The 40,625-nt window shown below is 69.0% G+C and carries 43 protein-coding genes and 1 pseudogene; 23 read left to right on the forward strand and 21 right to left on the reverse strand.

Features of this window, described 5'->3' with window-relative positions; translation table 11 throughout:
• Positions 1–83: 83 nt before the first annotated feature.
• Positions 84–1,229 (forward strand): acyl-CoA dehydrogenase family protein, encoded by a 1,146-nt coding sequence (locus VKG81_RS01710; protein ID WP_324389091.1) that lies wholly within the window; start codon positions 84–86, stop codon positions 1,227–1,229.
• On the opposite strand, the gene cynS is transcribed toward VKG81_RS01710, so the two are convergent.
• Entirely contained in the window at positions 1,226–1,693 is a 468-nt protein-coding gene (gene cynS, locus VKG81_RS01715) for a cyanase (protein WP_324389092.1), read from the reverse strand. The two genes, VKG81_RS01710 and cynS, sit on opposite strands and share 4 nt — an antisense overlap.
• A gap of 63 nt (positions 1,694–1,756) precedes the next feature.
• Here cynS and VKG81_RS01720 point away from each other — a divergent pair, with 63 nt between their 5' ends.
• Together VKG81_RS01720 and VKG81_RS01725 are read left to right on the forward strand one after the other, a co-directional pair.
• The gene (locus tag VKG81_RS01720; protein WP_324389153.1) at positions 1,757–2,968 is read left to right on the forward strand and encodes an acyl-CoA dehydrogenase family protein; all 1,212 of its coding nucleotides are present in this window, start codon (positions 1,757–1,759) and stop codon (positions 2,966–2,968) included.
• A gap of 8 nt (positions 2,969–2,976) precedes the next feature.
• Complete coding sequence (locus tag VKG81_RS01725) at positions 2,977–3,768, forward strand: tyrosine-protein phosphatase (RefSeq protein ID WP_324389155.1); 792 nt, start codon at positions 2,977–2,979, stop codon at positions 3,766–3,768.
• Here the strand turns inward: VKG81_RS01725 and VKG81_RS01730 are convergent.
• The 12 genes from VKG81_RS01730 to VKG81_RS01785 form a co-directional block, all read right to left on the reverse strand.
• Positions 3,761–4,243, reverse strand: coding sequence for a DUF456 domain-containing protein (locus tag VKG81_RS01730; RefSeq protein WP_324389157.1), 483 nt, complete (start codon positions 4,241–4,243; stop codon positions 3,761–3,763). The genes VKG81_RS01725 and VKG81_RS01730 overlap by 8 nt on opposite strands.
• 68 nt (positions 4,244–4,311) lie before the next feature.
• Positions 4,312–5,175, reverse strand: coding sequence for an SDR family oxidoreductase (locus tag VKG81_RS01735; RefSeq protein ID WP_324389093.1), 864 nt, complete (start codon positions 5,173–5,175; stop codon positions 4,312–4,314).
• Positions 5,176–5,223: 48 nt separating this feature from the next.
• Positions 5,224–6,645: an aldehyde dehydrogenase family protein gene (locus VKG81_RS01740; RefSeq protein WP_324389160.1), complete on the reverse strand. Its 1,422-nt coding sequence runs from the start codon at positions 6,643–6,645 to the stop codon at positions 5,224–5,226.
• An 80-nt stretch (positions 6,646–6,725) separates the two neighbouring features.
• On the reverse strand, positions 6,726–7,658 hold the full coding sequence (locus VKG81_RS01745; RefSeq protein ID WP_324389095.1) for a class I SAM-dependent methyltransferase: 933 nt from the start codon (positions 7,656–7,658) through the stop codon (positions 6,726–6,728).
• Positions 7,655–8,581, reverse strand: a complete 927-nt coding sequence (locus VKG81_RS01750) for a class I SAM-dependent methyltransferase (protein WP_324389097.1) — start codon at positions 8,579–8,581, stop codon at positions 7,655–7,657. The genes VKG81_RS01745 and VKG81_RS01750 overlap by 4 nt, the downstream gene beginning before the upstream one ends.
• A gap of 1 nt (position 8,582) precedes the next feature.
• Complete coding sequence (locus VKG81_RS01755; protein WP_324389099.1) at positions 8,583–9,521, reverse strand: class I SAM-dependent methyltransferase; 939 nt, start codon at positions 9,519–9,521, stop codon at positions 8,583–8,585.
• Positions 9,522–9,558: 37 nt separating this feature from the next.
• Positions 9,559–9,708: a hypothetical protein gene (locus VKG81_RS01760; RefSeq protein WP_324389171.1), complete on the reverse strand. Its 150-nt coding sequence runs from the start codon at positions 9,706–9,708 to the stop codon at positions 9,559–9,561.
• Between the two features lie 76 nt (positions 9,709–9,784).
• A complete protein-coding gene (locus VKG81_RS01765) occupies positions 9,785–10,420 on the reverse strand; it encodes a TetR/AcrR family transcriptional regulator (RefSeq protein ID WP_324389101.1) in 636 nt (211 codons plus the stop codon).
• Between the two features lie 153 nt (positions 10,421–10,573).
• Positions 10,574–11,293 carry a lytic transglycosylase domain-containing protein gene (locus tag VKG81_RS01770; RefSeq protein WP_324389102.1) on the reverse strand — a complete coding sequence of 240 codons (720 nt, stop codon included), beginning with the start codon at positions 11,291–11,293 and terminating at the stop codon, positions 10,574–10,576.
• A gap of 229 nt (positions 11,294–11,522) precedes the next feature.
• On the reverse strand, positions 11,523–11,762 hold the full coding sequence (locus VKG81_RS01775; RefSeq protein WP_324389104.1) for a hypothetical protein: 240 nt from the start codon (positions 11,760–11,762) through the stop codon (positions 11,523–11,525).
• An 85-nt stretch (positions 11,763–11,847) separates the two neighbouring features.
• Positions 11,848–13,029, reverse strand: coding sequence for a L,D-transpeptidase (locus VKG81_RS01780; protein WP_324389162.1), 1,182 nt, complete (start codon positions 13,027–13,029; stop codon positions 11,848–11,850).
• Between the two features lie 254 nt (positions 13,030–13,283).
• Positions 13,284–13,826 (reverse strand): DUF5666 domain-containing protein, encoded by a 543-nt coding sequence (locus VKG81_RS01785; RefSeq protein WP_414685111.1) that lies wholly within the window; start codon positions 13,824–13,826, stop codon positions 13,284–13,286.
• A 52-nt stretch (positions 13,827–13,878) separates the two neighbouring features.
• On the opposite strand from VKG81_RS01785, the gene VKG81_RS01790 reads away from it, so the two are divergent.
• Positions 13,879–14,079, forward strand: coding sequence for a hypothetical protein (locus VKG81_RS01790; RefSeq protein WP_324389173.1), 201 nt, complete (start codon positions 13,879–13,881; stop codon positions 14,077–14,079).
• Positions 14,080–14,211: 132 nt separating this feature from the next.
• Entirely contained in the window at positions 14,212–16,365 is a 2,154-nt protein-coding gene (locus VKG81_RS01795) for an FUSC family protein (RefSeq protein ID WP_324389107.1), read from the forward strand.
• Between the two features lie 2 nt (positions 16,366–16,367).
• Here the strand turns inward: VKG81_RS01795 and VKG81_RS01800 are convergent, their stop codons facing one another.
• Positions 16,368–17,360, reverse strand: coding sequence for a pirin family protein (locus tag VKG81_RS01800; RefSeq protein ID WP_324389109.1), 993 nt, complete (start codon positions 17,358–17,360; stop codon positions 16,368–16,370).
• A 38-nt stretch (positions 17,361–17,398) separates the two neighbouring features.
• The gene (locus VKG81_RS01805; RefSeq protein ID WP_324389111.1) at positions 17,399–19,117 is read right to left on the reverse strand and encodes a putative PEP-binding protein; all 1,719 of its coding nucleotides are present in this window, start codon (positions 19,115–19,117) and stop codon (positions 17,399–17,401) included.
• 103 nt (positions 19,118–19,220) lie between these two features.
• Here VKG81_RS01805 and VKG81_RS01810 point away from each other — a divergent pair, with 103 nt between their 5' ends.
• From VKG81_RS01810 to VKG81_RS01840, 7 genes are all read left to right on the forward strand, one after another.
• Positions 19,221–19,988, forward strand: a complete 768-nt coding sequence (locus tag VKG81_RS01810; RefSeq protein ID WP_324389113.1) for a DeoR/GlpR family DNA-binding transcription regulator — start codon at positions 19,221–19,223, stop codon at positions 19,986–19,988.
• Positions 19,985–20,968, forward strand: a complete 984-nt coding sequence (locus VKG81_RS01815) for a 1-phosphofructokinase family hexose kinase (RefSeq protein ID WP_324389115.1) — start codon at positions 19,985–19,987, stop codon at positions 20,966–20,968. The genes VKG81_RS01810 and VKG81_RS01815 overlap by 4 nt, the downstream gene beginning before the upstream one ends.
• 12 nt (positions 20,969–20,980) lie before the next feature.
• Positions 20,981–22,996 carry a fructose-specific PTS transporter subunit EIIC gene (locus VKG81_RS01820; RefSeq protein WP_324389117.1) on the forward strand — a complete coding sequence of 672 codons (2,016 nt, stop codon included), beginning with the start codon at positions 20,981–20,983 and terminating at the stop codon, positions 22,994–22,996.
• A 42-nt stretch (positions 22,997–23,038) separates the two neighbouring features.
• Positions 23,039–23,296, forward strand: coding sequence for an HPr family phosphocarrier protein (locus tag VKG81_RS01825; protein WP_324389119.1), 258 nt, complete (start codon positions 23,039–23,041; stop codon positions 23,294–23,296).
• Between the two features lie 147 nt (positions 23,297–23,443).
• A complete protein-coding gene (locus VKG81_RS01830; protein WP_324389121.1) occupies positions 23,444–23,776 on the forward strand; it encodes a hypothetical protein in 333 nt (110 codons plus the stop codon).
• Between the two features lie 47 nt (positions 23,777–23,823).
• On the forward strand, positions 23,824–25,218 hold the full coding sequence (locus VKG81_RS01835; RefSeq protein WP_324389123.1) for a chloride channel protein: 1,395 nt from the start codon (positions 23,824–23,826) through the stop codon (positions 25,216–25,218).
• 62 nt (positions 25,219–25,280) lie between these two features.
• Positions 25,281–26,342, forward strand: a complete 1,062-nt coding sequence (locus VKG81_RS01840) for a cupin domain-containing protein (protein WP_324389125.1) — start codon at positions 25,281–25,283, stop codon at positions 26,340–26,342.
• Positions 26,343–26,453: 111 nt separating this feature from the next.
• Here the strand turns inward: VKG81_RS01840 and VKG81_RS01845 are convergent, their stop codons facing one another.
• Complete coding sequence (locus VKG81_RS01845; protein WP_324389127.1) at positions 26,454–27,347, reverse strand: DNA-3-methyladenine glycosylase 2 family protein; 894 nt, start codon at positions 27,345–27,347, stop codon at positions 26,454–26,456.
• Between the two features lie 190 nt (positions 27,348–27,537).
• Between VKG81_RS01845 and VKG81_RS01850 the strand changes: the two genes are divergently transcribed.
• Genes VKG81_RS01850 through VKG81_RS01885 form a run of 8 tightly spaced genes read left to right on the forward strand, consistent with a single transcriptional unit; the run spans position 27,538 to position 35,072 of the window.
• The gene (locus tag VKG81_RS01850; RefSeq protein ID WP_414685114.1) at positions 27,538–28,671 is read left to right on the forward strand and encodes a polyprenyl synthetase family protein; all 1,134 of its coding nucleotides are present in this window, start codon (positions 27,538–27,540) and stop codon (positions 28,669–28,671) included.
• On the forward strand, positions 28,668–30,197 hold the full coding sequence (gene crtI, locus VKG81_RS01855) for a phytoene desaturase family protein (protein WP_324389129.1): 1,530 nt from the start codon (positions 28,668–28,670) through the stop codon (positions 30,195–30,197). Before VKG81_RS01850 ends, crtI begins: the two co-directional genes overlap by 4 nt.
• Complete coding sequence (locus tag VKG81_RS01860) at positions 30,194–31,156, forward strand: phytoene/squalene synthase family protein (protein WP_324389131.1); 963 nt, start codon at positions 30,194–30,196, stop codon at positions 31,154–31,156. The genes crtI and VKG81_RS01860 overlap by 4 nt, the downstream gene beginning before the upstream one ends.
• Position 31,157: 1 nt before the next feature.
• Positions 31,158–31,478, forward strand: coding sequence for a lycopene cyclase domain-containing protein (locus tag VKG81_RS01865; RefSeq protein ID WP_324389133.1), 321 nt, complete (start codon positions 31,158–31,160; stop codon positions 31,476–31,478).
• Positions 31,475–31,777, forward strand: a complete 303-nt coding sequence (locus tag VKG81_RS01870) for a lycopene cyclase domain-containing protein (RefSeq protein WP_324389135.1) — start codon at positions 31,475–31,477, stop codon at positions 31,775–31,777. The genes VKG81_RS01865 and VKG81_RS01870 overlap by 4 nt, the downstream gene beginning before the upstream one ends.
• A gap of 17 nt (positions 31,778–31,794) precedes the next feature.
• Positions 31,795–32,535, forward strand: a complete 741-nt coding sequence (locus tag VKG81_RS01875) for a class I SAM-dependent methyltransferase (protein ID WP_324389168.1) — start codon at positions 31,795–31,797, stop codon at positions 32,533–32,535.
• Positions 32,519–34,048 carry an FAD-dependent oxidoreductase gene (locus VKG81_RS01880; protein ID WP_414685113.1) on the forward strand — a complete coding sequence of 510 codons (1,530 nt, stop codon included), beginning with the start codon at positions 32,519–32,521 and terminating at the stop codon, positions 34,046–34,048. Before VKG81_RS01875 ends, VKG81_RS01880 begins: the two co-directional genes overlap by 17 nt.
• A gap of 16 nt (positions 34,049–34,064) precedes the next feature.
• The gene (locus VKG81_RS01885; RefSeq protein WP_324389137.1) at positions 34,065–35,072 is read left to right on the forward strand and encodes a DUF5914 domain-containing protein; all 1,008 of its coding nucleotides are present in this window, start codon (positions 34,065–34,067) and stop codon (positions 35,070–35,072) included.
• Here the strand turns inward: VKG81_RS01885 and VKG81_RS01890 are convergent.
• The 3 genes from VKG81_RS01890 to VKG81_RS01900 form a co-directional block, all read right to left on the reverse strand.
• Positions 35,069–35,446 (reverse strand): DUF427 domain-containing protein, encoded by a 378-nt coding sequence (locus tag VKG81_RS01890; RefSeq protein WP_414685115.1) that lies wholly within the window; start codon positions 35,444–35,446, stop codon positions 35,069–35,071. The two genes, VKG81_RS01885 and VKG81_RS01890, sit on opposite strands and share 4 nt — an antisense overlap.
• Positions 35,447–35,582: 136 nt before the next feature.
• Positions 35,583–36,608: an NAD-dependent epimerase/dehydratase family protein gene (locus tag VKG81_RS01895; protein ID WP_324389141.1), complete on the reverse strand. Its 1,026-nt coding sequence runs from the start codon at positions 36,606–36,608 to the stop codon at positions 35,583–35,585.
• Positions 36,605–37,111 carry a nuclear transport factor 2 family protein gene (locus tag VKG81_RS01900; RefSeq protein WP_324389143.1) on the reverse strand — a complete coding sequence of 169 codons (507 nt, stop codon included), beginning with the start codon at positions 37,109–37,111 and terminating at the stop codon, positions 36,605–36,607. The genes VKG81_RS01895 and VKG81_RS01900 overlap by 4 nt, the downstream gene beginning before the upstream one ends.
• Before the next feature lie 104 nt (positions 37,112–37,215).
• Between VKG81_RS01900 and msrB the strand changes: the two genes are divergently transcribed.
• A complete protein-coding gene (gene msrB, locus VKG81_RS01905) occupies positions 37,216–37,677 on the forward strand; it encodes a peptide-methionine (R)-S-oxide reductase MsrB (RefSeq protein ID WP_324389145.1) in 462 nt (153 codons plus the stop codon).
• Positions 37,674–38,195, forward strand: a complete 522-nt coding sequence (gene msrA, locus VKG81_RS01910; protein ID WP_324389147.1) for a peptide-methionine (S)-S-oxide reductase MsrA — start codon at positions 37,674–37,676, stop codon at positions 38,193–38,195. Before msrB ends, msrA begins: the two co-directional genes overlap by 4 nt.
• 21 nt (positions 38,196–38,216) lie before the next feature.
• On the opposite strand, the gene VKG81_RS01915 is transcribed toward msrA, so the two are convergent.
• Positions 38,217–39,551 carry a cytochrome P450 gene (locus VKG81_RS01915; RefSeq protein WP_324389149.1) on the reverse strand — a complete coding sequence of 445 codons (1,335 nt, stop codon included), beginning with the start codon at positions 39,549–39,551 and terminating at the stop codon, positions 38,217–38,219.
• A gap of 140 nt (positions 39,552–39,691) precedes the next feature.
• On the opposite strand from VKG81_RS01915, the gene VKG81_RS01920 reads away from it, so the two are divergent.
• Complete coding sequence (locus VKG81_RS01920) at positions 39,692–40,315, forward strand: TetR/AcrR family transcriptional regulator (protein WP_324389151.1); 624 nt, start codon at positions 39,692–39,694, stop codon at positions 40,313–40,315.
• Here the strand turns inward: VKG81_RS01920 and VKG81_RS01925 are convergent.
• A pseudogene (locus tag VKG81_RS01925) lies at positions 40,309–40,625 on the reverse strand (TetR/AcrR family transcriptional regulator); the annotation flags it as partial. The gene VKG81_RS01920 and the pseudogene VKG81_RS01925 sit on opposite strands and share 7 nt — an antisense overlap.

Here is a 40,625-nt window from a genome sequence, read left to right on the forward strand (position 1 = left end):
ACTTCCCCCGCCGGATTCACCCTGCGGTATGCCCATCCGATATTTACTTGGGTGCTCAGACACCCTAGTAGGAAGGGGCTCGCATGGCCGTGGAGCGGTTGCTGCCCACCCCGGAGGCGGCCGAGTTGATCGCGCTCACCCGCGACATCGCCGACAAGGTTCTCATGCCCGTTGTGGACGCGCATGAGAAGGCCGAGACATACCCGCGGGGCGTCTTTGCCCAGTTGGGCGCGGCGGGGCTGTTGAGCGTGCCGCAGCCGGCGGCGTGGGGCGGCGGTGATCAGCCGTTCGAGGTGTATCTGCAGGTGCTCGAGGAGATCGCCGCCCGGTGGGCGGCGATTGCGGTGGCGGTCAGCGTGCACAGTTTGTCGTGTCACCCGCTTCTCGTGTTCGGTACCGATGATCAGAAGCAACGGTGGCTGCCCGGCATGTGCTCCGGTGAGCAGATCGGCGCCTACAGCCTTTCCGAGCCGCAGGCCGGCTCCGACGCGGCGGCCCTGCGGTGCGCGGCCGCCCGAACCGACGACGGCGGCTACCTGATCAACGGCTCCAAGGCGTGGATCACCCACGGCGGGCGGGCCGACTTCTACATCTTGTTCGCCCGCACCGGCCCGGGTTCGGGCGGGGTGTCGTGCTTTCTCATTCCGGCCGGCCTGCCCGGCCTGTCCTTCGGCAAGCCGGAGGAGAAGATGGGCCTGGCCGCGGTGCCGACCACCTCGGCGTTCTATGAGGGCGCACATGTCGACGCCGACCGGCTCATCGGCGACGAGGGCCGGGGCCTGCAGATCGCGTTCTCGGCGCTGGATTCGGGCCGGCTGGGCATCGCCGCGGTCGCGGTGGGGCTGGCGCAGGCGGCGCTGGATGAGGCCGGCGCCTACGCCAACGAGCGAACGACGTTCGGCCGCAAGATCATCGACCACCAGGGGCTGGGCTTTCTGTTGGCCGACATGGCCGCCGCGGTCGGGGCCGCACGGGCGACCTACCTCGACGCCGCCCGACGTCGCGACGCCGGGCTGCCGTATGCGACCCAGGCGGCCATCGCCAAGCTGGTGGCCACCGACGCGGCGATGAAAGTGACCACCGACGCGGTCCAGGTCTTCGGCGGCGTCGGCTACACCCGCGACTACCGCGTCGAGCGCTACATGCGCGAAGCCAAGATCATGCAGATCTTCGAAGGCACCAACCAGATCCAGCGGCTCGTCATCGCACGCACGCTCACCAGCCGTTAGCCTTCGGCAGCGGTCCAGTCGTAGGGCAGGAACTTTCCGTCGAGCGTCACGACCACGCGGTCGCCGCCCGGGTGCGGCTTCTTCTGCACATCCACGCTGAAGTTGATCGCGCTCATGATGCCGTCGCCGAAGTTCTCGTGGATCAGCTCCTTGATCGCGGCGCCGTAGACCTGGAGCACCTCGTAGAAGCGGTAGATGGTCGGGTCCGTCGGCACGGCGGTCGGCAGGCCGCCGCGCATCGGCACCGCGGCCAGCACCGGCACCGCGGTCGCGTCCACCCCGAGCATCTCGACGAGGACGTTGCCGAGCTCCGCCGGGATCGGGTGCTGGCCGAGCAACGCCGCGGTCGTCCAGACGACCGGCTTTCCGATCGCGTCGGCGAGCCGCTGCCAGCTCAACCCTTTCGCCAGCCGGGCCGCAACGATCTGGGCCGTGATCTCATCTCTCGTCATGCCCGCCAGCATGCCCGAGCAGCCGCATTCTCGGGCGGTTCGGGGTGGCCTATCGTGGCTGGCATGGATTTCGCGATGTCGGCCAGGGCGGCCGACCGTCACAACCGGCTGAGCGCGTTCATGACCGAGTTCGTCTTTCCCGCCGAAGCCGAATACGAGCGGTACCGCATCGAGAAGGGGCCGGGCGACCACACCCCGCCGCCGGTCGTCGAAGAGTTGAAGAAACTCGCCAAAGAGCGCGGGCTGTGGAATCTGTTCTTGCCGTCCGTCTCGGGCCTGACCAACAGCGAGTACGCCCCGCTGGCGGAGCTGACCGGGTGGAGCCTCGAGATCGCGCCCGAGGCGGTGAACTGCGCGGCGCCGGATACGGGCAACATGGAGATCCTGCACATGTTCGGCACCGAGCAGCAGCGCAAGGACTGGCTTGAGCCGTTGCTGAACGGCGAGATCCGCAGCGCGTTTTCGATGACCGAGCCCGCCGTGGCCAGCAGCGACGCCACCAACATCGCCACCACCATCGAGCGCGACGGCGACGACTACGTGATCAACGGGCGCAAGTGGTGGTCATCGGGTGCGGCGGACCCGCGCTGCAAGGTGCTCATCGTGATGGGCCGCACCGATCCCGACGCGGCGCCGCATCGGCAGCAGTCGATGATCCTGGTACCGGTGGCCACCCCGGGGGTCGACATCTTGCGGTCCACCTCCGTTTTCGGCTGGCAGGACCAGCACGGCCACTCTGAGATCGTCTACGACAACGTGCGGGTGCCCGCCGCCAACCTTCTCGGTGAGCAGGGCAGCGGCTTCGCGATCGCGCAGGCTCGGCTCGGTCCCGGCCGCATTCACCACTGCATGCGCGCACTCGGCGCGGCCGAACGCGCCCTGGCGCTGATGGTCGACCGCGCGCGCAGCCGCGTCGCGTTCGGCCGCCCGCTGGCCGAGCAGGGCGTCGTGCGGGAGTCGATCGCGAAGTCGCGCAACGAGATCGACCAGGCCCGGCTGCTCTGCGAGAAGGCCGCGTGGACGATCGACCAACACGGAAACAAGGAGGCCCGCAACCTCGTCGCACAGATCAAGGCCGTCGCGCCCCGGGTGGCCTGTGACGTGATCGATCGGGCCATTCAGGTGTTCGGTGCCGCCGGGGTCAGCGACGACGTCCCGCTGGCCCGGATGTACTCGTGGCATCGGGCGATGCGGATTTTCGACGGTCCCGACGAGGTCCACATCCGGTCCATCGCCCGTGCCGAGATCGGCCGGGAGAAGAGCGCTTTCGCTGCGGCGGTGACCTGATCGTGCCGATGTTGGACGGTGCCTGGAACTTTCGCGACGTCGCCGACGCCGCCGGGGTGCGGCCCGGGCGGTTCTTCCGGTCGAGCGAGCTGAGCACCCTCGAGGACGACGGTCGCGCCGAACTGCGGCGGCTCGGCATCACCGACGTGGCCGACCTGCGGTCGCCCCGCGAGGTCGAGCGCCGCGGACCCGGCCGGGTTCCCGGCGGGGTCGCGGTGCACCTCCTCCCGTTCCCCGACCTGGCCGCCGAGACGGACGGCGAGTCACCGCACGAACATGCGTGGAACCGCATGATGACCGAGCAGCCCACCGATGAGTCGGTCAGCGACGCGGCCGCCCGGTTCATGACCGAGGAGTACCGCCGCTTCCCGACCCTGCCCGGCGCACAACGTGCGGTGCGGCGGGTGATTTCGCTCCTGGTCGACGGGCGCCCGGTGATCACGCACTGCTTTGCCGGCAAGGACCGCACGGGCTTCACGGTCGCGGTGGTGCTCGAGTCGGTCGGCGTCGACCGCGACGCGATCATTGCGGACTACCTGCGCAGCAACGACGCGGTGTCCCAACTTCGCGACCGCATCCTCGACATGATGAGCCAGCGGGCCGGGTCGGGAATGACGCCCGAGGCCGCCACGTTCGCCGAGGCCCGGCTGTCCGAGGACGTGCTCGGTGTCCGCGAGGAATACCTCGACGCGGCGCGGCGCACCATCGACGAAAACTACGGATCACTGGACGCGTACCTGCGCGCCGCCGGTGTGTCCGCCGACGACCTCGGCGCGCTGCGCACCGCGCTGCTTACGTGAGAACCACGGCGCCAAGCCATATCGCGGCGGCACCAAGCCCCCCGGCCAGCTCCACTCCCATCGATAGTGCCGCACCCTTTACGGCATGAAGGGTCGAGCCGAACGCCCGCCGCTGATCACCACACCGCAGCAGTTCGGCCAGATACACGCCGAGCACGAAGCCGAGCACCAGGCCCAGCACGGGGACCACGAAGAAGCCGACGATGCCCAGCGCCGCGCCGGCGATCACGCTCCGCGACGGCACCTCGGCCCGGCGCAGGCGCCGCACCGGCCACACGTACTTGACCGCGGTGGTGGCCCCCAGCGCCGCGGTGACGACCGCGAGCGTCACCCACCCCGCGACCGTGTGCTCGATCACCGCCCACACCAGGATGGCGGTGTACACCAGCAGCACGCCGGGCAGCACCGGCACGACGATGGCGATCAGCCCGATCGCGATCACCAGCCCCACGAGGAGGACGCCGCCGGTGCTCAGGGTTCGAGCACCAGCTTGCCCATGACGCCGCCAGAAAGCTCTTGTGCTACAACAGCTTTCACGCGCAGTTAGCCAAGGCTGAAAGTGGCGTGCTTGGCGCCGGACAGGTCGCTGATCTCCCGCCAGTGGGCCGCGATGTCGTCCACCGACGGCGGGGTCTCGAACTTCGGGCCCTCGTTCTGAAACAGCGCGATCCGCTGCACCGAACCCCCGCCGACGATGAACACCGCGCCGTTGTCGGTCGACTCCTCGGTGCACAGATAGGCCACCACCGGAGCGACGTACTCGGGCTTCAGCTTCTCCAGCACCTCTTTCGGCAGGATGTCCTCGGTCATCCGGGTCGCGGCGACCGGCGCCACCGCGTTGGCGTGGACGTTGTACTTCGCGCCTTCCTGGGCCAGCGTGTTGATCAGCCCGACGAGGCCGAGCTTGGCGGCGCTGTAGTTCGCCTGCCCGAAGTTGCCGAACAGTCCGCTGGTCGAGGTGGCCACGACGACGCGCCCGAAGCTCTGCTCACGGAAATGCGGCCATGCCGCGCGGGTCACGTTGTAGCCGCCGTAGAGGTGCACCTTCAGCACCGCGTCCCAGTTCTCGAACGGCATCTTGTGGAACGTCCCGTCGCGCAGGATCCCGGCGTTGCTGACCACACCGTGTATCGCGCCGAACTCGTCGAGCGCGGTCTGGATGATCTTGGCGGCACCTTCGGAGTCGGCGACGCTGTCGTAGTTGGCCACGGCGCGGCCGCCCGCCTCGTGGATCTCGGCCACTACCTGGTCGGCCATCGCTGAGCCGGCCCCGGTGCCGTCGCGCGCGCCGCCCAGGTCGTTGACGACGACGTTGGCCCCTTCCTTGGCCAGGGTCAGCGCATACTGGCGGCCAAGCCCCCCGCCGGCACCGGTGACGACGATGACACGGTCCTGCACTCCTGGCATCAGGTTCCTTTCTCGGGCTTTCTTGCCTGGCGCGGTTGGCGGGTGCGCTCAGAACAGCCTGCGCGCGAGCTTCCAGCCCTTCTCTGTATACGGCGGGTAGATCATGCTGGATAAGTCGGGTCTCGTCGGCTTGGTCAACACCGACTTGCGATGGCTGAACTCCTCGAACCCCCAGCGGCCGTGATAGGCGCCCATCCCCGACGCGCCCACCCCGCCGAACGGCAGCCTGGCCGTCGAAAACTGGAATGCCAAGTGGTTGACGAGCATGCCGCCCGCGGGCACCTCACGGATCACGCGCTCGCGGATGGCGCGGCTCTTGGTGAACAGGTAGGCCGACAGCGGCTTCGGCCGCGAGTTGACGAAACGAATGGCGTCGTCGAGGGAGTGTACGGAGATGACCGGCAGGATCGGGCCGAAGATCTCATTTGTCATCAATGGCTCGTCGGGATCGGGATCGACGACAACGGTCGGGGCGATGCGCAGGTCGGTCGGGTCGGATTGACCGCCGACGGCGATCCTGCCCTTGGTGTCGGCCAGGTAGCCGGTCAGCCGGTCGAAGTGACGCTGGTCGACGATCCGCATGCCGGCGCGCTCCCCGGATTCGAACTTCTCGATGGCCTCACCGATCTTGGCGACCAACTCGTCGCGGATCTTCGCGTCGGCGAGCACGTAGTCCGGCGCCACGCACGTCTGCCCGGCGTTGAGCAGCTTGATCCAGGCGATCCGCTTGGCCGCCACGTCCACATCCGCGTCCTCGGCGACGATCACCGGGCTCTTGCCGCCCAGCTCCAATGTCACCGGCGTCAGGTGCGGCGCGGCGCCCTCGTAGACCTTGCGGCCGATCTCGGTTCCCCCGGTGAACAGCACCCGGTCAAAGCCCTGAGCGATGAGTTCCTGGCTGACGGCGCCGTCACCCTCGACGACCGCAACCGCGTCGTTGTCCAGGTAGCGCAGCACCAGCTCGGCCATCAGCCGCGATGAGGCGGGCGCGACCTCGGAGGGTTTGAGCACCACGGTGTTTCCCGCGGCGATCGCGCCGACCGCCGGGCCGAGGGTGAGCACGAACGGATAATTCCAGGCGCCGATTATCAGCACGGTGCCGTAAGGCTCGTACTCGATCCAGCCGAGACCGGGCAGCTGAGACAGCTCGAGCAGCGTGTAGCGGCGCCGCATCCACCGACGGACTTTCTTGGCGGCGTAGTGGGCTTCGGCGCCGGTCGTGGCGATGTCGGCCAGCCACGCCTCGAACGGCTTGCGCCCGAGGTCCTCGGCAAGCGCGGTCGCGATGGCCGGTTCGTTTTCGGTCATCATCCTCTCGAGCTGACGCAGCTGGTGCTTGCGCCACTCCACGCCGCGGGTGCGCCCCGTGGCAAAGGTTCGACGCAGGCGGTCGACGGTCTGCGCGACCGGAGCCGCCGCGGCGGCGACATGGGATTCCGGAGCGACATTGGGTACGGATTCGGTGGTCATCTTTGCGCCCTTCCCGAGGTCCTCGGCGGCCCCGCTGAACGCGATCCTAACCAACCGGTTGGCGCCCGAGTAGATACCCGTCAAGCAGGCGACTCAGCGGTGACGAAGGTGTTGTAGAACCCCGGCTCGTCGTCGGGAAGCCGGACGTGACGACCCAGCCGGGTCGATTCGTCGCGACCGTCCACCGACTGTGTGGTCCAGCCGTTCCGCCGGAACCACGCCGCGCAGTCCGGCCGCCCCTCGTTTCCGTACCAGAGCTCGAACGGGTGGAACGACACGTCCTGGCCGCGCTGCTCGCGCGCCGCCCGCAGTTCTTTCCACCGCTCTTCGGCCTCTTGTCGCCGATCGTCCTCGATGCCGAACACCTCGACCGCCACCCGGCTGCCGGGCGCGCTGAGCCCATCGAGCGCGGCGAACATCGCTTCCTGCGCAGCGCCGGGAAGGAACGGCAGCAGCCCTTCGGCCAGCCATGCGGTCGGCCGCGTCGGGTCGAAGCCGGCGTCGGTCAGCGCGGCGGGCCAGTCATGGCGCAGGTCCACCGCCACTTCCCGTCGCGTTGTCGACGGCCTGGCCCCGCACGCGTCGAGCGTGGCGGTCTTGTACTCCAGCACCGCCGGCATGTCGATCTCGTAGACCACGGTGCCGGCCGGCCATTCCAGCCGGTAGGCGCGCGAATCCAACCCTGCCGCCAGGATCACGTGTTGGCGGATGCCCGCCGCGGCGGCCGCGGTGAAGAAGTCGTCGAAGAAATGCGTCCGGACGGCTTGGTAGTCCACCATCTCCTGCTGGCGCATCGCGAATTCGTCGGCCTGTTCCGCCGAGTCGGCGTACAGCGACGCCACCTGGTCGCGCACCCCGGCCAGTTCCGGCGTCGACACCAGCGGTTCGGCGAACTCGTCGCGGATCAGCGGGTCGTCGCTGTTGGTTTCGCTGGCCCGCGCCAGGGCCACCATCACCGCGGTCGCGCCGACGCTGGTCGCGATGTCCCAGGTGTCGTTGTCGCTGCGCGTCATCGCTGCGACCCCGCGGTCACGAACGTGCCGATGACGAGTGGCTCCTCGTTGACCTGCTCGGGCAGCGGGCGACCCAGCTGCGCCAGATAGTCGCGGCCGTGCACCGACTCGGTGCTCCATCCACGCGTGGCGAACCACTCCGCGGGATCGGAGCGTTCGTCATCCTGATACCACAGGTCTCCGGGATCGAACACGTTGTCACCCAGGCGCTCACGCAACTCCTCGGCGCGCTCGCGCTGCTTCTCGATCGCCTGCCTGGCTTGCTCGTCGATCGCCCAAACCTCCAGTGCGATACGGCTGCCGGGAGCGCTGAGCGACACGATGTCCACGAACATCCGGTCCTGTGCCTGCCCGGGCAAGAACAGCAGCAGCCCCTCCGCCAGCCACGCGGTCGGTAGTTTGGGGTCGAACCCGTTGTCGCGTAGCGCTTTCGGCCAGTCCTGGCGCAGATCCTGCGCCACCTCCCGGCGGGTTGCCGTCGGCTGCACACCGTGCGCGGCCAGGGTCGCCGACTTGTACTCGAGTACCTTCGGCAGATCCACCTCATACACCGTGGTGCCGTCCGGCCACGCGAGCCGATACGCCCGCGAATCGAGGCCGGCGGCCAGTATCACCACCTGGCGGATGCCCGCGTCTGCCGCCGACGCGAAGAACGCGTCGAAGAAATGGGTGCGCGCGGCCTGGTAGTCGACCATGTGCCGGTAGATGGCTTCGTTTTGCGGATCGCTTTCGAAGGTCGACGCCATCCGGGTCAGCAGGTCCGTCAGTTCCGGCGTGCCGATGAGGGTGGCGGCGAGCTCGTCACGGATCAGCGGGCTGTCGCTTGCGGTCTCGGCTGCCCGCGCCGCGGCCACCATGACCGCGGTCGATCCCACGCTGGTCGCGATGTCCCATGAGTCGTCGTCGGTGCGCGTCGTCATCACCTCATCGTCCTCCGCGTTCGGCGGTCACGAACGTCGCAAACGCGTCGTCGTCGGCGGCCTGCAGCGCGATGTAGCGCCCGAGCCTGCGCTGCACGTCTTGCGATGGCTCCGCGTGCGCGTGCCAGCCGTGGCGGTCGAGCCACTCTGCGACGTCGGCGCGCTCGGGGTCGTCGTAGGTCAGATCCTGCACGTCGACGGTCTGTGGGATGCCGAGCTGGTCGGAGATCCGCTGGAATCTCTCCCGCATCGCGTCTCGCCGCTCGGACGAGTGGCTGCCGACGGTTTCTACGGATATCCGGCTGCCGTCTGCACTGAGCGCGGTGATCTGCTCGAAAAGCCGGTCCTGGGCGTCGGCAGGCAGATACATCAGCAGGCCTTCGGCCAGCCATGCGGTCGGCCTGGCGGGGTCGAAGCCCGCGCCGCGCAGCGCGGCCGGCCAGTCGAACCGCAAGTCGACCGCGACCTCGCGACGCTGCGCAGAGGGCCGCGCGTCGTGCGCGGCCAGCGTTGCGGCCTTGTATTCCAGCACTTTCGGCTGATCGATCTCGTAGACCACCGTTCCCGGCGGCCACGCAATGCGGTAGGCGCGCGAGTCGAGACCCGCGGCCAGGATCACCACCTGACGGATGCCGGCCGCGGTGGCGTCGGCGAAGAATGTGTCGAAGAAGTGTGTGCGGACGGCCTGGTAGCTGCGCATGTGCTCGAACATCGCGGCAGCTTCGGCGTCGATCCCAGCCAGCTTGTCGGCGAACGTGTCGTCGAGCATGTGCTCCCAGACGCCGGTGGCCGCGCCGGACACCAGGATCTGCGCGTACGGATCGTTGATCAGCGCGTCCGGCCGCTTGGTTTCCGCGGCCCGGGCGGCGGCGACCATCACCGCGGTGATCCCGACGCTGGTCGTGATGTCCCACGTGTCGTCATGGGTACGCATCGTGCTCATCGCGCTCCTGCTCTACAGAGATTACGGTGGCGACCGGCTACGTGCCCAGCCGGGCGCGAAGCAGTTCGCTGTTGACGGCTTCCTCGGCGAGGTCCGCCGGCACCCGCCGGCCCAGTCGGGCCATCTCCCCGGCGCCGTCGGCGCGGATGCACCGGACGTCGCCGGGCATGGCTTCTGGCTCGCTCATCTCATGAGCCATCCTACCGAACCGGTTAGGTGTGCTAGACGCTAGTGTGCCGGAGATCACGCCGGTGGCGCAGGTTCTAGCCCTTGAGGTCCCAGAGCTGGCCCTTCAGCAGCAACCGGAACTGCTCGGTGATGACCTCGAGCTCCTCGTGGCTGCCGACGAAGCCGGCGTAGAACCCCATACCCCACAGCATCGACACCAGCATCTCGACGAGCGCCCCGGCGCTGGCGTCGGTCTGCAGCTCGCCCCGCTCGATCGCTCCGTTGACCGCCCACAGCAGGAATTCGCGCGTGTTGCGGAGCGCGTCGTGTTTCGGCGCCTGGCGCAGCTCCGGATGGCGTTGCGATTCCAGCACGGACGTGACGAGAAATGCTGCGGCAGAACGGTCCCGGGCGTCGGCCTGGGTTGCCGCGTAGACGAAGCCCGACAATTGTCCGATCAGTGTGTCCGATTCGAATGCCTTTTGGACGCCGACGCTTACCACCATGGCATTGGTGGCCTCGATTACCTCCTGATAGAGCGCTCGTTTGCTCTTGAAATAATGGTTGATCGCTGGCCGGGTCAGGTCGGCGCGAACCGCGATTTCCTGGGACGTGGCCGCGTCGTATCCGAGTTCGCTGAAGACCTGTCGAGCCGCACGAACGATGCGCTCGCGAGTTTCTGCAGCCTTCGCTCCGGGGGGTCGCCCTGGCCCCCTCGTCGCCGACGACACGCACGCATTCTGCCAACACATCTGGAATTCTTGAGAATTGCAGAATGCGACGGCCGGCCTGAGCGAGGCGGTGCCGGAATTCGTCTTGTGAAGCCGCGTCTGTGAATAACCAGACTTCAGTCCCAACAGAATTGCCCGGCAACGGTTTTGGCCTTAGAGCGCATGGCCGGACGCGTAGGCGATCGCCCATCGGCGGACGGTGCGGGCGTATAACCTGGAATTGTTGTAGGCGAGTAATGCCGCCATCCACCCTCGCGGGGTGGAAAGGTCGCCGCCGCGATAACACAGATAGCCCGCGGCCGACAGCGCGGCGTCGTCGAGGTTGTCCGGAGAGACGACGCCGTCGTTGTGCGCGTCGACTCCGTACAGCCGCCACGTTTCGGGAATGAACTGCATCGGCCCCATCGCGCGCGCGTACACCGGTACGCCGTCGGGCGGATCGTCGACGATTCGCAGGTTGCCACGTGAGCCGTCGAGGCGCACACCCCGGATCGGGGGGCGGACGTCGCCGTTCGGCGCGATCGTCGCCCCACGATAGGTGCCGTTGTGGCTCTCCACCATGCCGATGCCGGCCAGCGTCGTCCAGCCCAGATGGCACCTCTCGTTCTCCACCTGCGCGACCTTGGCCGCGTAGGCATACGCCTCCAGCGCCAGAACGGGCATGCCGAGGGCGGGAGCGCGGGCAGCGGCCCACGAATGCAATTGGTCAGCCGGGCGACCGTGGACATGGGTGTCGATGTTGGGCACCGGGTCACCCGACGGCGGAACGACTTCAGGTATCGGAATGGTCGGAGACCACAAGCACGCCGACGCCATCAGCGTCGCCAGGAGACTGACCAGGGCGACTGCTCGAAGCCAACGGGCAGGTGACATGGACTCTCCCAAACGATGAGCGTCGTCACCTCATCGTCGCACGAGATATTAAGACGTCGGGGCTTTTCCCCTCGGGATTCGCCGTGCGCCTAGGTTCGGAACGACACCGCCATCACGACGATGTCGGCACCGAGCAGCACCAACCCGCAGATCGGCACCACGAAGCCCATCCGCGCCTTGCCGTGAAGAACGAAATGACGATGCTGAGCGCGGCGATGATCGGGGCGCCCTAGAACAGGAGCGCGAAGACCGAGCCGCTGGGGCCCTGACAGGGATGGTTGCTGCATCCGGATGTACTCATCACAGTCCCGATGCCGAAGATCAGCACGAGGACCGCAACCGGGACGGCGAGCAGGGCCAATATCCAGTTTACCCACAACCGGAGCCGGTGCGGAGGGCCTTCGGCAGCAGCTCCTGCGTCGTCGGTGCCGGCACTTTGCGTACCGATGTCCCTGGTGGTGCCTTTCACGGCGCAACCTCCTCGCATCGTCGGTCTCGCTGAGCCGGTGTCAACCGCCTACCCGTTGCCGGCGCCGCGAAACCCGGGGAGGGGATCAGCCCACCGCGCTGCCTTTGCTCCACTGGTCCCACGGAACGTTCCAGTCGCCGTTTTGCCAGATTTGCAGCGTCGGGCCACCGGTGTTGTGGACTTCCACGACGTCGCCGGGTTGGGAGAAGTCGAAAAACCACTTGGCGTTGTCGGCGTTGAGGTTTAGGCAACCGTGGGACGTGTCGGTGTTGCCCTGTGCCCACACCGTGGCATCGAGTTCGTGAAGATAGATCCCGTCGGTGCTGATCCGGGTGGCGTACCTGATCGTCTCGCGGTATCCGAGGCGGGAGTTGATGGGCAACCCGAAGGTCGAGGAGTCCATCACCACCGGATTTCCCTTGTCCATCACGGTGTAGACGCCGGGCGGGGTCCAAAACGACAGTGTCCGTCCGGCTATCTCCTCGGTCCCGCCCATCCCCATCGATGTCGGCATCGTGCGGACCAGTCTGCCGCCGTCGAAGACGCTGACCTGCTTGGTGTTGTCATCGGCGATGGATACATGCGCGTCGCCGATGGTGAACGAAACCTGGCTGTCGTCTTGACCGTACAGCCCATCACCCAGTGCCGCGCCGTAGATGTTCGCCGCGACCCGCACCACGGTCCCGGGCGTGTAGTAGTGCTCCGGACGCCAGTGCGCATGCTGGTTGTCGACCCAATTCCAGGACCCCGGTACGGGTGGCGAGGTCGTCACCGCCAGCCGGCGCTCCGCGGCCGCCCGGTCACCGATCGGCTCGTCGAAGTGGGCCACGATCACCGTTCCGATGCCGTATCTGCCGCCCTCTTGCAGGCTCGCGCCGGAGGTGTCGGTCAGGTACGCCTCCGTCTGGTTGCCCGGCGTCACCGTGGAAAACGCGGAGACCTGGGTCGAGAGAACTCCGCCCGGTCCGCGGCTGGTTGCGATGATCGTGTAGGTGCGGCCGTAGCCGAGCGGAGTCGCGGGCTTCCAGGATGTGCTGCCCGGTGTCATGAACCCCGGGATCGGCTTGCCTGAGTCGTTGACCATCGCGACGCTGGTCAACACGCCCGTGGCCGCCGTCACCAGCACCCGGCCCGCCGGGTCGACATCGTGGGCGTCGCGCCCCGGGGTGATCGTGACGATGGCCGGCGACGGCAGTGGTGCGGCCGACCGCGCGGCCGCGACGAGTCTGCAGCCCGCCGCGCATTTCGGCAGCGAAGCGCCGTCCATTGCGGCGAGCACCGCGAGCACGACGAGAACGGTGGTAAGTCCGAACAGGCGCGCGCGGCGATCGGAGTTCGTGGAAACGTCTCCACGGGCGTTCGGCTCTGCCAGCGGATGCTCCTCGAATCATGCTTCGGAGTGGAACGGACGTCTGAAAATGATAGCCGCGACGGCCGCGTTCGCGCGGCCGGGACCGGCGCTCGCCGATCATCAAAAACGCTGCGGGGCCTGATCTCTTCGACGCCGAATCAAATCCCGCGTCAGCCGCCGGGGTGGTGCCGCCCGCCGTTGGGCTGCCCGCAGGTGCCGTTGGTGGCCGGGCGCAGGTTGATCGTGGTCGCCTGCAGCGTCCCGCTGCTGTCGTTGGTGCCGCGCGCAGCGATGCACTTGCCCTGGGCGATGGCTTGCGAGTTCGCCACTGCCCGCTTGGCGTACGTGGTCGTGTTGTCGACCTGGACGTTGGTTTGGGTGGTGTTGCCGTTGGAGTCGGTCGCGTTGACGACGATCGTGTTTCCGTTGACCGAGCTGACGGTGCCGCCGACGCCGCCGCGCCCGCGCGGTGGCTGGCACCCCCCGGTCGCCGACGCGTTGATCGACACCGTCCGGGCCGCGACGGTGCCGCCGCTCTGCGGAGGGCCTCCGGCCGGGCGGACCGCGACGCAGCTGCCGGGCGTGACATCGGTGAGTTGGGCCGGCGTGACCTCCGAGACCGTGGTCGCGGGCGAGTAGGCCACGGTCGCGGTTCCGCTCTGTTGCGTCACCTGGATCGTCGTGCCCGACACCGCGGAGATCAGTCCTGCCACGTGATCCTTGCCCTGCACCGACGGAGTCCCCGACGTCGACGACGGCGCGGACGTGGACGCGGAACTGCTCGATGGGTTCGATGACGTAGGCGATCCGCTGGTGGAAGAGCCGCACGCGGCTACCGACACCGCGGTGATTCCGATGACCGCCAGCAGCGGGTATTTTGACATCGCCGTCCTGGGCATGGTTGATGGCTCCTTCTTCGTCCGTCTGTCACGTGTGCGACGCCACCAGCGTCAGCGGCCGAGCTAGGTCTGAGCTTTCGGCCGGATGTGAGACACCTGTGTCATCCCCCACACCTGAGAGCAGGATGAGAACCGCTGCAAATCAAGCCCTTTGGAAGAGCAGCGCCTGCACCATGCCCCGGCGACCTACGATCCAGCCATGCTGACACCGGCCGGGCTCTCGCGCAGGGCGGTCGACCGGGTGCGCACGCGCGACCCGGAACGTGACGCGCTGCGGCGTGCGCTGCGGGCCGCGATCGTGGTGCCGATCGCGGCGGGGGTCAGCTTCTTGGCGGTCGGTGGGACACAGGCACCGCTGTTCACCGTGATCGGCTCGATCTGGTTGATGGTGCTGGTTGATTTTCCGGGCACGCGACAGGTCCGTGCGCTGGCCTACTGCGGCTTGGGTCTCAACGGTGCCGTGTTGATAATCCTGGGCACCTTGGTGCAGCCCATTCCATGGCTCGCGGTGACGATCATGTTCGTCCTCGGGGTGGCGGTGACATTGGCCGGTGTCCTCAGCGAAACGATCGCCGCGGGCCAGCGCGCGACGCTCCTGACGTACGTGTTGCCCGTGTGCACACCGCCCGGACCGATCAGCGAGCGGCTGGTCGGCTGGGCGATCGCCTGGATCGTGTGCGTTCCGGCCGCGCTGTTCTTCCTTCCACCGCGCCATCATGGCGATCTACGCCGGCATGCGGCGCAGGTCTGCGCCGCGTTGGCCGATCGGCTGGAAGGCGTCGGCTCGGCGGCGGAGGTGTCGCAGGCGATGCAGGCGCTGAAGACGAACTTCTTGAGCGCCGACTACCGGCCGGTGGGCTTGTCGGCCGGTAGCCGTGCACTGGTGCGGGTGGTTGACGACCTGGAGTGGGTCAGCGAGCGCCTGACGAACGCCGCACAGGTGGCACTGGCCGACATGACGGAGCCCGCCGTCAGCGTGTTGCGATGTTGTGCCCGTGCGCTGGACGCGGCGCGCGTCTCCAAGCGCACGGTAGACCGCACCGAGTTGGACGCGGCACTTGCCGGGTTGCGGTCGGTGGCCAGGGGGCGCTACCGCGAGGACGTCGTCCGGCTCCTCGCCGAGCGCGACGACGGCGCCTCGGTCGCGCTTGGGCGGGAGCTGCTCACGCGGCGCACCATCGCGACAACCGTCGGGCTGACGGGCCGGGTGATCGCGGCCGCGGCGGCAGCCGACGCCCGCCCATCCTGGGCGAAGGCGCTCGGCCTGCGACTGCCGCCCACCGGGGCGGCCGACCTGTTGATACCCGAAACCGTGGCCGTCACCACCATTACGACCGGCTTTCTGACTACGCGGTCGGTGGCTGCGCGCAACGCGGTGCGCACCGGCGTCGGCCTGGCGTTGGCGGTCGCCACCACGCACCTGTTTCCGATCCAGCACGGGTTCTGGGTGGTGCTCGGGGCGATCGTGGTGCTGGGCAGCAGCGCGCTGACGACCGGCACCAAGGTCGTTCGCGCAATGGTCGGCACGGCGATCGGAGTCGTTCTCGGCGCGGTGCTCATCGCCGCCGTCGGCGTGGACCCGGTCCTGCTCTGGACGCTGCTGCCGATCGTGATCTTCGGGGCGGCCTACACTCCGCGCGTCGCGTCGTTCACCGCCGGGCAGGCCACGATGACGATGATGGTGCTGATCGTTTTCAACCTGATCGTCCCGACGGGCTGGCGGATCGGGCTGCTGCGAATCGAAGACGTCATGGCCGGCGCCGCGGTGGCGGTCGCGGCGTCGCTGCTGCTGTGGCCCAGGGGCGCTACCGCGTCGGTGTACGCGACGATCGGGGCCGCGGTGGACGTCGGCGCACGCTTCCTTCGTGCGGCGGTGCTGCGCGTCACCCGTGGCGCATCGGAGGAGATCGATGACCAGGTCGCCAGCCTCAACCACGACGCGCTTGCGGCAAGCCGGACCGTCGACGACGCGCTGCGCCATTACCTGTCCGAAAGCGGCGGCTCCACGGACCTGCGGGCACCGGTCATCCGCGCGGCCAACCGCGCGATCCGCCTGCGCACGGCTGCCGAGGTCATCGCCGACATCCGCACGCCGCCGCCGCTGTCGGCATACCCTCGCACGCGCGCTGTCCTCGAGTCGCACGCCGAATCTGTCGCGGAGCGGCTGAAGGGCGAGAGCGACAAGACGTGGCCGCCGGTCAGCGACGAGTTCGTCCTCGCGCTGCGCGCGGAGTTCACCGGCGACGAGGCCGCCGTCAGCGCCGCGCTGCCGCTGGTCGCCGTCGCGGCCAACCTCGGCGAGCTCGAGCTGCTCTACCCGGCCCCGGCCGCGGCCGCGGGGGTCGCGGGCTGATGTCAGGCGGTCGCCGGCCGGTGTGGCATCAGCGCGTTGGCCGGAATGCTGCCGAACCTGCCGGCCTGGAAGTCCTCAAACGCCTGGGCCACTTCGGCCTTGGAGCTCATCACGAACGGCCCGTACTGAAACACCGGCTCGCGGATCGGCTTTCCGCCGAGTAGCAGCACGTCGAGCGCCGGACGATTCGAGTCCTGTGACCTCGCCGCGGTTACCCCGATCCGGTCGCCGGGACCCAGCACGGCCAACTGGCCCTGCGCAATCGGGTGGCCGACCGGACCCACCGTGCCGCGGCCGGACAACACGTACACCAGGGCGTTGAATTCCCGATTCCACGGGATGTCCATCTTGGCGCCCGGCTCGATCGTCGCATGCGCCAACGTGATCGGCGTGTGCGTCGAGCCCGGGCCCCGCACGTGCTGATCCGGGGACGGCCCGATCTCGCCCGCGATGATCCGTATCAGCGAGCCACCGTCGCCGGACGCCACGAGCGCGACCTCGCCGCCCTCGATCGCCTGGTACTTCGGCGGCGTGAACTTGTCGGCTCGCGGCAGGTTCACCCACAACTGGATGCCGTGAAAGACGCCGCCGCTCTCGACGAGGTCGGCGGGCGGGGTCTCGATGTGCAGGATCCCCGACCCGGCGGTCATCCACTGGGTCGCGCCGTCGGTGATGAGTCCGCCGCCACCGTGGGAGTCCTGGTGCGCGAAGCGGCCGTCGATCATGTACGTCACGGTTTCGAATCCCCGGTGCGGATGCCACGGCGTCCCCTTGGGCTCGCCCGGCTGGTATTCGACTTCGCCCATCTGATCCATGTGCACAAACGGGTCGAGCGCTGCGGCGCTCACCCCCGCGAACGCACGGACCACGGGGAATCCCTCGCCCTCGAAGCCCCGCGGGCCCGTCGTCACCGACCGCACCGGGCGCTCGGTGTCAGCCGGCGCGGGCGCACCGACGCGGGGAAGAGTCGAGGTGTCAGCAGTGATGGCAGGCATGTTCACAATAACCGGACTGGGGTCCGATTATTCCCCGCTCAGCCGAGGACGGCCAGCGCCGCGGCCCGCGCGCCCATCGCGCTGTCGGTGGCGAGAACCGCCTCGGCCGCATCCCTGCACTGCTGCATCGTGACCGTCGCCAGCTTCGCGCCCACCCCGGCCACGGCGGCGGCCGCCGATGACAACGACGTCACGCCGAGCCCGGCGAGCACGCAGGCGAGGAGGGGGTCCGCGGCGGCCTCACCGCAGACGCCGACCGGCTTGCCCGCCCGCGCACCGGCCGTGGCCGTGGTCGCGACCAATGCCAGCACGGCAGGCTGCCAGGGATCGGTGAGGGTGGCCAGTTCGGCGGACATCCGGTCGGCTGCCATCGTGTACTGCGCGAGGTCGTTCGTGCCGATCGAGAGGAATTCGACGTGCTCGAGGATCTTGTCCGCCAGCAGCGCGGCGGCGGGCACCTCGATCATGACGCCGGGAATCAGCCCGTGTGAGCGGGCGCGTGCCGCGAACCTCTCGGCCTCGTCGGCGGTGGAGATCATCGGTGCCATCACCCACGGCGCAGTGCCGGTGGCGGCGCCGGCCGCGGCGACCGCCTCGAGTTGCCGCTCCAACAGGCCCGGGTTGCCCACGGCGATCCGGACGCCGCGCACGCCGAGCGCCGGGTTGGCCTCCTCGGGGTGGCCGACGAACTTCAGCGGCTTGTCCGACCCGGCGTCGAGTGTCCGGATGACCACCTTGTGACCCGAGAACGCTTCCAGCACTTCGCCATAGATGCGGGCCTGCTCGTCGACCGACGGCTCGGTGTCACGGTGCAGGAAGCACAACTCGGTGCGGAACAAGCCGACGCCCTCGGCCGGTGTCTGGCGCGCGGCCCGGGCAGCGGCACCGTCCTGGACGTTCGCGAGCACCGCGACGGCATGCCCGTCCGAGGTGGCACCGGGTCCGGTCCACCTCGCGAGCAACCCGGCTTCGCGCCGCGCCCTGTTCACCTGATCCCGCGCCGCCGCCTCGTCAGGCGCGACGGTCACGGAGCCGCGGGTGCCGTCGATCATCACCAGTGTCCCGGCGCGGACGTTGTCGAGCCCGGCGACGGCGACCACGCACGCAATGCCCAGCTGACGCGCGATGATCGCGGTGTGGCTGGTCGGCCCGCCCAGGGTGGTGGCCAGCCCGACGATCAGGTCCGGGTCCAGGCCCGCGGTGTCGGCCGGCGCCAGGTCCTCGGCGCACAAGATCGAGGGCTGCTTGGGCTGCGGCACGCCCGGTTCGGGCAGGCCGCTGAGTTCCGCGACGACGCGGTCGCGGATGTCGTGCAGGTCGGTCACCCGTTCGGCCATCAGGCCGCCGATCTGGGTGAAGACGTCGACGAACTGTGCGACGGCCTCCGCCGTCGCGCGCACCGCGGGTGTGCCGGCGTTGATCCGCTTCTCCGCTGCGCCCAGCCAGGCACGGTCGCCGGCGAGCGCAGCGGTCGCGGCCAGGACCTCCGACGCCGCACCGGTGGCGTGCTGAGCCCGGTCGCGTAACCGGCCGGCCACCGCCGATGCCGCGGCCGCGAAGCGCCTGGCCTCGGCGCCGCGGTCCGGCTCGTCGACCTCCGGAATGTCGTCGATGCCGTCGAGCACCGGCAGCCGGCCAGGACGGATCACCGGCGCGTACCCGACACCGGCCACGACCGGCACGCCGTTCAGGACCGTGCCCGGGGCTGGCTCAGACGAAAGCACGTGCGGTGATGTGGGTGTCGAGGAGGTTGTCATGTGAAGCAGATTACAACGGAATCTTGACAAGTCAACACAAGCAGGCGTAAAACCAACTTTATCCAATGACATCCGGGCACTAAAACCACAAAAACGGAGATTCGTGTACGCGGAAGAACGCCAGCAGGCCATCGCCTCGCTTGTGATCAGCAAGGGCCGAGCGTCGGTGGCCGATTTGGCCCAGGCCTATGACGTCACCACCGAGACCGTCCGGCGCGACCTGGCGGCACTCGACCGCGCAGGCATCCTCCGCCGCGTGCACGGCGGCGCGGTCCCGGCACGTGCCCTGCACGTCGTCGAGCCCGGTGTGATGGAGCGCGAGACGACCCGGGCCGGTTACAAGGACGCGATCGCGCGCGCTGCCCTCGAGTTCCTGCCGATCGGCGGCGGCAGTGTGCTCCTGGATGCGGGCACCACCACCGGGCGGGTCGCGGCCCAGCTGCCGCCCGACCGTGAACTCGTCGTCGTCACGAACTCGGTCCCGATCGCGGCGAGGCTGGCGGGCATGCCGTCGATCTCGCTGCAGCTGCTCGGCGGCCGGGTCCGCGGCGTGACCCAGGCGGCGGTCGGCGAGTCGGCGCTGCGGATACTCGACACCCTGCGCGTCGACGTCGCGTTCATCGGCACCAACGCGATAAGCGTGGCGCACGGCCTGTCCACCCCGGACAGCGAGGAGGCCGCCGTCAAGCGCGCGATGGTGCGCTGCGCCAACTACGTCGTCGTCGTGGCCGACTCGTCGAAGGTCGGCCGCGAGGACCTGATGAGCTTCGCGGCGATCGAGCGCGTCGACGTGCTGGTCACCGACTACGAGATCGCACCCGGCGACCGGGCCGCGCTGACCGACGCCGGCGTCGAGGTCGTGATCGCATGATCGTCACGGTCACGCCGAATCCCAGCATCGACACCACGGTATCGCTGAGCTCGGCGCTCACCCGCGGCGCGGTACATCGGGTGTCGTCGGTATCGAGCGAGCCCGGAGGCAAGGGGGTCAACGTCGCACGGGCCCTGACGCTGGCCGGTGTCGACGCCATCGCGGTGCTGCCGGCTTCCGACGGCGACCCGCTGCTGACCGCGCTGCGGGCCGGCGGGGTGCCGTTCCGTTCGGTGCCACTTGCCGGCGCCGCGATCGCGGTGCGGACCAACATTGCGATCACCGAGCCCGACGGCACCACCACCAAGCTGAACGCGCCCGGCGCGACCCTGGACCCGACAGGGGTCGACGCGCTCACCCGCGCGGTCGTCGAGCACGCCGCGCACGCCGCATGGGTCGTGCTGTCGGGGTCGCTGCCGCCCGGCGTAGGTGACCACTGGTACGCCGATGTCGTCGCGCTGCTCTCCTCGCTGCGGTGCCGCGTTGCCGTCGACACTTCCGGCGAACCGCTTGCCGCGCTTGCCGATTCGCTGGAGCGCGCGGCCCCGCAGCTACTCAAGCCGAACTCCGAGGAGCTGGCCTCCGTCACCGGCGTATCCGCGGACAAGCTGGAATATGCGTTCTCGCATGGTGATCCGGAGCCGGTCATCAGCGCGGCCAGGCAGTTGGTCGACCGCGGCGTCACAAGCGTGCTCGCGACGCTGGGCGCCGCGGGCGCAGTGCTGGTCGACCAGAACGGCAACTGGCTGGCCACGCCCCCACCCGTCGTCCCGAGGAGCACCGTCGGCGCCGGCGACTCCTCCCTTGCCGGTTATGTTCGCGCCGACGTCGCGGGGGCCGATGCGCCCGAACGACTCCGGATGGCCGTCGCGTACGGCAGCGCCGCGGCGGCGCTCCCGGGCTCCGCCCTTCCCACCCCCGCACAGGTGGATGTCGACGCCGTTCGCGTCACCTCCCTCCAGCTCAACGCCGACTCCTGACAAGGTTCCCGAATGCCCCGATCCCCGATCATCGACCCCGACCTGGTCCTTCTCGACGTCGACGCCGGCACCGACAAGGAATCGGTCATCGCGCGGCTGGCGCGCCAGTTGGCCGACAGCGGCCGCGCGACCGACAGCGACGGGTTGATCACCGCGATCCTGGCCCGCGAAGCGCAGTCGGCGACCGGCCTGCCAGGTGGCATCGCGATTCCGCACTGCCGTTCCCCGCACGTCAAGGCCGCGTCGATCGGCTTCGCCCGGCTCGAGCCGAAGGTGGATTTCGGCGCGCCCGACGGCCCCGCCGACCTGGTGTTCATGATCGCCGCACCCGAGTCCGGCGGCGCAGAGCACATGAAGCTCCTGTCGAGCCTGGCCCGCGCGCTGGTACGGCCCGACTTCGTCGAGTCGCTGCGCGATGCGTCCACCCCGCACGACGTGGTCGGTCTCGTCGACGGGGTGGTCAACCCGGCACCGGCGAAACCGGCCGTGCCCGCACCGGAAACCCCCAAGGACGCCCGGCCCAGGTCCGTGGTCGCGATCACCGCATGCCCGACCGGCATCGCACACACCTACATGGCCGCCGACGCGCTGGCCGCCGCGGCCAGGCGCGCCGGTGTCGACCTCAGCGTGGAGACGCAGGGTTCATCCGGCAGCACGCCGCTTTCGCCGTCGGCCATCGCCGGAGCGGACGCCGTCATCTTCGCCACGGACGTTGGTGTCAAGGACCGGCAGCGGTTCGCCGGCAAGCCCGTCGTGGCATCGGGTGTCAAGCGGGCGATCAATGAGCCCGACAAGATGATCGCCGAGGCGGTGTCGGCGGCGGACGATCCGTCGGCGGCCCGCGTGCAGGCCGGGGGCGGCGAACCCGCCGCCGCTGCGCCGAAGGGCGGCGACGTCGGATGGGCCACCCGCATCCGGCAGATCCTGCTGACCGGTGTCAGCTACATGATCCCGTTCGTGGCGGCCGGCGGGCTGCTCATCGCGCTCGGCTTCCTGCTCGGCGGCTATGAGATCGCGAACAAGCCCGCCGGGCAGTCGAACACGCTGGGCTACCTCATCGCCGGCACGAACTCGCTGACCAACCTGCCCGACGGTGGCCTCGCCAAGTACCTCGGCGCGGTGCTCTTCCAGCTGGGCACTCTCGCGTTCGCGTTCCTGGTTCCGGCCCTGGCCGGCTACATCGCGTTCGCGATCGCCGACCGCCCCGGTATCGCGCCCGGCTTCACCGCTGGCGCGGTGGCGGTCTTCGTCGGCGGCGGCTTCATCGGCGGCATCGTCGGCGGCCTGATCGCCGGGTTCGCCGCGCTGTGGATCAGCCGGATCAGCGTCCCCCAGTGGGCCCGAGGGCTGATGCCGGTCGTGATCATCCCGCTGTTCGCCACACTGATCGTCGGCCTGTTGATGTTCCTGCTGCTCGGACGGCCGCTGGCCTGGCTCACCTCCAGCCTGACCCACTGGCTCAACGGCATGTCCGGCACGTCGGTGATCGTCCTGGGCATCATCCTCGGCCTGATGATGTGCTTCGACCTCGGCGGCCCGGTCAACAAGGCGGCGTATGCGTTCGCTACCGCGGGCCTCGACGTCGCCGACCCCGCGTCGCTGCGGATCATGGCGGCCGTGATGGCCGCGGGCATGGTGCCGCCGCTGGCAATGGCGCTCGCATCCACCGTCCGGCCCGCTGTGTTCACCGAGCCGGAGCGTGAGAATGGCCGCGCCGCTTGGCTTCTGGGCGCTTCGTTCATCTCCGAAGGTGCGATCCCGTTCGCGGCGGCCGATCCGCTGCGCGTGATTCCGTCGATGATGGCCGGTGGAGCGGTGACCGGGGCGCTGATCATGGCGTTCGACGTCACGCTGAAGGCACCGCACGGCGGCATCTTCGTGTTCTTCGCGATCGGCAACCTGTTGTGGTTCGTGGTCGCGCTGGTCGCCGGCACGATCGTGGGGGCGGTCGCGGTGATCTTCGCCAAGGAGTTCTTCAAAGCCACGCCGCAGCAGCCCGGCATCGAGCCTGCGCTGGCCGCGGCCTGACCCCCACCCCCAACCATTTCCAACGATGAGGAGAAACCCCGGATGCCAAGCACCACCGTGACCGTCGGCTCGGCGATCGGTCTGCACGCCCGGCCCGCCGCGATCATCGCCGAAGCCGCCGTGAACGCGGGTTCGCCCATCACCCTGTCGATGGACGGCGGCGAGCCGGTCGACGCCGGCTCGGCACTGATGATCATGACGCTGGGCGCTTCCAACGGCGCTCAGGTGATCGTTGCTTCCGACGACGAGACGGCGATGCGCACGATCGCCGAACTCGTCGAACAGGACCTCGACGCTTAGGCCCGGGACCAGCCGCCGCGCACAGCAACTCGGCGGGAATTTCATAGGGTGCAAAGCTTGACCGCGTCGTGTTCCTAATGTGATTGTTGTCAATCAGTGTTTCCACTGTGACGAAGCAGAAACGTCGCCAGGAGTAGGAGACACACCATGTCCATGTTGCTTACCCGAAGCCGGCTCGTCGGGGTCGCGGCCGTTTGCGTAGGACTCGCATTGCCGGCCTTGGGATTTGGCGCTGCGATAGCGCAGGCATCCCCGCTGCCCGCACCGATGGACGACCCGGCAGCGCCGCCGGACCCTGCCGCGCCGCCGGCCCCGGATCCGAGCACGATCATCAACGAGGCCAACACGATCCTGCCTGTGATCGGCCAGTTCACCCAGTACTTGCCCTCGTTCCTGGATCCGGGCGCGGCACCACAGATTCCGGCTGACCCCAGCGTTCTGCAGCCCCCGATGCTGAGCCCCTTCGTCCCGGGCAGCTAGGGCTGTTGGGGCCGCGGCTGTCACCGATTCGCTGCTAGCATCCGCACATGCTGGCTGGGGCCAAGCAATGGATGAGCGCCTTCATCAACCGGTCCGGCTACCTCCGCAAGTGGCTGATCCTCGGCATCGCGATCGGCATCATCGCCGGGTTCGGCGCGGTCGCGTTCTATCTGGCGCTCGACTACGCCGGGAAGTTCCTGCTCGGCTACCTCGGCGGGTACGACATCCCGAAGCCCAAGGGCGACGGCGGCGACCCCGGCTCGCCGGGATTCGTTCGACCGTGGGCTATTCCGCTGGTGGTGTTCGGCGGCGCGCTGGTGTCGGCGCTGCTCGTCGCGAAGTTCGCCCCTGAGGCGGAAGGCCACGGCACCGACAGCGCGATCGAGGCCGTCCACACCGACCCGCGTGCGATCCGGGTGCGGGCGGTGATCGTGAAGATGGTCGCCAGCGCGATCACCATCGGCTCCGGCGGCTCGGGCGGCCGGGAGGGGCCGGCCGCGCAGATCTCGGCCGGATTCGGCTCGTTGCTCACACGCCAGCTCAACCTGTCCGACGAGGACGGCCGCGTTGCGGTGTCGCTGGGCATCGGCTCGGGTATCGGTGCGATCTTCGGGGCGCCGCTGGGCGGTGCGGTGCTTGCCGCCTCGATCGTCTACCGCGAGGATTTCGACTACAAGGCGCTGATTCCGGGTTTCATCACCTCGGCGACCGCGAATGCCGTGTTCGGCGCGATCCTCGGCTTCGACCCGCTGTTCGGCTTCGTCGCCGCCGACTTCCGGTTTCACCATCCGCTGCAGCTGCTCTGGTTCCTGGTGATCGGAGTCGTCGCGGCCGCGGTCGGCTACCTCTACGCCCGCACGTTCTACGGCGTCGTGGCGCTCACCAAGTGGCTGCCCGGCGGCATGGTGATCAAGCCCGCCCTCGGCGGCTTGGCGGTCGGCCTCATCGCGTTGGTGATCCCCCAGGTGCTGGCCAGCGGGTACGGCTGGGCGCAGCACGCGGCGGCACGAGACACCTTGCTGGCGATCCCGCTGTGGATCGTGCTGATCCTGCCGTTCGCCAAGATCGTCGCGACCTCGCTGTCGATCGGAACCGGTGGATCGGGCGGGATCTTCGGGCCGGGCATCGTGATCGGCGCGTTCACCGGCGCAGCGATCTGGCGATTGGCCGAATCGGTCGGTGCGCCAGGCCTCCCCGCGAACCCCGGCGTGTTCGTCGTCGCCGGGATGATGGCCTGCTTCGGCAGCGTTGCCCATGCACCGCTGGCCGTGATGATCATGGTCGCGGAGATGACGGGTTCGTTCTCGGTTATCCCGTGCGCTATGGCCGCGGTCGGCATCGCCTACCTGCTGATCTCGCGCACCGACGTGTCGATCTATGGGGCCCAGCGGCTCAATCGCGAGGCCGCCGAGGCCGAGCGCCGCGACGCCGCCGCCGATTAGCGCGCACCGCACCGCAACTGCGTGCACCATCTGTGATTGCCGACGAGCAGAAAGGGCACGCAATGACAACCACGTACGGCAGGCACGCCACGTCGCTGACGAACGGCGAGACCGTCGAAGAATCCGAACTCGGCTCCATCACCCGCGTGACCGCGGACACCTTCCCGATCCTGAACGGGCTGTCCATCAAACGGGTGGTGGTCAACCCGGGCGCGATGCGCACCCCGCACTGGCACGCCAACGCCAACGAGCTCACCTACTGCCTGTCGGGCACCTCGCTGGTGTCCGTGCTCGACAGCGGCAGCCAGTTCTCCTCCTTCACGGTCAGCGCCGGCGAGATGTTTCACATCGACTCGGGCTCACTGCACCACATCGAGAACATCGGCGACGAGGCGGCCGAGTTCGTCATCGCGTTCCGCCACGAACGCCCCGAGGACTTCGGCCTCGGAGCGGCGTTCGGTGCGATGACCGACGCTGTGCTCGGCAACACCTACGACCTGCTCGCCGCCGACTTCGCCGCGATCCACCGCGACACGACCGACCGGGCTCTCGCCGCCCGCGAGGGCGACCCGGTCGTGCCGAGCGCCGCGTATTTCTCCGACCCGCACAAGTTCGCCGTCGAAAGCCAGCCGGCAATGATCAGCATCGCGGTGGGCTCGGCCAGGTTGGCGCGGGTGCAGTTCTGGCCGGCGCTGAAGGACCTCGCAATGTACTCCCTGCGGATCCGCGAGGACGGCATGCGGGAACCACACTGGCACCCGATCACCGCCGAGATGGGTTATGTGCACGCAGGGTCGGCCCGGATGACGGTGATGGACCCGGACGGGTCGCTGGACACCTGGTACCTGAAGGAGGGCGACGTGTACTTCATCCCGCGCGCTTATCCCCACCACATCGAGGTGGTCGGTTCCGACGACATCCACTTCCTGATCTTCTTCGACCAGCCCACGCCCGGCGACATCGGTTACCGCGCCTCGGCCAGCGCGTATTCACGGGAGGTGCTCGCGGCCACCTTCAACACCCACGTCGCCGCGCTGCCGGTCTTCCCGTTCACCAACGCCGACCCGTTGATCGTCACCCGCAACAACCCGGTCGATGAATTCGGGATGGGCGAAAAGCACTGATCCCGGGCTCTGTTCCGTGCGGGCCGCGGGACAGCGACGCCGCGGCGGCCGGCAGCGCCAGTCCCGCCGACACCAGGAACACCACGACCAGTCCGTCGTGGAACGTAGACCTCACAACCCGGCGAGATCGCGGATCGGTTGGCGCGGACCGAATCGCGGATTGCGTGTCATCCCACTGACTTCCAGCAGTCGCACAGCGCGGTACCGATGGGGGCGCATCGGCTCGAGCAGCTCCACCATCTGCGCATCGTCGATCGGGTGGCCGAGCAGCGACCAACCCACCACTTTGGCCAGGTGGTAGTCGCCGACTGAGAGCGCGTCGCTGTCCCCGAACGCGCGTTGCGCGGTTTCGGCCGCCGTCCACACGCCGACACCCGGCAACGACGTCAACGCATCGCGGGCCTGCGCGGATGGGCGGCTGCAGAGCCGCTCGAGCGACCCGGCGCGCTGGGCACAGCCGACGATCGTGCGGGCCCGTCCCGGGTCGACGTTCGCGAGGTGGAATTCCCACGACGGGATCCGCCGCCACACCTCGGCGGCGGGCGGCACCCGCATCCGGGACGGAGCGGGCCCGGGTGCCGGTGCGCCGTACTTGGTGACCAGCAGCCGCCAGGACCGGAAAGAGTCCGCGCCGGCGACGCGCTGCTCGAGCACCGCGGGGACGAGGGCCTCCAGGACGCGCTCGGTGCGGCCGATGCGCAGGTGCGGGCACCGCCGCTGCGCTGCGGCGATCGTCGGCTCCTCGGCCACGAACGCGGCGGGGTCGTCGTGCGCGCCGATCAGCATCGGCAGCGCGTCGGCGAACTCGGCGGCGCCGTCGCCCCAGGCCTCGCATTCGACGACGTCGGGCGCCGACCGACGTATCCGGGCGGTCACCGGTCCGCTCTGCTGCAGGCTTGTCCGCCAGATCGCGCCGTCGGCGGCGATCTGGAAGCAGGGATCACCGCGGCCGCGCCGCAGCGGCGACAGCGTGGCGAGCGGGGCGGCCGGGCCGGATAGCCTCACCGCGCGGTGAACGCTTCTCGATTTCGCGATGACTTGATCCTGCCACGGCGGCCCGACGCCGATTCTGGCGCCAAATTAATGAACCAACCGTGACATCGGCCCTGCGGAGCGGCAGCCTCTGCCAAGCTGGGCTGTAATGGCTGTATTGCGCCGAGTAGCGGCCGGGTATGGAAGCGATGACACTGATCTGCTGGAGGGAGCGGACGTGAGCGTGGTCAGCGCGTTCCCGCCTGCGTTCCGGCCCGCTCACCTCGCCCCCGCGGCCGTCCCGTTCGAGACGTGGCTTGCCGGCCTGCAACGGGCCGTGTTGGCCGACGTCACCGAGTTCGTCGGCGCCCGCTGCGTCGCGGACCTGGGCGACGCCGGTGTCGATGTCGCAGCAGAGGTCTTGGTGCAGTTTGTCGGCGGCGGGAAATGCCTGCGGTCCACGTACGCCTACCTCGGGTGGCTGTGCGGCGCAGACGGCAACACCGCGGCGTTGCGCGCTTCGGCCAGCTTCGAGTTGCTGCACGCGTTCGCGCTGCTGCAGGACGACGTGATGGACGGTTCCGGGTTGCGGCGGGGCCGTCCCGCCGCGCACATCCAATTCGCGCAATGGCACCGCGACCGTCGCTTGTCGGGTTCCGCGCGGCGCTTCGGCGAGTCTGCGGCGATCCTGCTCGGTGATCTGTGCCTGGTGTGGGCGGAGCAGATGCTCCGCGAGAGCGGGCTGCGCAAGCGGGCGCTCGACCGGGCGTGGCACCGCTACGACGCGATGCGCACCGAACTGGCGGTCGGCCAGTTTTCCGACCTGGTCAACGACGCACGCGGCCTGCCCACGCTCGACGCCGTGCTCGACGTGGCGCGGCGCAAGTCCGGCAATTACACGGTGCGCAGGCCCCTGGAAATCGGCGCCGCGATGGCCGGGTGCGACGATGACATCATTGCGCTCCTGGGCCGCTACGGCGCTGCGATCGGCGAGGCGTTCCAGCTTCGCGACGACGTGTTGGGCGTGCTCGGGTCCGCGCGGGTGACGGGCAAGCCCGCCGGCGGCGATCTGGCCGAGCACAAGGCGACGAGCATCGTGGTGGCCGCGTATCAGATGGCCGACAGCACGATCAGGCGTCAGCTGTCGGAGTTGATGAGCGCCGACGACCTGGACGAAGCCGCGATCGCGCGCTGGCGCACGCTGATCGTCGCGACCGGGGCGGTTCAGTGGGTGGAGGAGATGATCGCCGACCGCGTGGCCACGGCGCGCGGGGAGATCCATGACGCCCGCATCGACGAATCGGTTCGCATGGCACTGGCGGACATGGCCGCGGTGTGCACGGTGCGTGCGGCATGACCCGCACCGTCGAAGGAAGAACTGATCACGTCGTCGTGGTCGGGGCGGGTCTGGCCGGCCTGTCGGCGGCTTTGCATCTCGCGGGCCGCGGCCGTCGGGTGACCGTTGTCGAACGCGACGCCGTCCCGGGCGGCAGGGTGGGCCGGGTCGACACGGGCGGATACCGCCTCGACACCGGCCCCACGGTGCTGACCATGCCCGACATCATCGACGAGGTGTTCGCCGCGGCCGGCGCCGAACGCAACGAACGACTGGAGCTCATCGCGGTTGAGCCGGCCTATCACGCGTCGTTCGCCGACGGCAGCAGCCTCGACGTGCACAGCGACGCCCGGGCGATGGCCGACGCGGTCGGCGCGTTCGCCGGACCCGACGAGGCGGCAGGGTATCTGCGTCTGCGCGAGTGGCTGACACAGCTGTACCGCATCGAGTTCGACGGGTTCATCGCCGCGAATTTCGACTCACCGCTGTCGTTGCTGACCCCGCAGCTGGCGCGGCTGGCGGCGATCGGCGGGTTCCGCCGCTGGGACCGGGTGGTCAAGCGGTTCATCAGCGACGAGCGGCTGTTGCGGGTGTTCACCTTCCAGTCGCTATACGCCGGCGTCCCTCCGCAGCAGGCGCTGGCGGTCTACGCGGTGATCGCCTACATGGATACGGTCGCAGGTGTGTATTTCCCGCGCGGCGGCATGCGGGCGCTGCCCGACGCGATGGCCGCGGCGGCGACCGATGCCGGCGTGCGCTTCGAGTACCAGTCGGAGGTCACCGCGCTCGAACGCAGCGGTGACCGGGTCAGCGCGGTCCTCACCAGCCGGGACAGCCGCATCCCGTGCGATGCGGTCGTGTTGACGACCGAACTGCCCCAGACCTACCGCCTGCTGTCCCGCACGCCGCGACGGCTCCTCCGGCTGCGTCCGGCGCCGTCGGCGGTCGTGGTGCATGTCGGCTGCCGGTCGGAGCCGGCCGGGTCGCATCACACGATCCTGTTCGGCGGGGCCTGGGACCAGACCTTCGACGACATCATCCGGCGCGGCCGCCTGATGGCCGACCCGTCGCTGCTCGTGACCCGGCCCACCGCGACCGATCCGACGTTGGCGCCGCCCGGCCGCGATCTGCTGTACGTCCTCGCGCCCGCGCCGAACCTGGCCCGCGGCGTCGTCGACTGGGCGAGGGACGGCCACGCCTATGCCGGCGAGATGATCGACACCGTGCGCAGCCGCCTGCGTCCCGCGCTGGGCGACGACGCCGAGGTGCTGCACGTGACCAACCCCCGCGACTGGGAGAATCAGGGCATGGTGGCCGGCACCCCGTTCGCGCTCGCGCACACCTTCGGTCAGACCGGCCCGTTCCGGCCGGCCAATACCGTGCGGGGGGTGAGCAACGCGGTGCTGGCCGGGTCGTCGACGGTGCCCGGCGTCGGTGTGCCGACCGCGATGCTGTCCGGACGACTTGCCGCCGACCGGATCACCGGGCCTGCCGGCGGCAGGCAACCGAACCGGCGCGTGCTCAGCATCGGAAGCCGACGGTCATGATCCGTTCCGAATTGGACGCGGCGGGCGTGGTGGAGCCACGGCTGCGCAGCGCGTACCGGCGCTGCCGCGACCTCAACGCCCGGCACGGGCGCACGTTCTTCCTCGCCACCCGGCTGCTCGCACCGGCGCAGCGGCCGGCAGTGCACGCGCTGTACGGGTTCGCCCGGCTGGCCGACGACATCCTCGACGACCTCGACTCCCCGCTGGACACCACCGCCAAAGCCGAACGCCTGCAGCGGCTCTCGGATCAGTTCTTCACCGGCGGCGGCCGCGACGGCGACCCGGTGCTCGCCGCGGTCATCCACACCGCGCGCGGCTACCGCATCCCGCTCGACCTGTTCAGCGACTTCCTGAACTCGATGCAGATGGACCTTACGGTCACCGACTACCCCAACCGCGCGGCGCTGAACAGCTACATGCGCGGATCCGCGGAAGTGATTGGGCTGCAACTGCTCCCGGTGCTCGGCACCGTCGTGCCCGTCGATGAAGCCGCTCCCTACGCGGCCGCGCTGGGCCGCGCGTTCCAGCTCACCAACTTCCTGCGCGACGTCGACGAGGACCTGGCACGGCAGCGGGTCTACCTGCCCGCAGACGAGCTGGCGGCCTACCAGGTGGATCGTGACCTGTTGATGTGGTGTCACGTCCACCGGCGCACCGACGCCCGGGTGCGCCGTGCGCTGGCCGCCCAGCACGAAATCACCCGCGATGTCTATCGCTTCGCCGCCAACGGTGTAGAGCTCTTGGCACCGCAGTCACGCCCATGTGTGTCGACGGCGCTGACGTTGTACTCCGAGATCCTCGATCGCATCGAGGACAGCGACTTCGCGGTGTTCAGCCGCCGCGCTACGGTCGGCACCACGCGGCGGCTGCAGGTCGCGGGCACGGGCCTGCTGCGGGCCTGGCGTGCCCGGAAGGCCGCACCGGCGCCTCCGGCCGAGCCCACTGTGGGGGCCGCCTGAGATGGATCGGTGGCAATATCTCATCGTGCTCGGCGCGTGCCTGCTCGTCACCGCGCCGCTGGAGTTCTTCGGCGCCGGCGTCTACCGCCGGCCGTGGCGCACGCTGCGCGCGATCGTCCCGGTCGCGCTGGTGTTCGTGATCTGGGATGCGATCGCGATCGCCGCACACGTGTGGAAGTACAACCCGCGGTACGTCACCGGGATCGACCTGCCGTTCCGGATCCCGCTCGAAGAGGTGCTGTTCTTCCTGGTGATTCCGCTGTGCGGCCTGCTCACGTTCAACGCGGTCACGGCCATGCTGGCTCGGCCCGGACGTCGATGACCGGACTCGGGTACACCGTGCCCGCCGTTTCCGCGGTGCTCGTTGTCTGCGTGCTCGAGTTCGCGGTGTTCCGCACCGGGTTGTTCCGCAAGCCCGCGTACTGGCTGACAATGCTGATTGTGCTCGGTTTCCAGGTTCTCGCCGACGGGTGGCTGACGAAGCGCAGCGCCCCGATCGTGATCTATGACGACCACCAGACCATCGGCGTCCGCTTCCCGTTCGCCATCCCCGTCGAGGACTTCCTGTACGGCTTCGCGCTTGTGACCGCGGTGCTGTTGTTGTGGGAGCGCCAGCGGTGACCCTCAAAGCCTCTGCTCTGCGCACGCGCTCGGCTCGCCGGGACACCGCCCTCCCCGCGCGCGACGTTCCCGCGGCGTTCGACGTCGGCGCCGCCGCGTATGACCGGCTGGTCGGCGCGAATCCCGGCTACCACGAGCATCTGCGAATGTCCGCACAGCGCATGCGGATTCCCGCCGGTGGCCGCGGTCTGCGGCTGCTGGACGCCGGCTGCGGCACGGGTGCGTCGACCGCGGCGTTGCTGGCCGCCGCCCCGGACGCCGAGATCGTCGCGGTCGACGCCTCCACGCGCATGCTCGATGAGGCCCGTGCCAAACACTGGCCGCCGTCGGTGCGCTTCGTGCACGGCCGCATCGAGGATCTGGCCGACCTCGGAATCGAGGGCCCGTTCGACGGCATCCTCGCCGCGTACCTGATGCGCAACCTCGCCGACCCGGACGCCCAGCTGCGCCGCTTCCGCGCGCTGCTGCGGCCCGGTGCGACGCTGGCGGTGCACGAGTACTCGGTGCGCGACTCGCGCCCGGCCACCGCGATCTGGCACGCCGTGTGCTGGGCGATCATCATCCCGTCGGGCCGGCGGCAGACCGGCGACACCGCCTTGTATCGGCATCTGTGGGGCAGTGTCCTCGCGTTCGACGGTACCGCGCGTTTCCGGCGGCGGCTGGCCGACGCCGGGTTCACCGCGATCCACAGCGAGACGATGCCGGGCTGGCAGCGCAACATCGTGCACACGTTCCTGGCGGATGAGCCGCATGTCTAGCGACGCGCGCCGCGTGAAGCACCCCGCGCCGCAGGGACTTCGGGATGCCGGCCTGCTCGAGTCGCGGCCGCGCGCCGTGGTGGTCGGCGCAGGCATCGCGGGGCTGGCGGCGGCGACCGGGCTGGCAGAACGCGGGGTCATCGTCGACGTCGTCGAGCGCGAGAACTACCTCGGCGGCCGGGTCGGCGGCTGGACGGAGCGGCTTGCCGACGGCACGCCGGTTGCGATGAACCGTGGCTTCCACGCGTTCTTCCGCCAGTACTACAACCTACGGGAGCTGTTGCGCCGCAGCGATCCCGACTTACGCCGACTGACACCGGTCGACGACTACCCTCTTGTCGACGCACGGGGCCGCCACGACACGTTCCGCGGCCTGCCGCGCACACCGCCGTGGAACGCGCTCGCGTTCGCGTTGCGCAGCCCCACCTTTCGGCTGCGTGACCTGGCCTCTCTCAACGCGCGCGCCGCGGCGCCGCTGGTGTCGGTGTCGGTACCCGACATCTACCACCGACTCGACGACGTGGACGCCGATACGTTCCTGCGCGACATCAACTTTCCCGAGGCGGCACGGCATCTGGCGTTCGAGGTGTTCTCCCGCAGCTTCTTCGCCGAGCCGACGCAGCTGTCGGCGGCCGAGCTTGTCGCGATGTTTCACATCTACTTCCTCGGATCCAGCGAAGGACTGATCTTCGACGTCGCCGCGGCGAACTTCGACGTGGCCCTGTGGGAGCCGTTGCGCGACTACCTCGCGCGCCAAGGCGTGCGCGTCCACACGGGCATCACCGTCGATCGCGTCGAAACCGACGGGATCAGGCCTTTTCGTGTCGTGACCGATTCGGGGTCCGAGACGGAAACCGACGCCGTGGTGCTGGCCACCGACGTCGCCGGACTGCAGCGCATCGTCGGCGCGTCACCGGCGCTCGGCGACGACGCGTGGCGGTGCCGGGTTCGGGGCATGCGCACCGCCGCGCCGTTCATCGTGCAGCGGCTGTGGCTGGACCGGCCCGTCGCCGCCGGCCGCCCCGCGTTCCTGGGCACCGGAGGACTCGAGCCCCTCGACAACGTCAGCGTTCTGGACCGCTACGAGCGGGAGGCGGCGGACTGGGCGCGCGAACACGGCGGCTCGGTGGTCGAACTGCATTCCTACGCGGTGCGCGACGCATCGTGCGAGGAGACGATCGGTGACCGGCTGCTGGCCCGGCTGCATGCCCTCTATCCGGAGACCCGGGGGGCCGGCGTTGTCGGCGAACGCGTTTTGCGCCGCGCCGACTGCCCGCATTTCGGGCCGGGTGATCACGCACACAGGCCGGGTGTGACCACGCCCCATCCCGCGCTGATGCTGGCCGGCGACGGCATCCGGATCGACCTGCCGGTGGCGTTGATGGAACGCGCCGCCACCACCGGGTGGTCGGCGGCCAACGGATTGCTTCAGCATTGGGGTGTTGCCGGTCACCCGCTGCACACCGTCCCGACACAGGGCCGTTCCGCGCTGCTGCGACGGCTCGCCACCTGACGAAAGGCACCTTGCGATGGGCATGCTCGACCGCCTGGGTCGGCGGTGGCCGAAAAATACGCCACTGCAGGTACTCCCGCGCATGCAGTGGGCCGGCCAGCGGCCCACCTACCGCGACGCCGAACCGGCGATCATTGATGCCGCGCTGCGGCGTTCACGGCACCGGCCCTCCGGTAACTGGTACGCGTTCGCCGCCAGCACCAGCGTCCGCGCCGGCCGGCCATTCGGCACGTCGGTCGCGGGCGTCGAGATCGTGGCGTGGCGCGGCGAGACGGGCGCCCTCCACGTCGGACCCGGCACCTGCCCGCACCTCGGCGCCGATCTGGCCACCGGAACCGTCGACTGCGGCGCGTTGATCTGCCCCTGGCACGGATTGCGCCTCACCGGCGAGCGCGGTTTCGGCTGGAAGCCGCTGCCCGGCCACGACGACGGGGTGCTGGTGTGGGTGCGGCTGGACCGCGCAGGCGGCGAGGATCCATCCGGGGAGCCGTTCATCCCGGTCCGCCCGTCCGGCAGCCGATTACACGCGGTGACCAGGCTGGTCGGCACGTGCGAGCCCGGGGACATCATCGCCAACCGGCTCGACCCGTGGCACGGTGCGTGGTTTCACCCGTACTCGTTCACTCAGTTGGACGTGCTGAGCGCGCCGCCACGAGATGCCACCGATGATGCCGACCGTTTCCTGGTCGCCGTCACGTTCCGGATGGGCCGGTTCGGCGTGCCCGTCGTCGCCGAGTTCACCAGCCCCGAGCGGCGCACGATCGTGATGCGCATCGTCGACGGCGAAGGCGCGGGCAGCGTCGTCGAAACCCATGCCACCCCGGTTGGAACGGCGCCCGACGGCCGGCCGCGCACCGCTGTACTGGAGGCGGTGATCGCGCACTCGGACCGCTCGGGGTTCGCGCACACCACCCGCGTCGCGCCGTTGATCACGCCACTGATGCGCTACGCCGCCACCAAGCTGTGGCGCGACGACCTGGCCTATGCCGAGCGGCGCTACCACCTGCGCGCAGCGCGCGGCTAGTTCGCGACGGTGATCTCGGCTCGGTCCGGAAAGAACGCCACATGCCCGGCGATGTCGGCCACCGCGGGACAGGGCTGCTCGTAGGTCCAGATCACGTCCTCGGCGGAGTCACCGCCGGAGGTGACGACAGTGTAGTAGCTCGCGTCGCCCTTGAACGGGCAGTACGTCGCGGTGTCTGTCCGGCGCAGCATGTCCTGCTTGACGTCGGCCAGCGGGATGTAGTGCACGGCGGGAAGGGTGGCTTCCTGAAGGGTCAATGCCGCGTCGCTGTCGGCGACGACCTCGCCGTTGATCCGCACGGTGACGTGGCGGCCGGTGGGCGTGACGGTGATCGGATGCCCTGCGCTGGGCTCGAGAATGGGTCTGCTCACGATGGCAGGAACACCATCGTCCGGCACTTTCTTCCGCGACACTCAACCAGCTGCGACGACACGCCGACAAAGCCCGCAGTGTGTTGAGTTTCGCGGCCGAAGGGCCCCGGACAGCTCGACGTGAATCCGTGACGTCGCGCTAATCGGCCCGCGCCGCCTTGGCCTTCCTCGTCGCCTCCCGGAGCCGCACCCAGAATCGGGCGGCCGCTCGGATCGAGTCCTCGACGGGTTGGGGCTCCCAGCCGAGCTCGCGCGTGGCCTTGCCGTGGTCCAGCTCGGACTCCGCGCGCATCAGCCGCACGGACGGCAGGTTCAGGTGCTCGTTGGTGCCCCTGAGCCGGGCCTTCAGGCTGCCCATCGCGGCCATCGCGTAGAGGGCGGGGACCCCGACCGAGCGCTGCGGCACCGGCGCGCCGGCCTCTTCCGCGGCGATGCGCACGATGGCCCCGTTGGTCAGCATCTTCTCGGAGATGATGTAGCGCTCACCGTTGCGGCCACGCTCCGCGGCGAGAATCATCGCCCGCGCGGCGTCGTCGACGCCCACGACTTCGAGCCGGATGCCGTCCATCACGAAAGGGACCTTGCCGAACGCGGCGCCGGCGATCATCGCGCCGTGCGGAGTCTGTCCCCAGTCACCGCTGCCGTAGGTCGTCGACACGCACATCGCGACGGCCGGCAGCCCGTATTCGGCGGCATGACGCAGCACCAGCTGTTCGGCCTGCAGCCGCGACAGCACGTACTGCCCGAGCGATCGCCGCCACTTCAACACGTCGTCCTCCGTGGCGCGGTGGCCGCGGCGACGACCGACGGTCACGTAGCTGCTGGTGAACACGAACCGCTTGAGGTCCGCGTTCCGCGCGACGTCGAGCACATTGCGGGTGCCCTCGACATTGGTGCGGAACAGCGGCGCGGGGTCGCGCAGCCACGCCCGGGTGTCGACGACGCAGTAGTAGACGACGTCGCAGTCGGCCATCGCCTCCCTGAGAGTCTCGGTGTCGAACACGTCGCCGTGAAAGCGTTGCAGCGCAAGGTCATCGATGCCGGTCGTGTTGCTGCCGCCCCGGACCATCGCCCGCACTTCGGCGCCGCTCTCGACCAGCTGGCGGGTGACATGCGACCCGAGGAACCCGTTGGCGCCGATCACCAGCTTCGGCTGCTCGCTCACGTCTGCCGCCCGTACTGCCGCATCCACGCCGCGGCCTCGTCGGGCAGCGTGCCGAGCTCCTGCGCCTTGCGGCACCACTTCATCGTCGCCTGCACGAAGCGCAACGGGTTGTAGACGTCTTCCTGACGGCACCACAGCCCGTCGCCGGCATAGGTCACGATCGAAATGTTCGTCGCGCTGACGATGGTCCCGTCGCCCGGGTCCACCATCGGGTTGTCGAGCTCGCAGATGATCCGGCCCGTCGGTTCGTCGACCACCGACCACAGCGCCGGGAACGCGGTCATGTGGCTGCCCGGGAATGTGGTCATGGTTTTCCAGATCCAGGCGCGCACCTCGTCGCGGCCCTTCCAGGTACCCGCCGCGTGCTCGACGTACTCGACATCGGTGGTGTACTGCACCACCCACCGATCCCAGTCGCGCGTCTGGGCAGCGCGCGCCACCGTCGCTTCGAAACGTCCGAACGCCGCGGTCAGCTCCTGGCGGCTGAAGGCCCGACTCGTCACAGCACCAAACTAGAACACGTTCTACCCGCCTTGTCGAGGGATCGTGGCGAGGGATGATTGGGGTGGGCCCCGCGGTTGTACCCGGGGCCAACCCAGGAGGACAGGTGGCCCACGAATACCACAAGAACCCCGCGGCGGTCGACGCGCTGACCCCCGAGCAGTACCACGTCACCCAGAAGAACGGGACCGAGCGCCCGTTCACCGGCGAGTACTGGGACAACAAGGAGCCGGGCATCTACGTCGACGTCGTCTCCGGCGAGCCGTTGTTTGCATCCGCCGACAAGTTCGACAGCGGCACCGGATGGCCGAGCTTCACCAAACCCGTTGACACGGGCAATGTCGTCGAGAAGCGCGACTTCCGGCACTTCATGATCCGCACCGAGGTGCGGTCCAACCACGGCGACAGCCATCTCGGGCACGTGTTCCCCGACGGCCCACGCGAGGCGGGCGGCCTGCGGTACTGCATCAACTCCGCGGCCCTGCGCTTCATCCACCGCGACGACCTCGAGGCCGAAGGCTACGGGGAGTACCGAAGCTTGTTCGACGACAAGGAGGCGCAACAGTGACGATGCATCGCAAGGCGATCCTGGCGGGCGGGTGTTTCTGGGGGATGCAGGACCTGATCCGCCGCCAGCCCGGAGTGGTGTCCACCCGGGTCGGGTACACCGGCGGCCAGAACGCCGACGCCACCTACCGCAACCACCCCGGCCACGCCGAGGCGATCGAGATCACCTACGACCCCGGCCAAACCGACTACCGGGCACTGCTGGAGTTCTTCTTCCAGATCCACGACCCGACGACCAGGAATCGCCAGGGCAACGACGTGGGCACCAGCTACCGGTCGGCGATCTTCTATCTCGACGACGAGCAGAAGCAGATCGCCCTGGACACGATCGCCGACGTCGACGCGTCAGGGCTGTGGCCGGGCAAGGTGGTGACCGAGGTCAGCCCTGCCGGCGATTTCTGGGATGCCGAACCCGAGCACCAGGACTACCTGGAGCACTACCCGAACGGTTACACCTGCCACTACGTCCGGCCCGGTTGGAAGCTGCCCAGGCGCACGACTCAGGCCGCGGGCTCCTGACGCGCACCAAGACGCGCGCAATCAGCGCCGGTGCACGACGATCCGGCCACCCTGTTTCGGCGTGTAGGCCACGCCGCGGGAATGGACCTTTTCGTCTGGCGCGGCCGTGGGCTCAATGGTGAAGTGACGCAATACCGTTCGCAGCACGACGTCAATTTCCGTGTTCGCGAACGCGGCGCCGATGCAGCGGCGCGTGCCGCCCCCGAACGGCACCCAGGCAAAGGTTGGCGGCTTGGCTCCGACGAATCGGTACGGGTCGAACCGCTTGGGCTCCGGGAAGAGATCGGGGTCGCCATGCAGTTGCGTGATGCTCACGACGATGGAGTGGCCGCGGGGAATGCGCCATTGCCCGAGCTCGAACGTCGGGGCCGCGACGCGCCTGCCCGCCAGATCGATGACGGTGCGGGCACGCTGCACCTCGAGGATGGTCGCCTGGCGCAGCTCGCTGTCCTCGGTGTCGGCTTCCTCGGCCAGTCTCGCCAGGATCTCGGGGTGGCGGCTGAGGCGCTCGAAAGCCCATCCCAGCGTCGACGCCGTGGTCTCGTGGCCGGCACCCAGCAGGGTGATCAGCTCGTCGGCCATGTCGTGGCGCGAGATCGCCGAGCCGTCCTCGTATCGGCTGTGCAGCATCAGCGCAAGGATGTCGGTGCGTTCGTCGAAACGCGGGTCCGACTCGGCCTTTTCAACGAGCGTGTCGACGATCGCGTCGAACTGGCGGTGGTACTCCGCCAGCCTGCCCCAGGGGCTGCGGCGGCCGACCTTGAACGGCGGCTGCGGCAGCGTGGCCAGCCGCGATCCCAGCTTCACCCAGCCCGGCATGAGCCGCCGCAATTCGTCGAGCTCGGCCCCGTCGGCCCCGAACACCGCCCGCAGGATCACGTTCAGCGTGATCCTGTTCATCGGTTCGAGCGAACGGAACTCGCTGCCCTCCGGCCAGCCGGAGGTTTCGCGCAGTGTTTCTTCTTCGATGATCTTTTCGTAGTTCTTGATGCTCTGGCCGTGAAATGGGGGCGTCAGGAACTTGCGGCGTTTGCGGTGCTCGGCGCCGTCGAGCGCGAAGATCGATCCGCGGCCGAAGATCCTGCTGAGGTTGGGCTGGATGTTGACCAGATCATCCGCGCTCGCGGTGAATACCCGTCTGACCAGCGCCGGGTCAGCCACGACCACGATATTGCCGTACACCGGGACGTTGAGCGTCAGCACACGGCCGTAGCGGCGCGCCGCCTGGCGCATCGTCCATCGGCGCGAAACCGAAAACCCGATGCCCAGGATGGGCTTGGGGATGGGTACGACCGAAGGCAGATTCGGACTCCGCGTCGCGGTGCTGTCGGCGTCGACGGCTGTCACTTCGCTCACGGATCACTCCCCAACGCGAGTGCGGTACCGCGCAGTACCGCGAGGTATTGTTGTACGGTACCCGGTAGTACCGTGGTGAGGCAAGGGTGTGCCGCCGGCCGCTGGCGATGGAAAGCCGACAAGGGGAAGGAAGCCTGGACATGACCGTCACCGATGTCGCCCCAGTGCCGGCCTTCACCGGCGACGCGCACCCGTTTCGGCGCCGCCTGCTCGACGGTCTCGCCGATTCGATCGCCGAACGCGGTTACCGCGAGACGACGATCGCCGACATCGTCCGGCACGCACGCACCTCGAAACGCACGTTCTATCAGGAGTTCAGCAGCAAGGAAGAGTGCTTCATCGACCTGCTGTGGACGGCCAATCAGGAGATGATGGCCCACATCCGCGCCGCGGTCGACCCGGAGGCGCCCTGGCAGGACCAGATCCGGCAGGCGATCGATGCGTATTGCGACTCGATCGAGTCCAGGCCCGCGATCACCCTGAGTTGGATCCGGGAGATGCCTGCGCTCGGCACGGTGGTGCGATCAGTTCAGCGCCGCGGCATCGAGGACTTGACCGAGATGCTGGTCGAGCTCACCGACAGCCCCGGCTTTCGCCGAGCCGACGTGCCACCGATCTCGAAGCCGGTCGCGGTCATCCTGCTGGGCGGTTTGCGTGAGCTGACGGCACAGACGGTGGAGGACAAGCGCGACGTGCGTGAGATCGTCGATGCGGCCGTCAGCACTTCGATCGCGGTGGTCGGCCGCGGCGCCCGGCCTCACTGAGCAACGACGGGCCGGCCGTACCGGCTGACGAATTTCTTTCCGTTGATCAAGAATTCGAGTTGATCGGTGACTTCCCGCAACGGGACGGCGCTGCGCAGCGAACGGCACAGCACGACTGCTCCCTCGATCGCGGCGATCGTGGTGATCGCCAGCGACCCGGCGTCGTCGCCGTCGAAGCCGTCGGCCTCGAATGACCGCGTCAGCGCCGTGCGCCACCGCTCGAAGATCCCCGCCGCGTCCGCGGACAGCCGCGGTTCGTCGGCAGTGCTGATCGCCGCTGCCACCACCGGGCACCCGGCTGCGAAATCGC

The organism is Mycobacterium sp., from assembly GCF_035314905.1.
In the GTDB taxonomy this organism is placed as follows: Bacteria; Actinomycetota; Actinomycetes; order Mycobacteriales; family Mycobacteriaceae; genus Mycobacterium.

Coding starts and splice junctions, on each gene's coding strand:
- VKG81_RS01860 (WP_324389131.1), top strand. CDS start 30,194: ATGATCCGTTCCGAATTGGACGCGGCGGGCGTGGTGGAGCCACGGCTG.
- VKG81_RS01805 (WP_324389111.1), bottom strand. CDS start 19,117: ATGACAACCTCCTCGACACCCACATCACCGCACGTGCTTTCGTCTGAG.
- VKG81_RS01870 (WP_324389135.1), top strand. CDS start 31,475: ATGACCGGACTCGGGTACACCGTGCCCGCCGTTTCCGCGGTGCTCGTT.
- VKG81_RS01865 (WP_324389133.1), top strand. CDS start 31,158: ATGGATCGGTGGCAATATCTCATCGTGCTCGGCGCGTGCCTGCTCGTC.
- VKG81_RS01770 (WP_324389102.1), bottom strand. CDS start 11,293: ATGTCACCTGCCCGTTGGCTTCGAGCAGTCGCCCTGGTCAGTCTCCTG.
- crtI (WP_324389129.1), top strand. CDS start 28,668: ATGACCCGCACCGTCGAAGGAAGAACTGATCACGTCGTCGTGGTCGGG.
- VKG81_RS01880 (WP_414685113.1), top strand. CDS start 32,519: ATGAGCCGCATGTCTAGCGACGCGCGCCGCGTGAAGCACCCCGCGCCG.
- VKG81_RS01720 (WP_324389153.1), top strand. CDS start 1,757: ATGTCGGCCAGGGCGGCCGACCGTCACAACCGGCTGAGCGCGTTCATG.
- VKG81_RS01745 (WP_324389095.1), bottom strand. CDS start 7,658: ATGACGCGCAGCGACAACGACACCTGGGACATCGCGACCAGCGTCGGC.
- VKG81_RS01755 (WP_324389099.1), bottom strand. CDS start 9,521: ATGAGCACGATGCGTACCCATGACGACACGTGGGACATCACGACCAGC.
- VKG81_RS01710 (WP_324389091.1), top strand. CDS start 84: ATGGCCGTGGAGCGGTTGCTGCCCACCCCGGAGGCGGCCGAGTTGATC.
- VKG81_RS01740 (WP_324389160.1), bottom strand. CDS start 6,645: ATGACCACCGAATCCGTACCCAATGTCGCTCCGGAATCCCATGTCGCC.
- VKG81_RS01885 (WP_324389137.1), top strand. CDS start 34,065: ATGGGCATGCTCGACCGCCTGGGTCGGCGGTGGCCGAAAAATACGCCA.
- VKG81_RS01825 (WP_324389119.1), top strand. CDS start 23,039: ATGCCAAGCACCACCGTGACCGTCGGCTCGGCGATCGGTCTGCACGCC.
- VKG81_RS01735 (WP_324389093.1), bottom strand. CDS start 5,175: ATGCCAGGAGTGCAGGACCGTGTCATCGTCGTCACCGGTGCCGGCGGG.
- VKG81_RS01820 (WP_324389117.1), top strand. CDS start 20,981: ATGCCCCGATCCCCGATCATCGACCCCGACCTGGTCCTTCTCGACGTC.
- cynS (WP_324389092.1), bottom strand. CDS start 1,693: ATGCTGGCGGGCATGACGAGAGATGAGATCACGGCCCAGATCGTTGCG.
- VKG81_RS01815 (WP_324389115.1), top strand. CDS start 19,985: ATGATCGTCACGGTCACGCCGAATCCCAGCATCGACACCACGGTATCG.
- VKG81_RS01795 (WP_324389107.1), top strand. CDS start 14,212: ATGCTGACACCGGCCGGGCTCTCGCGCAGGGCGGTCGACCGGGTGCGC.
- VKG81_RS01830 (WP_324389121.1), top strand. CDS start 23,444: ATGTCCATGTTGCTTACCCGAAGCCGGCTCGTCGGGGTCGCGGCCGTT.
- VKG81_RS01780 (WP_324389162.1), bottom strand. CDS start 13,029: ATGGACGGCGCTTCGCTGCCGAAATGCGCGGCGGGCTGCAGACTCGTC.
- VKG81_RS01920 (WP_324389151.1), top strand. CDS start 39,692: ATGACCGTCACCGATGTCGCCCCAGTGCCGGCCTTCACCGGCGACGCG.
- VKG81_RS01835 (WP_324389123.1), top strand. CDS start 23,824: ATGCTGGCTGGGGCCAAGCAATGGATGAGCGCCTTCATCAACCGGTCC.
- VKG81_RS01725 (WP_324389155.1), top strand. CDS start 2,977: ATGTTGGACGGTGCCTGGAACTTTCGCGACGTCGCCGACGCCGCCGGG.
- VKG81_RS01840 (WP_324389125.1), top strand. CDS start 25,281: ATGACAACCACGTACGGCAGGCACGCCACGTCGCTGACGAACGGCGAG.
- VKG81_RS01760 (WP_324389171.1), bottom strand. CDS start 9,708: ATGAGCGAGCCAGAAGCCATGCCCGGCGACGTCCGGTGCATCCGCGCC.
- VKG81_RS01800 (WP_324389109.1), bottom strand. CDS start 17,360: ATGCCTGCCATCACTGCTGACACCTCGACTCTTCCCCGCGTCGGTGCG.